Source organism: Nostoc sp. NZL, from assembly GCF_015714705.1.
Classification (GTDB): domain Bacteria; phylum Cyanobacteriota; class Cyanobacteriia; order Cyanobacteriales; family Nostocaceae; genus Nostoc; species Nostoc foliaceum_A.
The window spans coordinates 1-57,671 of the sequence record NZ_WBKL01000145.1 but is presented as its reverse complement, the minus strand read 5'-3'; the positions used below and the strand labels follow the sequence as shown (position 1 = coordinate 57,671).

Annotated in this window: 52 protein-coding genes and 1 pseudogene (1 of these 53 running past the window's edge); 19 read left to right on the top strand and 34 right to left on the bottom strand. The window is 43.1% G+C overall.

Annotation, left to right across the window (positions count from 1 at the left end; all coding sequences use genetic code 11):
• Positions 1-1,309, bottom strand: partial view of an RtcB family protein gene (locus F8R90_RS20450; RefSeq protein WP_196512203.1) — the 5' portion only. 131 nt of this gene lie to the left of the window's left edge; 1,309 of the gene's 1,440 nt are visible here — the first part of the coding sequence; its start codon is at positions 1,307-1,309; its stop codon lies off the left edge, out of view.
• A gap of 388 nt (positions 1,310-1,697) precedes the next feature.
• Between F8R90_RS20450 and F8R90_RS20445 the strand changes: the two genes are divergently transcribed.
• The 3 genes from F8R90_RS20445 to F8R90_RS32995 all read left to right on the top strand — a co-directional run bounded on the left by F8R90_RS20445 (position 1,698) and on the right by F8R90_RS32995 (position 4,579).
• On the top strand, positions 1,698-1,895 hold the full coding sequence (locus F8R90_RS20445; protein WP_196512202.1) for a heavy-metal-associated domain-containing protein: 198 nt from the start codon (positions 1,698-1,700) through the stop codon (positions 1,893-1,895).
• Positions 1,896-2,055: 160 nt separating this feature from the next.
• A complete protein-coding gene (locus F8R90_RS20440; protein ID WP_196512221.1) occupies positions 2,056-4,332 on the top strand; it encodes a heavy metal translocating P-type ATPase in 2,277 nt (758 codons plus the stop codon).
• Between the two features lie 100 nt (positions 4,333-4,432).
• Complete coding sequence (locus F8R90_RS32995; RefSeq protein WP_230966529.1) at positions 4,433-4,579, top strand: hypothetical protein; 147 nt, start codon at positions 4,433-4,435, stop codon at positions 4,577-4,579.
• A gap of 227 nt (positions 4,580-4,806) precedes the next feature.
• Here the strand turns inward: F8R90_RS32995 and F8R90_RS20430 are convergent, their stop codons facing one another.
• Positions 4,807-5,232, bottom strand: a complete 426-nt coding sequence (locus F8R90_RS20430; protein WP_196512200.1) for a heavy metal-responsive transcriptional regulator — start codon at positions 5,230-5,232, stop codon at positions 4,807-4,809.
• Positions 5,233-5,570: 338 nt separating this feature from the next.
• Here F8R90_RS20430 and F8R90_RS20425 point away from each other — a divergent pair, with 338 nt between their 5' ends.
• Positions 5,571-6,659 (top strand): aromatic ring-hydroxylating dioxygenase subunit alpha, encoded by a 1,089-nt coding sequence (locus F8R90_RS20425; protein ID WP_196512199.1) that lies wholly within the window; start codon positions 5,571-5,573, stop codon positions 6,657-6,659.
• Between the two features lie 401 nt (positions 6,660-7,060).
• On the opposite strand, the gene F8R90_RS20420 is transcribed toward F8R90_RS20425, so the two are convergent.
• Positions 7,061-8,104, bottom strand: a complete 1,044-nt coding sequence (locus F8R90_RS20420) for a caspase family protein (RefSeq protein WP_196512198.1) — start codon at positions 8,102-8,104, stop codon at positions 7,061-7,063.
• A 585-nt stretch (positions 8,105-8,689) separates the two neighbouring features.
• On the opposite strand from F8R90_RS20420, the pseudogene F8R90_RS33890 reads away from it, so the two are divergent.
• Positions 8,690-9,160 (top strand): annotated as a pseudogene (locus tag F8R90_RS33890) (hypothetical protein); the annotation flags it as partial.
• 288 nt (positions 9,161-9,448) lie between these two features.
• Entirely contained in the window at positions 9,449-10,252 is an 804-nt protein-coding gene (locus F8R90_RS32985) for a hypothetical protein (RefSeq protein ID WP_230966525.1), read from the top strand.
• A 384-nt stretch (positions 10,253-10,636) separates the two neighbouring features.
• Here F8R90_RS32985 and F8R90_RS20410 read toward each other — a convergent pair whose 3' ends face one another.
• The 4 genes from F8R90_RS20410 to F8R90_RS20400 all read right to left on the bottom strand — a co-directional run bounded on the left by F8R90_RS20410 (position 10,637) and on the right by F8R90_RS20400 (position 13,855).
• Positions 10,637-10,885: an ATP-binding protein gene (locus F8R90_RS20410; protein WP_196512196.1), complete on the bottom strand. Its 249-nt coding sequence runs from the start codon at positions 10,883-10,885 to the stop codon at positions 10,637-10,639.
• Positions 10,788-11,051: a hypothetical protein gene (locus tag F8R90_RS33885; protein WP_442946752.1), complete on the bottom strand. Its 264-nt coding sequence runs from the start codon at positions 11,049-11,051 to the stop codon at positions 10,788-10,790. Before F8R90_RS33885 ends, F8R90_RS20410 begins: the two co-directional genes overlap by 98 nt.
• 20 nt (positions 11,052-11,071) lie before the next feature.
• Positions 11,072-11,749, bottom strand: coding sequence for a hypothetical protein (locus F8R90_RS20405; protein WP_196512195.1), 678 nt, complete (start codon positions 11,747-11,749; stop codon positions 11,072-11,074).
• A 111-nt stretch (positions 11,750-11,860) separates the two neighbouring features.
• Positions 11,861-13,855: a heavy metal translocating P-type ATPase gene (locus tag F8R90_RS20400; RefSeq protein ID WP_196512194.1), complete on the bottom strand. Its 1,995-nt coding sequence runs from the start codon at positions 13,853-13,855 to the stop codon at positions 11,861-11,863.
• Between the two features lie 694 nt (positions 13,856-14,549).
• On the opposite strand from F8R90_RS20400, the gene F8R90_RS20395 reads away from it, so the two are divergent.
• Positions 14,550-14,924, top strand: coding sequence for a hypothetical protein (locus F8R90_RS20395; RefSeq protein WP_196512193.1), 375 nt, complete (start codon positions 14,550-14,552; stop codon positions 14,922-14,924).
• Positions 14,925-15,145: 221 nt separating this feature from the next.
• Here F8R90_RS20395 and F8R90_RS20390 read toward each other — a convergent pair whose 3' ends face one another.
• The 11 genes from F8R90_RS20390 to psaK (F8R90_RS20340) all read right to left on the bottom strand — a co-directional run bounded on the left by F8R90_RS20390 (position 15,146) and on the right by psaK (F8R90_RS20340) (position 28,220).
• Positions 15,146-17,824 carry a DEAD/DEAH box helicase gene (locus tag F8R90_RS20390; RefSeq protein ID WP_196512192.1) on the bottom strand — a complete coding sequence of 893 codons (2,679 nt, stop codon included), beginning with the start codon at positions 17,822-17,824 and terminating at the stop codon, positions 15,146-15,148.
• Between the two features lie 134 nt (positions 17,825-17,958).
• Entirely contained in the window at positions 17,959-18,777 is an 819-nt protein-coding gene (proC, locus tag F8R90_RS20385; protein ID WP_196512191.1) for a pyrroline-5-carboxylate reductase, read from the bottom strand.
• A gap of 106 nt (positions 18,778-18,883) precedes the next feature.
• Complete coding sequence (locus F8R90_RS20380) at positions 18,884-19,486, bottom strand: cell division protein SepF (RefSeq protein WP_196512190.1); 603 nt, start codon at positions 19,484-19,486, stop codon at positions 18,884-18,886.
• A gap of 461 nt (positions 19,487-19,947) precedes the next feature.
• Positions 19,948-20,616, bottom strand: a complete 669-nt coding sequence (locus tag F8R90_RS20375; RefSeq protein ID WP_196512189.1) for a YggS family pyridoxal phosphate-dependent enzyme — start codon at positions 20,614-20,616, stop codon at positions 19,948-19,950.
• Positions 20,613-20,891 carry a transcriptional coactivator PipX gene (gene pipX / locus F8R90_RS20370; RefSeq protein ID WP_109010971.1) on the bottom strand — a complete coding sequence of 93 codons (279 nt, stop codon included), beginning with the start codon at positions 20,889-20,891 and terminating at the stop codon, positions 20,613-20,615. Before pipX ends, F8R90_RS20375 begins: the two co-directional genes overlap by 4 nt.
• Before the next feature lie 482 nt (positions 20,892-21,373).
• Positions 21,374-22,846: an anthranilate synthase component I gene (locus F8R90_RS20365; RefSeq protein ID WP_196512188.1), complete on the bottom strand. Its 1,473-nt coding sequence runs from the start codon at positions 22,844-22,846 to the stop codon at positions 21,374-21,376.
• A 253-nt stretch (positions 22,847-23,099) separates the two neighbouring features.
• Positions 23,100-24,017: an energy-coupling factor transporter transmembrane component T family protein gene (locus F8R90_RS20360; protein WP_196512187.1), complete on the bottom strand. Its 918-nt coding sequence runs from the start codon at positions 24,015-24,017 to the stop codon at positions 23,100-23,102.
• 157 nt (positions 24,018-24,174) lie between these two features.
• Positions 24,175-25,545: a ribosome biogenesis GTPase Der gene (gene der / locus F8R90_RS20355; protein ID WP_196512186.1), complete on the bottom strand. Its 1,371-nt coding sequence runs from the start codon at positions 25,543-25,545 to the stop codon at positions 24,175-24,177.
• Positions 25,546-25,886: 341 nt separating this feature from the next.
• Positions 25,887-27,131 carry a site-2 protease family protein gene (locus F8R90_RS20350; protein WP_196512185.1) on the bottom strand — a complete coding sequence of 415 codons (1,245 nt, stop codon included), beginning with the start codon at positions 27,129-27,131 and terminating at the stop codon, positions 25,887-25,889.
• Positions 27,132-27,419: 288 nt separating this feature from the next.
• Positions 27,420-27,698, bottom strand: coding sequence for a photosystem I reaction center subunit PsaK (gene psaK / locus F8R90_RS20345; protein ID WP_196512220.1), 279 nt, complete (start codon positions 27,696-27,698; stop codon positions 27,420-27,422).
• A gap of 267 nt (positions 27,699-27,965) precedes the next feature.
• Positions 27,966-28,220, bottom strand: a complete 255-nt coding sequence (gene psaK / locus F8R90_RS20340) for a photosystem I reaction center subunit PsaK (protein ID WP_190895599.1) — start codon at positions 28,218-28,220, stop codon at positions 27,966-27,968.
• A gap of 111 nt (positions 28,221-28,331) precedes the next feature.
• Between psaK (F8R90_RS20340) and F8R90_RS20335 the strand changes: the two genes are divergently transcribed.
• Complete coding sequence (locus F8R90_RS20335) at positions 28,332-28,976, top strand: phosphoribosylanthranilate isomerase (protein WP_196512184.1); 645 nt, start codon at positions 28,332-28,334, stop codon at positions 28,974-28,976.
• 74 nt (positions 28,977-29,050) lie between these two features.
• Here F8R90_RS20335 and folE read toward each other — a convergent pair whose 3' ends face one another.
• The 5 genes from folE to F8R90_RS20310 form a co-directional block, all read right to left on the bottom strand.
• Positions 29,051-29,758, bottom strand: a complete 708-nt coding sequence (gene folE, locus F8R90_RS20330; RefSeq protein WP_190895597.1) for a GTP cyclohydrolase I FolE — start codon at positions 29,756-29,758, stop codon at positions 29,051-29,053.
• Between the two features lie 100 nt (positions 29,759-29,858).
• A complete protein-coding gene (locus tag F8R90_RS20325) occupies positions 29,859-30,584 on the bottom strand; it encodes an SDR family oxidoreductase (protein WP_196512219.1) in 726 nt (241 codons plus the stop codon).
• Positions 30,585-30,938: 354 nt separating this feature from the next.
• Positions 30,939-31,919 carry an acetyl-CoA carboxylase carboxyltransferase subunit alpha gene (locus F8R90_RS20320; protein WP_190895596.1) on the bottom strand — a complete coding sequence of 327 codons (981 nt, stop codon included), beginning with the start codon at positions 31,917-31,919 and terminating at the stop codon, positions 30,939-30,941.
• Between the two features lie 164 nt (positions 31,920-32,083).
• Positions 32,084-33,103: a long-chain acyl-[acyl-carrier-protein] reductase gene (locus F8R90_RS20315; RefSeq protein ID WP_190895595.1), complete on the bottom strand. Its 1,020-nt coding sequence runs from the start codon at positions 33,101-33,103 to the stop codon at positions 32,084-32,086.
• Positions 33,104-33,231: 128 nt separating this feature from the next.
• Positions 33,232-33,930, bottom strand: coding sequence for an aldehyde oxygenase (deformylating) (locus F8R90_RS20310; protein ID WP_190895594.1), 699 nt, complete (start codon positions 33,928-33,930; stop codon positions 33,232-33,234).
• A 180-nt stretch (positions 33,931-34,110) separates the two neighbouring features.
• Here F8R90_RS20310 and F8R90_RS20305 point away from each other — a divergent pair, with 180 nt between their 5' ends.
• The 6 genes from F8R90_RS20305 (at position 34,111) to F8R90_RS20280 (ending at position 41,926) form a co-directional block, all read left to right on the top strand.
• Positions 34,111-34,938 (top strand): carbohydrate ABC transporter permease, encoded by an 828-nt coding sequence (locus F8R90_RS20305; protein WP_196512183.1) that lies wholly within the window; start codon positions 34,111-34,113, stop codon positions 34,936-34,938.
• Positions 34,939-35,234: 296 nt separating this feature from the next.
• The gene (locus F8R90_RS20300; protein WP_196512182.1) at positions 35,235-35,501 is read left to right on the top strand and encodes a hypothetical protein; all 267 of its coding nucleotides are present in this window, start codon (positions 35,235-35,237) and stop codon (positions 35,499-35,501) included.
• Positions 35,502-35,805: 304 nt separating this feature from the next.
• Entirely contained in the window at positions 35,806-38,253 is a 2,448-nt protein-coding gene (locus F8R90_RS20295; RefSeq protein WP_196512181.1) for a filamentous hemagglutinin N-terminal domain-containing protein, read from the top strand.
• Position 38,254: 1 nt separating this feature from the next.
• On the top strand, positions 38,255-38,410 hold the full coding sequence (locus tag F8R90_RS20290) for a hypothetical protein (protein ID WP_196512180.1): 156 nt from the start codon (positions 38,255-38,257) through the stop codon (positions 38,408-38,410).
• 310 nt (positions 38,411-38,720) lie between these two features.
• A complete protein-coding gene (locus tag F8R90_RS20285; protein ID WP_196512179.1) occupies positions 38,721-39,032 on the top strand; it encodes a hypothetical protein in 312 nt (103 codons plus the stop codon).
• A gap of 536 nt (positions 39,033-39,568) precedes the next feature.
• The gene (locus F8R90_RS20280) at positions 39,569-41,926 is read left to right on the top strand and encodes a two-partner secretion domain-containing protein (RefSeq protein ID WP_196512178.1); all 2,358 of its coding nucleotides are present in this window, start codon (positions 39,569-39,571) and stop codon (positions 41,924-41,926) included.
• Between the two features lie 151 nt (positions 41,927-42,077).
• On the opposite strand, the gene F8R90_RS20275 is transcribed toward F8R90_RS20280, so the two are convergent.
• A complete protein-coding gene (locus F8R90_RS20275; RefSeq protein ID WP_190893824.1) occupies positions 42,078-43,109 on the bottom strand; it encodes a hypothetical protein in 1,032 nt (343 codons plus the stop codon).
• 161 nt (positions 43,110-43,270) lie between these two features.
• Between F8R90_RS20275 and moaA the strand changes: the two genes are divergently transcribed.
• A complete protein-coding gene (moaA, locus tag F8R90_RS20270; RefSeq protein ID WP_196512177.1) occupies positions 43,271-44,257 on the top strand; it encodes a GTP 3',8-cyclase MoaA in 987 nt (328 codons plus the stop codon).
• 73 nt (positions 44,258-44,330) lie between these two features.
• Here the strand turns inward: moaA and rpsD are convergent, their stop codons facing one another.
• Both rpsD and F8R90_RS20260 read right to left on the bottom strand, forming a co-directional pair.
• Positions 44,331-44,939, bottom strand: a complete 609-nt coding sequence (gene rpsD / locus F8R90_RS20265; protein WP_012408407.1) for a 30S ribosomal protein S4 — start codon at positions 44,937-44,939, stop codon at positions 44,331-44,333.
• Between the two features lie 23 nt (positions 44,940-44,962).
• Positions 44,963-45,136: a hypothetical protein gene (locus tag F8R90_RS20260; RefSeq protein ID WP_196512176.1), complete on the bottom strand. Its 174-nt coding sequence runs from the start codon at positions 45,134-45,136 to the stop codon at positions 44,963-44,965.
• 271 nt (positions 45,137-45,407) lie between these two features.
• Between F8R90_RS20260 and F8R90_RS20255 the strand changes: the two genes are divergently transcribed.
• A complete protein-coding gene (locus F8R90_RS20255; RefSeq protein WP_230966523.1) occupies positions 45,408-46,034 on the top strand; it encodes a hypothetical protein in 627 nt (208 codons plus the stop codon).
• 304 nt (positions 46,035-46,338) lie between these two features.
• On the opposite strand, the gene hetR is transcribed toward F8R90_RS20255, so the two are convergent.
• Positions 46,339-47,238, bottom strand: a complete 900-nt coding sequence (gene hetR / locus F8R90_RS20250) for a heterocyst differentiation master regulator HetR (protein WP_069071266.1) — start codon at positions 47,236-47,238, stop codon at positions 46,339-46,341.
• A gap of 77 nt (positions 47,239-47,315) precedes the next feature.
• Between hetR and F8R90_RS20245 the strand changes: the two genes are divergently transcribed.
• Positions 47,316-47,492, top strand: coding sequence for a hypothetical protein (locus F8R90_RS20245; RefSeq protein WP_196512174.1), 177 nt, complete (start codon positions 47,316-47,318; stop codon positions 47,490-47,492).
• Positions 47,493-48,502: 1,010 nt separating this feature from the next.
• Here F8R90_RS20245 and F8R90_RS20240 read toward each other — a convergent pair.
• The 5 genes from F8R90_RS20240 to F8R90_RS20220 form a co-directional block, all read right to left on the bottom strand.
• Positions 48,503-48,694: a hypothetical protein gene (locus F8R90_RS20240; RefSeq protein WP_196512173.1), complete on the bottom strand. Its 192-nt coding sequence runs from the start codon at positions 48,692-48,694 to the stop codon at positions 48,503-48,505.
• 214 nt (positions 48,695-48,908) lie between these two features.
• The gene (locus tag F8R90_RS20235) at positions 48,909-49,061 is read right to left on the bottom strand and encodes a hypothetical protein (RefSeq protein ID WP_190893830.1); all 153 of its coding nucleotides are present in this window, start codon (positions 49,059-49,061) and stop codon (positions 48,909-48,911) included.
• A complete protein-coding gene (locus F8R90_RS20230; protein ID WP_196512172.1) occupies positions 49,062-51,389 on the bottom strand; it encodes an EamA family transporter in 2,328 nt (775 codons plus the stop codon).
• 623 nt (positions 51,390-52,012) lie between these two features.
• On the bottom strand, positions 52,013-53,305 hold the full coding sequence (locus F8R90_RS20225; protein WP_196512171.1) for an inorganic phosphate transporter: 1,293 nt from the start codon (positions 53,303-53,305) through the stop codon (positions 52,013-52,015).
• Positions 53,306-53,389: 84 nt separating this feature from the next.
• Positions 53,390-54,436, bottom strand: a complete 1,047-nt coding sequence (locus F8R90_RS20220; RefSeq protein WP_190893938.1) for a zinc-dependent dehydrogenase — start codon at positions 54,434-54,436, stop codon at positions 53,390-53,392.
• Positions 54,437-54,653: 217 nt separating this feature from the next.
• Here F8R90_RS20220 and F8R90_RS20215 point away from each other — a divergent pair, with 217 nt between their 5' ends.
• Positions 54,654-55,157 carry a GNAT family N-acetyltransferase gene (locus F8R90_RS20215; protein ID WP_196512170.1) on the top strand — a complete coding sequence of 168 codons (504 nt, stop codon included), beginning with the start codon at positions 54,654-54,656 and terminating at the stop codon, positions 55,155-55,157.
• A 16-nt stretch (positions 55,158-55,173) separates the two neighbouring features.
• Here F8R90_RS20215 and dacB read toward each other — a convergent pair whose 3' ends face one another.
• Positions 55,174-56,643 carry a D-alanyl-D-alanine carboxypeptidase/D-alanyl-D-alanine endopeptidase gene (gene dacB, locus F8R90_RS20210; RefSeq protein ID WP_196512169.1) on the bottom strand — a complete coding sequence of 490 codons (1,470 nt, stop codon included), beginning with the start codon at positions 56,641-56,643 and terminating at the stop codon, positions 55,174-55,176.
• Between the two features lie 234 nt (positions 56,644-56,877).
• On the opposite strand from dacB, the gene F8R90_RS20205 reads away from it, so the two are divergent.
• Positions 56,878-57,417 carry a hypothetical protein gene (locus F8R90_RS20205; protein WP_196512218.1) on the top strand — a complete coding sequence of 180 codons (540 nt, stop codon included), beginning with the start codon at positions 56,878-56,880 and terminating at the stop codon, positions 57,415-57,417.
• Here F8R90_RS20205 and F8R90_RS33880 read toward each other — a convergent pair.
• Positions 57,402-57,671: transposase (locus F8R90_RS33880; protein WP_196510769.1), on the bottom strand; the 270-nt coding region annotated here is incomplete at its 5' end. The two genes, F8R90_RS20205 and F8R90_RS33880, sit on opposite strands and share 16 nt — an antisense overlap.

Below are 57,671 nucleotides of genomic sequence, written 5' to 3'. Positions count from 1 at the left end.
GCAGGGTAATGCAGTCTACCCCGGTTAATCCCAGCTCCGCCTCACTTTGAGATGCACCCCTGCGGTTGAGGTCGAAACGAGAATAAATTCTTCCCGCCCCATGTGAGGCAGAATTACAAAATGCTGGATTGCCTTTACCCACCATTAGATAAGAATCAGCACCCATTGAACCAGGAATAATCACTGGTTGCCCTAGATGAGCGGGACAAGCGCCCTTGCGTGTTACCCATCCCTGACCTTCTGGCAAGGTGATGTTATGGGGCAAGTCATAAACTAGAGGTGCTTCTACATCTTTGTATACTTCTCGTAAACGCAGACGTAGCAGTTCAGCTAACAGCAGGCGATTGACAAAGGCATAGTTAGCAGCAGTGGCTTCAGCTTGTAGGTAACTGGCGACAAGTTCGGGGTGAGAATAAGTAGAGAGAGGAAAAATCTGAGAATCAGGGTACTTCAGACCTTTTTGCCAAGTCGCCTTAGCTTTATCTCGCCACATTCCCCCAATATACTTACCCACATTTCGGGAACCAGAGTGAATCATAAAAGCCAGTTGTCCCTCGCGCACTCCCCAGGCGTGGGCAAGGGTGCGATTTTCGACTTTATCAACTCGCTGCACTTCTACAAAATGATTTCCGCCGCCTATGGTTGCCAGTCCGCCATCGCGTACCAGTCCAGCATCGGGAACCAATTCTTCAGGTGCAAGTTTCCAGTCACCATCCATTGAACCACCTAAGAAGATGCGATCGCTTTCTTGGGCAAGTTGTTGTAAATCAGATTTAACTACACTCCCTGTAGGCTTAACTAGCATGGCATCCAGCCAACCGGGAACTCCGTACTGAAATAGCGATCGCATTGCGTCAGCAGTCATTGTCACATCACGCGTACCAAAGAAGTAATCCCCCTTCATCTTTTCTACGAATTGGTCGCGCTTTGCCATGAATTCGTCGATTGTCAAATCAGCAACGTGCAGGCGCATTCCACAATTGATGTCAGAACCGACAGCGCCAGGGATAACCTGACCCACAGTTTCCACAATTGAACCAATGGCAACACCCGCATCACCTGGGTGAAAGTCAGGGGTAGCACAGGCACGACACACGCATCCACCAGATGGGTGGCGGACACTTGCTAAATTCGCTAACTGCTTCAACGCCTTAGCTTCTACCGGGAAGCCTTCTGGCAGTAGCACTTCTGCTATAGGGGCATCAGAAGAATTAAGTAAACGAACTGAATAAGTACGATTGCTGTAACTTACATCCAAACCCTGCCGCTCTAAAGCACGCAGGAGACGTTTTAAATTTTTTGGCTGCATGAAAACTCCAAATAGAGCCTTAAAAAAGACTCTTTGTTGTGAAGAGAGTAGGAGACTTGGGTTCAGCAGCCGCGTCTCAAGTGGTGCGGAGGGTTATTTTCCCAGAATTGTGGGGAAAACAACATGTTATCTAGCCTTGATAACACACACTTGCATCGGAAAACAAGTCTTTTGTAACATATTGTATTTTTAGCAATTTTTGTACTACATCTGTAAATAAATTTGAAGTTTAGCTAAAAACTTTTAAAAATCTCTAGACTCTCCAGCCGGCTAGAGAGTCTAGGATGAATTTAAGGCGACTCTCAACCAGAAATTTCTGACTGTTGGCGAATGTCCCGCAGTCATCGACTTTGGTTTGGCTAGCTTTTCCACTCTATCCCGTAAATCTATGACTCTCCAACTCACAGTTCCCAACATGGCTTGTTCTGTTTGTGCAAGCACCATCACCAAAGCACTTCAGGCAGTCGATGCCAATGCTAGCGTTCAGGCTGATCCAACAACCAAGCTTGTCAGTGTAGAAACTCAAGCATCAGAAACAGCAATTAAAGAAGCGTTGGCTGCTGCTGGCTATCCAGTTGCTAACTAATTCGTAATTCGTAATTCGTAATTCGTAATTTTTGACGAAGCACTCGCGTGTAATTGTCTTTCTTGGCGATCTTGAATGAGTTGGGGTCTAAATCCCCAAATAATTTAATTACGAATTACTTTAAGATCCTCCCACATCAATCACAGTGGTTCATCTAGTTATGGATACTCTCACACTCAAACTTCGAGGGATGAGTTGCGCCGCTTGCGCTAACAACATCGAAAAGGCAATTCGCTCTGTACCAGGGGTAAGGGATTGCAACGTTAACTTTGGAGCAGAACAAGCCGCCATCAGGTACGATCGCTCTCTAGCAAATTTAGAGAAAATCCAAGCTGCGATCGCTGCTGCGGGATACTCTTCTTACTCACTCCAGGAAGAATTGCTCTCTGAGGAAGATGATGTTGAAAAAGCGACTAGGCAAGCATTACAACACCAACTCTCCCTCAAGGTAGTGGTGGGAGGTGTAATCAGCATTTTCCTACTTTTGGGGTCATTGCCCATGATGACTGGGCTGAACTTATCCTTGATTCCAAGTTTCCTGCAAAATTCTTGGGTACAGTTAGTGCTGACAACACCCGTCGTCTTTTGGTGTGGTGGATCTTTTTACCGTAATGGCTGGAAAAGCCTCAAGCGCCATACGGCAACGATGGACACGCTGATTGCTTTGGGTACAAGTGCAGCGTATCTATATTCTTTGTTTGTGACTGTTTTCCCGAAATTTTTTATTGCTCAGGGCTTGATACCTCATATTTATTATGAAGTTGCCGCCATTGTCATTACCTTAATTTTGTTGGGGCGGTTGTTAGAAAATCGCGCTAGGGGACAAACTTCTGAAGCTATCCGCAAACTTATCGGATTGCAAGCTAGAGATGCCAGAGTTATCCGTGATGGTAGAGAAATTGATGTTCCCATCGCCGAAGTCAGAATCAACGATGTGATTTTAGTGCGTCCTGGTGAGAAGATTCCGGTAGATGGCGAAGTGATTGCAGGCATTTCGACGGTAGATGAAGCGATGGTGACGGGTGAAAGTTTGCCAGTCAAAAAGCAGCCAGGAGATGAAGTGATTGGGGCGACAATTAACGGTGCGGGTGCATTTCAGTTTCGGGTGACACGAGTCGGAAATGATACGTTTTTGGCTCAAATCGTCAAACTAGTGCAACAGGCCCAAGGTTCTAAAGCACCAATTCAGCGCTTGGCAGATCAAGTTACAGGATGGTTTGTACCAGTTGTGATTGCCGTTGCGATCGCCACTTTCGTCATTTGGTTTAATTTCACTGGCAACCTCACCCTCGCAACAATGACAACGGTAGGCGTACTAATTATCGCTTGTCCTTGTGCTTTGGGTTTAGCTACCCCCACTTCTGTAATGGTGGGGACGGGCAAAGGTGCAGAAAATGGCATTTTGATTAAGGGTGCGGACAGCTTAGAACTAGCACACAAAATTCAAACCATCGTTCTAGATAAAACTGGCACTTTAACTCAGGGGAAACCCACGGTTACAGACTTTGTGACTGTCAACGGTACAGCTAATGGTAATGAAATCAAGCTTTTACAGTTAGCAGCAACGGTGGAACACAATTCTGAACATCCCTTGGCGGCAGCAGTTGTGAAATACGCCCAGTCTCAAGAGGTGAGTTTAATAGAAGTAAAGAACTTCGTAGCGATCGCAGGTAGTGGTGTCCAAGCAGTTGTGTCAAATCAGCTTGTACAAATTGGTACACAACGCTGGTTAACAGAACTTGGAATTAACACCATAACTCTCCAGCAGTATAAAGATGCATGGGAAGCCGCTGGTAAAACAGTCATTTTGATTGCTGTAGATGGCGAACTACAAGGGGTAATGGGTATTGCTGATGCCCTCAAACCTTCATCAACAGCAGTGGTGAAAGCTTTACAGAAGTTAGGTTTAGAGGTAGTAATGCTGACCGGAGATAATCGTAAAACTGCTGATGCGATCGCGGGGCAAGTTGGCATCCAGCGAATCTTTGCCGAAGTGCGCCCAGATCAGAAAGCGGCGATTATCCAATCTTTACAAGGGAAGATAGAGAAATTTCCTAAATCCAAAATTGTCGCAATGGTAGGTGATGGCATAAATGATGCGCCAGCCCTAGCACAAGCTGATGTGGGAATTGCTATTGGAACGGGAACAGATGTTGCGATCGCAGCTAGCGATATCACCCTGATTTCTGGAGACCTGCAAGGAATTGTGACAGCTATCCAACTTAGTCGCGCCACTATCAACAATATCAAGCAAAATCTCTTCTTTGCCTTTATTTACAACGTCATTGGTATTCCAATTGCGGCTGGAATTCTGTTCCCCATCTTTGGTTGGTTACTCAATCCAATTATCGCCGGCGCTGCGATGGCTCTTTCTTCACTCTCTGTTGTTAGCAACGCCCTCAGATTGCGTAACTTTCAACCAAAAGCTATCTCATAATTTCAGGGTAATTAAGGAAATGTTCAGTAAAAAAACGCTTTGGGGAAGTCTTACAGCTTTAGTGCTGCTCACTGGAACATCGGACGTAGTATTAGCAGAAATGCCGGCCCATTCGCCAGAACAAACCAGCCAATTTCACCATATCGAGCAACCTTTGGGCTTGAAAGTTGGTGTTGCGATCGGTGGTTTAGCATTGATTGGAATAGAGTTGTGGTGGTTTCTCCTCTATAAAGGTCCTGAATCCTAAAAGGATGTTTTAAAAGTCGTTAGTGATGTATCAAAGACTTTTAGATGCTTTTAGACCCTTTTTTAAGGAGGCTAGGAGTTAAATATTCGGAGTAAATAATGAAGAAATTGCTGTATTTCTATTTATCAGCACTCATACCGATTACCTATGAGGTTACTCCAAAACCAGTTGCTCAATCCCCTTGCTTCACCAAGCTTGAGTTTGTGCAGTTTCATAAATAATTGGTATCAGCACTGACTGGTATTTTGAATAATGGGACAAATTGTATCTTCATGGTGGTCACCAATATTCTTCCAGCCTGAAAGTAATCCCTTTATTTCAGACCGTAAAGTTAACAACTGATTAATTTGGTGATCAATTTGCAAAAGCTTGTCTTCGAGCTTTTCTTTTATTTCACCGCAAGGAGCCTGTCCTTGGTCATAGACCTGAAGAATATTTCCAATCTCCTCTAAGCTAAGACCAAGATTTTGTGCCCTTTTAATGAACCCTAGACGAGTTAGAACATCCCATGAAAACTGGCGGAAGCCTCCCTCTGTTCGTCTTGATGATTTGATTAAGCCTAAACTCTCGTAATAGCGAATTGTCCTGATGGGGATTCCGCTCATATCTGTTACCTGACCAATTAAAAGCAGTTTTGTCTCCTGAGTTAACACGGCAGATTTTCCCAAATATTGTAATTATTATTACATATTTTCCTGATTTATTAAATCATTAGAGAGTTTAGCAAAATTCAGTAGTTGAATTTTTTAATTAAAAATATTACTAAATTTTTATCTTTAAAATATCCACTCAGAATAGATATTAGCTTACACCAGATGATATTTGACTAGCATAATTTTAACATTCTTAGTATTTTTCAGCCAAGATTTTGCTTATTTAATTTGAGTTATTCATTGAGTAACGGTTTGTCATGGTACTGAAAGTAACTGTTTTTTTATAGTTCTCATGTTACTTCTAGATCAACTGCTTCACCTCAAGTGAAACCATAAAAATGAATCTCAACTCGCAGGCTTCTAGCTCAACCCGTAAACCTAAAACTTTCAATAATCCAGAGCGTTTTATTGAGGGCTGGTATTGGGTAATACCCTCTCGAAATCTGCGGGTGGGTGAAGTAAAACCTGTCACCATTTTGGGCAGAGAACTAGTAATCTACCGTGGTAAAGACAGAAGAGTAACTACTTTTGATGCCTATTGTCCGCATATGGGCGCTCACCTTGCTGAAGGCAAAGTTGAGGGTAATGCACTACGTTGTTTTTTTCACCACTGGAAGTTTGATGCTGAAGGGATGTGTATTGATATCCCATGTTTAGATACGCCGCCTTCCCTAAAGTTACAAACTTGGCCGACTGCTGAAAAGTATGGGATGATTTGGGTTTGGACTGGAGAAATACCACAACAACCCCTACCTTTTATTCCAGAGTTGGAACAAAAAGAGTATGATGTTGCCATTCATTCTCACTTTGTGATGAACTGTCATCCCAATGTAGTGATGATTAATGCGATTGATGCTCAACACCTCAATACAGTTCACAAGCTGCCAATAGAAATTATCTTTGAAAGACAGGAACTGAACGAGAATGCGATTGTCTTCAGTAACACTACACCCATCAAAGACAATTCCTTTTTGATTAAGCTCATCCGTCTTTTCTACAAAAATGCCATAACTTACAGTATTTGCTATTGGTACGGAAGCATTGGCATTGTGACACTTGGTCCCGATTTTTTCCATGTCCACATGATGGTTGCAGTTCGCCTCCACGAAGGGGGAAAAACTGAAGGTAAAATTCTGTTGATGACTAAAAAACGTAAAGGAATTTTTGGTTTGTTATGCAATCGAGTTGTACTATGGCTGACTAAGATTGCAGCTAAGTACTTTCTCATGGGTGACATTAAGATTCTCCAAACAATTCAGTTTGATTTGAAAACTCCCATCAAAGCAGATCAGTCAATCATGCAGTTTATTAACCATGTTGAAAGACAACAAGCTCTAACGTGGGGGACTTGGCAAGAAGCGCGATCGCGCGATGTGGAGAGCAAGCCCAAGCGTGAGAGATGGCAAGATACAATGAGTAATGACTAATATCATGTCTATATGCCGCTCCGAAAAACCTACTTAAAGCTAGACATATCTAGAATTTTGTGAACAAGCCGGAGCGTGCAGTCTAAATCTTAACTGGCTACATGCAATTGCTTATGACACCTTGATGTCAACCCCAGCATAATGCACAAAGGTTAAAAGTTCGTTCAATGAAATTACTTTTAACTTTTAATTTATTTTTTACTGGGCTACTAGATTAATAAAAAGAAGTGGCAAAGCCACTTCCTAATTCCCAGGTAGAACCTAAGTCATCAGTATAACCACAACAAAAAACTGAAATAGTATAAACAAACACCGATTAACTTAATATCTCTGTTTTCCTTGTTTTCTGGGTTAGGAAATCCCGATTTTCATCAGCCAAATAACTGTATATTTACATAGTCTCATGATTGCAATGCAGACTCAATTTTATCCAGTTCATCGCTAAGATGTGCCAGTTTTGCCTCTTCATCAAGAAGCTGCTGTTCTAATTGAAACTTAACTGCCGTACCAGCCTCAATTGCTACAGCTTTCTTCATCTGCTTAAACTTCTCGCTGCGGATGTCAAATTCTGCCTGAAGTGCGTCTAGTTTTTGTTGCGATCGCCGTCGTTGTCCAGGAGTTAAACTAGTAGAAATTGCACTAGCTTCAATAGTTGCGGCTTCACCAGATAAAAATTTACTTCCACCAGCGTAATAACAAAGGGGAAAGTTATCGCCCAAATCCAGCACTTTATTTACAAACGGGTGCTGCGGCCCTGATGCTCTTTTTGGCACTTGGTCAAATAAGTAAACTAAAACATCAAGAATACGTGCATAGCCATCCTTATTCACCGCTGCTTTACCTTGCAAGGCTTCCAACAAGCAATCTGTGAAAGCACTGTAGGGTTGACCAGTGTAGGAATATTCGTCTTCCCGCGAAGAAGCAACCACAACTCGACCGCTTCCCGTTCCTAGCACATTTAACAGTTCCGGCGGTAAGGGTGATTTTACAAAGGTTTCCCCTGGTTCCTTCAAAGCTGGAACGCCACCAGCATGACAGCAATCTAATAAAACTACGAGTTTACGCGCTGTAATTGCTTCAATTTTTTGGGTAAATTCTACACCTGAGATTGCTGTGTCTGCGCGTTGGCTGGGGTCATAACCGAATGGTACAAGGAAGTATTCATTGGTGCGCTGGATGCGTCCACCGTGACCGGAGTAGTAAATGATGACAGTTGCATCAGAATTTTGATTTATCTGGGCAATGATTTGGTCAAAAGCTGCAAGGATATTTTGCCGAGTTGCAGAGGTTTCGGTTAGCAGTGTGACTTGTTTTGGTGGATAGGCGGCGCGACTTGGATCAATCAGTATATCTTGTATAGCCGTTGCATCTTTGACTGTGACTGGTAAATCAGCACCTACGCCAATGAGTAATGCATAACCGTTGGTAAAAGTTTGATTTGTCATGCGATGGGTGATAAAGGTGAGTCAATCAGTAGGCTTTGATGCAGGCAACAAAAGTAATTCACACTCGTTTTTTTTGACTAACCCTCTGATTTGAGCAAAGTTATCAAACGGTTTATTATCCATAATAATCCTCTTTTATATCTCTGAACAAATAAAAATAAAATGCTGACATTGAATCTTTTTCAAAGCCTCGCTTGATCAACAAAGCCAAAAATTTTTGTTTAGAACCAAATAGGGAGAAACAAGCTTTTAATATTCTCTCATGAGAGTAATAAAATAGCGGCAATTACTTGTCCTGCTTGGATTTGAGTCCATAAAAATTTCTCTTTCTTGTCTCAATTTCAATTTGTGTAAACTTTTCTGTACCAATAGAAAATTGGCATCCATTTATAGTGGTATAGTCAATTCCAGAGTCTGACAAGCTCATCAATAGACCTCTTGCCAAAGCAAAAGTTTGAGGAGCTTTTGTTCCTTATTTCTGATTAAAAATTACCGAATAAAAGCAAGGAGTTTAATCAGATAAAACCTTTGGGAATTGTGCCTTTTGAAGGCAAAATTTTTTGATCAAAGGAGTTATTCAAGTTAATGAGTATTCCGATTCAGGTTTCACCTGCAACGAACGATCTGACTCTGTCCATAGATGAAACGTTCGCCGAAGTGGTGAAAGTCACTATCCCGAAATCTGGGGTAGTCCCCAAAGTGGATGTCTATTTTCTCGCAGATACGACCAGTAGCATGAAGGCGGCGATTGACGCTGTCAAAATTGGGATCTTGGATGTCCTAACCCAAATCGGAGAGCTAGGGGCCGATGTCCAGTTCGGGGTTGGCGAATACAAAGACTTTCCGGCTCCGGTTACTGGCGAACATCCCTACGCCTTCGCGCACCAGCATAGCCTGAGTACCAACACCGCCGCGATCCAAGCGGCAGTAGCTGACTGGAGGACTACTTCCGGTAAGGACGTTCCAGAGGCTCAGTTCTACGCTCTTGATCAGGTTGCCGAACCACCAGGTGGCAATATCGGTTGGCGCGCAGATTCCAAGCGGATCATCGTCTGGTTTGGTGACGCCGCCGGTCACGACGCAGTATGCAAGCAAATCTCCAACCTATCCTACGACATCACCGAGGCATCGGTTACCGATAAGCTAGTCGCAGAGAAGATCAAGGTGCTGGCCCTTAGCTTGAGAAGCGACGGCGCTCCGGCGGGGCTGGACGACGATCCGAAAGCGAAAGCTATTGGGTATAAGCCATTCTGCGGCGATCCGGGCGGCACCCAGGGACAAGGGACAAGGATCGCCAAGGCCACAGGTGGCAAAATTGTCCAAGGTGTCAGTGCAAATACGATTGTGGAGACGATCACTGCTGAATTAGCAGCACAGATCACCGCGATCGGGAACGTCAGTCTGGTAGCCAGCGGTGCCACGGCACCTTTTGTGCAAGCGATCGCACCAGCCGCCGGTTACGGTCCCCTCAGCAGAGACCAAGACCATGAAATTAGCTTTGACGTTTCCTGGATTGGCACCGTACCAGCCACCTACGAGGATCAGGTCTTCAACGGCTCCCTCGATGTCGTTACCGATGGAGAAGTCGTTGGCGGCAAGACCGTCAAAATTACAGTACCACTCGATGAGGAAATTATAATGCCACGCCCAGATGATGTTTCCGGTAACTGGATGTTGATTCACCAAGTGACGGGTATTTATTTCATAGCACAAGGTTACTTTCCCACTGTCGGTCTTCAGACTCAGATATGGAATCAAGATCCTCCTGATCTTAGGGCAGGGGCAAAAGGATACCTGTGGGTTCTGGAGAAGCAAACCGATGGAACTTACCTCATCAAGACCTGGGAGAAAGAATTGGGTGGCTCGGCGGAGTTGTATCTCCAAGCACCAGCCAAACCGGGGTATCTCGCGCAAACAACTTTGCAAAAGCGCGAACAAAAGGAAACTGGCTTGCAGTCCTGGGTATTGGTTCCAGTCAGCAGTGATCCCGACACTTACGCCATCCAACCGAAGTTATTCCCCGACTATGCCCTAGGTTCTAATGGTAGTTGTAACAACGGCGCGTTTGTGGTGGCTAGCCACACCTGGGGAAAACCCACTTTCCACCACTATTGGCGACTGAGTCAGCCTCCTGCTGGTTTCCAGTGAAAAATTGTCAAAGCTCTGTAGATTTGGTCACAAACCACACCTGAGGAAAACCAACTTTCCATCAATCTTGGCGACTGAGCAAGGATTACACTGGAGGGGGAAATAAATCTCAGTACAGACGGCTATCTACCGTGGCGCTACTAATACCAAGGGTAGTGGGTTCAAACTTTCTTGAACACAGACAATAGACCTCTCCAAAAAGTCCCAAACCCTTTCCCTAGTTGGTTTTTGAGTGCCTACTTCCCTGGATAGCAGGCACTCAAAAACCAACGTTTTTATCTAGGTTTGAGGCTTTTTTGATCATTTTTTTGGTATTATTGCTTACTCTCGGTTAATTAGTATTGTAATTTCCGTTCCTTGTCCTAGAATGCTTTGGATTGTTAACTACGCTGAAATGCGATCGCTACGTTCTTTGATCCCCATCAATCCAAAACCTTTAACAGTAGACAAACTATCTGTCTCAAATCCCTGTCCATTATCTTTAACCCGCAAAATACATTGCGTCGGTTCATACACCAGTTCAATTTTGATTTCACTAGCAGATGCATGTTTGTCTACCCAGACCAACTCTACCCCTAAGTTCACGCCACAATGCAGCACTATCACTTTTCCGAGCAATAGGACTGAGTTCAATTCGTACAATCTTCCCCGTCATGATATTGGGGACATTTTGTGCTACTAACCGATTCAATAACCAGCATTGACCATAATATAGTGAACCGTGGATTAGAAATGCTGCTACTGAATGAGTCTCAATAAATCTCCGAAAAGCTCGCGTCTGCTCTCGATAAGCAAGCAAACTAGATGTTTAGCATACCACTACTCACTTGGATTCAATACAACGATAATTTCTGCTAGCCTGATTCCCAGAGGTTTCCAGTGGGGATTGCTAGAGGAAAAAGTAGTATCTCCAGACACCGCTTGGTAGTCATTGGGAAACTTTTCGTAAGCATTAGCAGCAGTATCCACTCGCAGGATAAGTTTGCCCTGATAGCTAGATAATCGGCTACTATCTAACAAAATAGTACCGCCGTAGTCCCACGCCAATCCATAGAGTTTAAAATCACCTAGTTTCTTACGTAACTCGCTTAAAGGCGTTCCAACACCGATACCTTCGCGGGTTTTCCAAGCTGAACCCAGGTTACGCACATCTAATGGTTTAGTACGAGTATTATTACTCCAAACTACTAGCAGAGTGCGTCCCTGATTTAGATTTACCTGAGTAGCTGCAAAACTACCGATTCCTTCAGGGCCAGAAATGGTTTTGTCAACGAGATGGGATGCACCAAACAGCTTCACTAAATCTTGTCTGGTGGTTGTGCGTGTTATCGGCCCCACTCTTTCCCCAGGAATAATCAAGGTGTCTTTTAACGGTTGGGAACGCGCATCGGTTGGCGGTTGATTAGTTTTCTGGGGTAATGCAACTACTGGGGTTGCTGAATTAGTTAATAGTAAAGCTAACGCAGCCGTAACGATACCTTTAATAGATGGGTTCACAGTCTACCTCTAAGGGAATCCGATTTGGGAGTGTTTAATATATTCAATTATTGCTTTTCAGTTTTAACTACTACAAATTCCCAATTACGGATTCCCGATTTTCCAAAAATTTTATTTCATTACTCTAGTTGCGTTGAAAATTGCTAGTAAAGCTACTCCCACATCAGCAAACACAGCTTCCCACATTGTCGCTACGCCTAAAATACCCAATCCAATAAATACACCTTTAATTGCTAATGCAAACCCAATATTTTGCCAAACAATTTTGCGGGTTTTTCTGGCGATTTGTATTGCTTCTGCCACTTTTGAGGGTGCATCTGTCATGATGACAATATCGGCAGTTTCTATCGCTGCATCTGAGCCTAAGCCACCCATCGCCATACCAACATCTGCTCTAGCAATCACTGGCGCATCATTAATGCCATCACCAACAAAGGCAACTTTACCATGCTTGCCGGCGCTGCTGAGTAACTTCTCAATGGCATTAACTTTTTCTTCGGGTAATAACTCTGCTTCATAGCTATCTATGCCAAGTTGTTGAGCAATTCGGTAAGCGATCGCTTGATTATCTCCTGTCAACATTACCGTTCTCTCTATACCCATTTTCTTAAGTGCTTGAATAGCGTGTTTCGCATCTTCTTTCAGTTCATCAGCAATGATAATATATCCAGCGTAAATATTATCTACTGCTAGATGAACAACTGTTCCCTCTAACTGGCAATTATCATGAGCAATATTCTCTCTATGTAATAGGCGATCGCTTCCCGCTATCACTACCCTATTTTCAACTTTGGCTCTAATTCCATAGCCTGCTATCTCTTCATAATCTCTCACCTCAAATTCATCGATTTTTCCACCATAAGCCTTACGGATAGATTGAGCAATGGGATGATTTGAGTGCGATTCTACTTTTGCAGCTAATTGCAATAATTCTTGTTCATCGTAGCCATTTGATGGTACTATTTGTGCTACTTTAAATACCCCGTGAGTTAACGTTCCAGTTTTATCAAAAACAACTGTATTGACTGCATTTAACGCATCTAAAAAAGTAGAACCTTTAACCAAAATACCACGTCTAGCAGCACCTCCGACACCTCCAAAGTAACCTAATGGAATACTGATAACGAGTCCACATGGACAGGAGATCACTAGTAGAATTAGGGCACGGTAAACCCATTGCGATGAAGTTGCGCCAGAAATCAAGAAAGGAGGTAATAATGCAACTGCTAGAGATATAAAAACTACTATTGGCGTATAATATCGAGCAAATTTAGTAATAAACTTTTCTGTTTCTGCTTTTTTACTTTTGGCATTTTGTACCAAGTCTAAAATCTTAGCAATGGAAGAGTCATCAAATAGTTTTGTTACTCTAATGCTGAGAACACCCATTTTATTGATCATTCCAGCCAAAACTGTCTCTCCCATTCTCACCGTTCGCGGTACAGACTCTCCAGTTAATGCAGATGTATCAACTTGCGAATTTCCATCTATAATTTCACCATCTAAGGGGATTTTTTCTCCGGGTTTGACAACAATAACTTCGCCAATATTTACTGTTTCTGGCGATACTTTACTGAGTCCTTTATCTGTTTTAAGATTGGCATAGTCTGGACGTACTTCTAATAAAGCTTTGATGGAATTACGGGAACGACTAACGGCAATATCTTGGAATAATTCCCCAATTTTATAAAATAACATGACTCCGACAGCTTCGGGTAACTTATGAATTGCGATCGCTCCGAGTGTCGCTACTGTCATCAAAAAGGTTTCATCAAATACTCTGCCTTTAAGTATATTGCGCCCAGCAGTTTTTAAAACACTCCATCCACTTAATAAATAAGCAGGTATGAAAAGCAGATATTCACCTATAGAGTAGAATGTATTGTGTAATTGGTCTTCAAAAATTACACCAGGCGCATACAAACTTAAAATTACCACCAAAGGCAATACTTCGTTTTTCAGATTGAATTCACTACCGTGTTCGTGATTGTGGTCATGGTTATGATTCTCATCATGACTATGATTATGATCATGGTTATGATTCTCATGATGGTGATGTTCACCATTGCAACAACCTGAAGATTCTGAATGTAGTTTTCGCTTCATATTTTCTGTTGAGGCTGGTAAATTACTTAATATATGAGTCTTTTTACAAATGTAATGAAAAAAAAGAGTTTTTACAAGTTGAGAATTTAAGAACGAGAATCTATATCAAATTTATTGCTATATATTTAAACTATCTTTTGGTTAAAATTAAGTTTTATAATCTTGTCAAGATAGCTATATTGGTTCTTAATTATATAAAATAATGTAAGATATAACTTTTGTTCGTAGTGAGCAATTTCTCACTATGCATAATATTTAAAAGGGCTATAGCCGCTGACTAAAAGCTTTAATTTAATTAAGCTTTTATACTTACATCAAGCAAAAAATCACTATTTTAAGAATATAAGTAATTCGCTAAAAATAAATCAAACTATGTTCTGCAATATAAAATTAATTAAGTTTGCTCATAGTAAGCGGCTAGAGCCACTTACTACAAACATTCAATCATTCACGTTCACTAACTTACAGCGGATTTAAATTTGCTGAACTATACAACTGAGATTTCCAATCCAGACATAAAGCCTGTTTTAACTTTGAAGTCTGCTGTAGCAATTAACTTGTGATCAAACTGGGTAGAGATGGAACTTTATTGGGTAACAAGTGTCAAGCTAGCTATATTTTAGGAAAAATTTACTTGAAGTTTGAAAGTGAATCGAATACCCTAAGCTAGTAGACAATTTTCTCAAGGAAATCTATGAACAAAAAAATTATCCTGAATTTGCTTTCCAGTTCCTCAATCTTTGTGTCGCTGATGTCTACGCTGGCGGTACTTAATCCTGCTCATGCTAGTATTACTCAGCGATTACTGCACACACAAGATGGTCGCACCTGTATCACTAACCCACATGGCGGAACAGATTTTGTGTGCATTCGAGATTCAGAGAGAACGCAACCGTATACCTCTACACGTTCCTCAACCATTGCCACATCAGTATCAGATGAGAATATTGCCATGTTGAACTTTACTGAAGAGGAAAGTGATGCTGCAATTAAGTTATTTAAATGTGACTGTCCATACTGTGTAAATTCTTTGCGGCAGTTGCGCGGTACTGGAAACTTGGTGTACTAAGATTGAGTAGCGCTTGTAGCGACTATAACTTCAGTTAGATACATTTGATTAATGACGTATATGAAGATATACGAAACCAAAAAAGCATTTTTAACTACGTACCACTACTATTATTGGGTCAAATCTAAATTCATTATTGAGGGGTTTACAGTAGTACTATAAACCCCTCAAACTTACGCAAAGAAATTATCAAATACTCTCTGTGCGTCCCTGCGTCCTTTTTATTCAACTACTTCATTCACAGGGAATCTATCAATCAACTGCATCGCCCGATATGCATTACGCTGGAAAGAGTCTGGTAAATGGGGAACGTGGGGTATTTGCGATAATAAATCCAACGTCCGCCGTAAAATTCTCACCACGTCGCCTTCATCCAAGGTGGTGTTTTCGCAGAGTTCTGTCCATTCCATTCCCAGCGCCCATTGTTCCACGATCGCAATTAACTCAAATTCCAACCATATAGGCAGCGCTACGTTATACCGCCGTTGTAGTTGGAACATTTGGCGACGAATTCCCCGCAATTTTGCTAAGGCTTCTGCGACTTCATTACTAAGCTCGTAGTTAACTTTGCTATCTGGACGAGGTGTTTCCATCACCAAAGCGGCGGCGGCGGCGGCTAAATGGTGCGGATCTAAGTTGTCCAATTCGCCACTAGCAAATACTAAACCTAGCCACAACTCATTCTCGCCCCTAATGGCAGCAGCAATTCGCCCTAATTGTGTGGGTACTAAGTTATCTAAAGCGCCAAAGTGTTGCAGAATTGAGATTAAATTGATAAATTCTTCCCAATGACGTTGTGACTGTTGCTCTACTTGCCCTTGCAACTGTTCGAGTTCGGCTTCTAATTCGACATAGCGGGCCCGGCGCTTGAAAAGCGTGGCAGCATTGCCTGATTGATGTAGGGGATGAGCTTCTAATTGCTCTTGGACGGCGGCAGTGCGACTGAGTTGTTCTGCTACTTCTGGTGCCAGATGCAAAGATTCTAAGGGATCCGGAATACGCGCAGCGATCGCAAATGTTTCTGCGTTACCACGGCGCGACTGTCCTGGCTTCAGAGGCATCTCTGGCGGTGGTAGTAAATCAGGTGGCACCTCAATTCGCGGCAGTTCGGCATATAAATCGACTACATCCCCTGTCGTTGCCACATACCAGCGGTTATCGTGCCCTAAGCATACCAAGTAAGGAGCTTGACCAGAACCCGGCGATTTTCCCACTAACACTGCGGTTACGGGTGAAGACACTGTGATATTTTTGCCTTTGAGACTCAACAGAGTTCCTGACACTGCAAAGCCCAACATCATCCCCAATTCTTCTTGTCTATCTTCCTGTGCTTGCTCTTGCAAGGTTTTCAATATCTGGCGTTCTACTTTCAGGCGTTGCCGCAATTTCTCATAAACAGCCAGTTCATTTTCATCAACTGCGGCGATTTGCTCATGAAGTTGAGCTAATTGCGTTTGCAGTTCGGCAATCTCATCGTATTCTGGTCTTAAATGCAAGGTGGCCATGTACTGCCCAAAGCTGCGTTCTATCAGTTCCCTGGTTTGCTCTAGGGTGTGTGTTTGCAGCAAGTTAAGTACCATGCCATAACTGGGCGTAAACTGGCTAACTAGCGGATCAGGCTTAGATGTTCCCAAATACGCCGCTTCTTTAGCTCCTTCAAAGGGAGTTTGGACTGTCACCACATGACCTTGTTTATCCATCCCTCGGCGGCCTGCTCGTCCCGCCATTTGCAAGAATTCAGAAGCATTCAATAGGCGATGTCCAGTGTCAGTCCGCTTGGAAAGGGTAGAAATTACGGTTGTTCGGGCGGGCATATTAATTCCCGCTGCTAGCGTCTCGGTGGCGAATACTACTTTAATCAGCCCCTGCTGAAACAGTTCTTCTACCAGTGCTTTCCAAGCAGGCAAAATTCCGGCGTGGTGGGCAGCAATTCCCCGGTACAGGGGTGCAATTTGTCCAGAACGCCCGGCTTCGGGATTGCGGGCTAAAAAGTCATCAATCTGTTCGCGTAAAATTTGGGACTCTTCACTATTTACCAGCCATAAATCACCCACTTCTGCCACTGCTTTATCACATCCCCGGCGGCTGAAGATGAAGTAAATCGCTGGGAGCATATCCCGTTGCTCTAACTGGCTCAAGGTATAAATTATGCCAGGAGCTTCCGGTCTGCCACTTTTCCCCCTCTCTCTTTCTCCCCCTCTCCCCTTCTTCTTCTGAAGAAGGCGGGGGTTAATTTTGGTTTTGCTATCATTCAGCAGGGGAAATAACCCTTTGGGATTGCAAAAGTGAAATTCCAAGGGAACTGGGCGAAAATCGGAGTAAATCAGGTCAGTTGGGCCGTGAACGCGATTTAGCCAGTCGGTGAGTTGATCGCTGTTAGCAACGGTTGCTGAAAGGGCTGCCAGTTGTACTTCACGGGGACAATAGATGATTGATTCTTCCCAAACTGTACCGCGCTGGCGATCGTTCATGTAGTGGCACTCATCAAGGATCACCGCTTCAACGTCTACTAATGAGATGCCTATTTGCCCAATGGGTGTGCCATAGAGCATATTTCGGAAAATTTCTGTGGTCATTACCAAAATCGGTGCATCTCTGTTAATGGAAGCATCTCCAGTTAACAGTCCGACTTGATCAAACCCGAATTTTTCTCGAAAGTCACGTAATTTTTGATTTGACAGCGCCTTCAGGGGAGTAGTGTAAAATACACGTTTTCCTCGCGCCAGGGCGCGATAAATGGCGTATTCTCCGACCAATGTTTTGCCCGAACCTGTGGGGGCACATACGACAACGGAGCGTCCAGCGTTCAGGGACGCGATCGCTTCTTTTTGAAACTGATCCAGATCAAAGGGAAATATAGACCCTAGGTCAAGTTCTGGAGACGGCGCAGGATAATTCACTCAATCACATTTGCAACCAGATTGTTTACTATACTAACGAGTCTTTTGTCAACTTCGTTATTGGTCATTTGTCATTAGTCATTAGTCATTAGTTTTTCACAAAGGACAAAGGATGAATGACAAAGGACTCTTAATTATTTTCCCAGCTCTTGCGATCGCTCTGTGGCAGCTTTTACTGCTTCAATCAAAGCTGAACGAAATCCTGCCTTTTCTAGCTTGGCAATTCCCGCAATGGTTGTACCACCGGGACTGGTTACGCGATCTTTGAGTTCTGCTGGGTGCATTTTGGTTTCATGTAACAGTTTCGCTGTTCCCAGTACGGTTTGCAAGGCTAGTTGATTGGCAATTGCTCTAGGTAAACCTGCGGATACTCCGCCATCAGCAAGTGCTTCTACCAAGAGTGCCACGTAAGCCGGGCCGCTACCAGATAACCCTGTGACTGCATCCATTAGCCCTTCTGAGACTTCCACGACTTCGCCCACAGCAGAAAAAACTTGCTGTGCTATTTGGTGATGCTTGGCATTGGTATATGCACCTGAACAAATTGCGGTAATTCCCGCTCCCACTGTTGCTGGGGTGTTGGGCATTGCTCTAATAACTGGCAATTGCACAAATGCAGCTTCTAGCTGGCTTAAAGGTACACCCGCTAATATGGAGATGATTAGGGGTGAGTGTTCTTTATTAAGAATATCAATATCTGCTAATTCTTGAGCGATCGCGCTAAACACTTGCGGTTTAACTGCCAAAAATACAACTTCTTTTGCTTCGGTGAAAACCTCGCTATTATCTGTCGTCACAGCAACATCGTACTGCTGTTTCAAAAAATCTAAACGTGAAGATAGCGGTTCGCTAACTATGACTTCTGATGATTGATAAATTCCACGCGCGATAAGGCGGGATAAGAGCGCTTCTCCCATTACCCCACCACCAATTAAGCCAAATTTTCTAGTCATTGATCGTTAGTCATTTGCCATTAGTCGTTTGTCATTTGTCATTTGTCACTATTATTAAAACCCAGGACAAATGACAAAGGACAAAGGACTAACAACTAATTTAACTTTATTGTGCCATCCGGTTAGTTTCGTTACCCCAGGTTTGATTTGAAGAACCTGTAGGACGAGAAGGGCGTGCTGGCGGTTGTGGTACTTCATGAAGAACGCCACCTTGGGTACTAACTTGGACACAGCTTGGCGTAAACAAAAAGATGCTTTCACCGATGCGCTCTTGATGTCCATCTAGTGCGTAAGTACCACCTGCAACAAAATCTACTGCTCGTTGAGCTTGATCTGGATCCATGATTGTCAGATTTAATACCACTGACTTGCGTTCTCGCAGCGCTTGAATTGCCTGGGGCATTTCTTCAAAAGTGCGTGGTTCGAGGACTAAAACTTCCGAAATTCCGTTAATTGCTCCTGGCATACCAATCACATTCCCCATTGGCTTTGAACCTGCTGCTATATCATCTCCCATTGTAGGCACTGGTTCCCGCCAGCGTCGATTTTGAGCGGCTGCGCTCTCCTGTGGTGCTGGTGGTTGGGGATTTTCTTGCTGATACAGGTTTTGGTAATTATTATCTGTTTCTGGTTCTTCTTCGTAATACTCGTATTCCACTTGCTCATTTAGACCCACAAAGTCTCTGAGTTTGGAAAATATATTGTTCATAGTGTGTGTACTCTCCTGGTGCGAATAGCCTGTATTGACTTGGCTTAGGATTGATTGAGATAGGAGCAAGCGCTACATCGGTGGATACTTCAGCAAGTCTCTTGCTATTTGTAACCCATACTACTGGTTTTGGCGATGAACTGACACTTTTTGGAAAGGTCTGTGCATCGCCTAAACATAATAATGAGTCAAGATTATATCCTAAGGTTTGTCCGAAGGAAAGCTCTTTATACCCCATTTTCCCTTGGCGATTGCTCTTGTCAATACTATATCCTTTGTTTCCAATTGCACCAGTCTGTTACAAAATTGTTGTCATCAAATCCTGATCTGTATTAATACCGACCTCCAAGGCTGATGATTAATCGGCTAAGAGCGATCGCCAAACAATATGGTTATTAATCGCACCCTCATTACGCCTGCTTGCACTTGATACTCAACCGGAAGAGGGATGTGAAATACGCTTAAGAGCGATCGCCAAACAATATGGTTCCTAATCGTACCATCGTTGCGCCTGCTTGCACTGCCAGTTCGTAGTCGCCTGACATACCCATAGACAAGTGCTGCATTTTAATATGCGACCAGTTTTGCTCCTGGATTTTCTTTGCTAGTTCACGATTGAGATTAAACACATTAAGAATTTCGGAATCATTTAATCCTGAAGGCGGAATTGTCATCAAACCTTGAATTTGTAAACTTTTGTATTGATCGAGTATGGGTAAATCAGCCAACAGTTCTGGCACACTCCAACCAGACTTGTTGGGATCGGGGAGGATTTTCACTTGCAGGCAAACCTGGGGACTCACTCCTAGCTGTTGCGCCAATTGATCTAAGCGCTGTGCCAGCTTCAAGTTATCGACGGAGTGAATCCAATGGAATTGCTCGATGGCTTTTTTGGCTTTATTACTTTGCAAATGTCCAATAAAGTGCCAGGTAATATCCGGTAAGTCTTGCAACTCGGCTTGTTTGCTGGCGGCTTCTTGGATACGGCTCTCCCCAAAATCACGAATTCCTGCGGCATAGGCAGACCGAATGGCCTGGGCAGAAGCTTGTTTGCTAACAGCAATCAATTTGACTGAAGTTGGCAGTGAGGAGCGAATGGTAACAATACGTTCGGAAATCGAACTATTCATTGGAAGGTGCGTTGGAAAACACTCTGAAGCTGATCGTACTCCTGAGATTGTCCACTGCGCCGCAGGGTACGTAAGCGATTTTCCAACATCATTCTAGCCTCAGTACGTCCTAGAGACTGGAATTTAACACCTTTAACGTCATTTGCGACCAAAAAAAATAAGCGCTGGGCATAAAGTGTGGTGAACAGATCCTGGTTCTCATCAACCATACAGATTTTGTAGAGTAAACCCCAAGTTGGATGGTTTATGTAAGTTTCTGCGTTTTCTGGATTCATTTAAGAGTCAAGGTGTAGTCAAGGTGGGAGTTATATATCTTTTCGCAGTGAATTCCAAACATTCAGACGATAATACCAACATTCGTCAGAATATTTTCTTAAAATGCAAAACTGCGGTTACGAAGACCTTGATCTAGTTTCTAATGGGCAGATGAAGCTAGTGGTAGTGAGGCGAAATTTTACAATGTGACCCGCGAAGCGTAGACTCGAAGAGTAGAGCTTTGTTGATAGATATCGCCATGTGCTTTGGTAACTCAAATACACCAACCTAGCGGCACAAGGCACAAAGCAGTCCTGATCCTCTTGTTGAAAGTTTGACGTGGCAAGGGAAAACACCCTTTGAAGTTCCCAACGGCGACAGCGAACTTTTCAACTTCTTTCCATACTGCCACAACTGTCGCTGAATGGCACAAAATAGCTAACAGAATAGGGAACAAGGGATTGGAAAGAAGACTATTCCCTATTACCTGTACCCTCTAGCCTTATTGATTATTTAGCATTTTCAGTGCTGCAAGTTGTGCCTGAGCTTTGTGCAGAGATTCATACCATTCTTTTTCAGGATCGCTGTCTGCAACAATTCCCGCGCCAACTTGTCCCCAGACAATGTTGAGTCCTGAGTTCTCAGTAAGCAGTTCTTCCCCTGCTCCCCCACCTTCTTGAGACACGGGAGCTAGTAGCAGGGTGCGGATTAAAATATTTAAATCTAAATGACCACGCCAATCTAAATAGCCACAGGAACCGTAGAACAAACTGCGCCGCACGGGTTCTAGTTCTTCAATAATTTCCATGCAACGGACTTTGGGACAACCTGTGATTGTGCCACCTGGAAACGTGGCACGAATCAAATCAATGCTGGTGCGTTCAGCTTTTAAAGTACCTTTGATGTTGCTGACAAGATGCATTACATGGCTATATCGCTCAATTGTCAGCAATTCGTCAACAGTAACCGTTCCCCATTCACAAACTCGTCCTAAATCATTGCGTTCCAAATCCACTAGCATGATGTGTTCTGCACGTTCTTTGGTGTTGCTGAGTAAATCTTGTGCCAGTTGCATATCTTGTTCTGGTGTAGCACCGCGCGATCGCGTCCCGGCAATCGGTCTGGTTTCGGCTTGCCGATTTTGCAACATTACTAACCGTTCCGGCGAACAACTGATCACTTCTCCCCAAGGCGTTTGCCAATAGCTAGCAAAAGGAGAAGGATTGATTTTTTGTAAGGCTTGGTAAATTTCCCAACCAGAAGCCGATGTAGACGCTTGAAATCGCAACGAAAGATTTGCCTGAAAGATGTCTCCAGCTTGAATATATTTTTTCGCCTGGTTTACAGCTGTTTCATAATCTGATTGCGATGTCAAAAACAGAGGGAGCGAAGAAGACACGGGGACGCGGGGACAAGGAGACACAGATAATTCTTTCTTTGCTAATTTCTCCTGTAACTCATCAAGTCCACTTGCATCACTGGCTGCTAGCCAAAGAATTTGTTGAACATGATCCAAAACAGCAAAACAATCTGGTTCGTACCAAAAAGCTATGGGAAATGGCAGGGGATCAATTTTATGACGAGGTAACTGTTCAATTTCCCATACCACATCGTAGCCTAGCCAACCTAACCAACCACCGGTGAAAGGGAGATTGGGAGCAGGGGGAGCGGGGGAAGAAAATATTACTTCATCCCTCTCATCTTGCCCTGCCCCTTGCTGTAACAACTTTTCTAGGAAGGGAAAAACTTCTCCTACTTCTGGTGTCCACATCTGGTGGATGCCATCGACTATGCGAGGAGCACCTGCACAGATAGAATATCGGCTGAGTTGAGAATGATCGATTGGCGTTGGGTAGGGACTTTCTAGTAGGGTAGCAATTCCCGGTGCGGCGGTAGGGCGAAAAAGAGCAGCAAAAACTTCTGAACCTGTGCGCTTTTCTAAGGGTAGCGATCGCCAATACCAAGCCTTGGTCATACTTTTTAAAAGCGTTGTCAATAATTAGTTAACATTTTTCAGCAGTGAGTACAAATAACTACGACTACTGACCACTGACAAAATGCAATTATCTAAGTAAGTCGGTGCAATAAAACCAAACTATGTAAATAAAAGTAAATAAAGCTCAAACTCTTTCTCTCCCTGCTCCCTGCTCCCTGCCCCCTGCCTTATTGCAACAATAATTATTTACGTCGACTTACTTATTACCTCTTACCATTTTCTCGGTGCAAAATTAGACCTGAGTTCCTATAGCTAGCCGTATTCCCCAGAATAAAATTAAAGTTGCAATAGCAAGCCAGTCACGCCCTTTTAATCGTAAGTCGTGCCACTGCACTCGATGCTCGTTGGGACTGGTAAAACCCCGCACCATCATTGCATTCGCCATTTGATCAGCTCGTAATAGGAGGTTTTCTAACAGTCTCTCTGCGACTGTCATCCAAACTTTGAATGCTCCTTTCAATCCCAACTTTTTCCAATTGATTGCCCTTGTCATAACGGAGCGAAATAAGTTTTGCACTTCTTCTAAAACCAGGGGAATAAAGCGCAAAGACAAGGTTAAAGTTAAAGCAATTTCTGTGACAGGTAACTTGAAACGTCGCAGGGGTTGCATTAGGCTTTCTATGCCAGATGTGATTTCTTCTGGTGCGGTTGTCAGCAGATACAGGTTGGTGCTGTAAATTACGGTAAATATAATTGTACTAAGGCGTATTGCCAAATCCAAGGAGCGGCGAGTTACTTTGACTGGGCCTTTATGAAATAACACATAGCTGTATTTGTTATTACTTGCTTGCTCTTGAACAATATTATTGGAGTTTGATGGCTGGGTTAATATTTGTTCGTTAGCTGGCAGGCGTGGCTGATAATTTACACCCATTCCATCAGGACTTATGGCTGCGATCGCTAAGACAAAAAACGATAACATTAATAGCCAACCCATTTGCTGCTGCCATACTCGTCGGGGAATCCTAGCAATCAAGGTAGCAAGAATCAATACTACCACTAGCAGCACTCGCCAAAAGCTGTTAGCCAAAACATAGCTTGTTAAAAAGCTCATCAACCAAGCAAACTTGACTCGCGGATCGATTTTATGCAGCCAAGTTTGGGGTTGTTCTAAATAAAGTCCAAGTGGTAGCGATCGCAATAAATCCATTAGAAAGTTAAGAGTGAGGAGTTAGGAGTTTTGACTTCTGGGTTAACCTATTATGTTGACATAGGCTTAAAAATAGCAATTTTGGCTTTAACTCATAACTCCTGTACAGACGGGATTAATGGCATCTCTCTTGTACAGACGCGATTCATCGCGTCTCCTAACTTAATTTGACACGAGTTGCTCTATTAACGTTACCACTTTCAGCATCACGGACTTTTTTGCTCCGCCACAGTAAGATAATTGGCGTACCTTTAAATCCTAGTTGTTGCCGGAATTGGCGTTCAATGTAGCGGCGGTAGTTGTCGTTGAAGCGTTTGGAGTCATTGACAAATAGTGCGATCGTTGGTGGTTGGCTACTTACTTGTGTACCATAATAAATCTTGCCTTGACGTCCACCACGGGATGCTGGCGGTGAATGCCAACTGACGGCATCTGTTAAAACTTCGTTAATAACTGATGTACTGACACGGCGTTTGTGTGATTCAGCCGCAGTTTTCACCAATTCGAGAATTTTTTCTACCCGTTGTCCTGACAAGGCACTCACAAAAATTGTTTCTGCCCATTCGGTAAAATGTAACCGTGATTGCAGAGTTTTTTCGTAGTCGTAAATTGTGTAAGAGTCTTTTTCGACAGCATCCCACTTATTAACCACGATGATGCAAGCTCGACCTTCTTCGATAATCCGCCCAGCTAATTTTTGGTCTTGCTCAGTGACTCCATCTACAGCATCTATTACTAATAAAACCACGTCAGCGCGGCGAATCGCTTTGAAAGCACGATTAATACTAAAGAATTCTGTGCCGTATTCTATGTGTTTCTTTTTGCGAATGCCGGCGGTGTCAATCAAGCGGTAGGTTTGTCCGTCTCGTTCGATGACGGTATCAATAGCATCGCGGGTTGTGCCAGAAATTGGGCTGACAATTGCCCTTTCTTCCCCAACAAAAGCATTGAGTAAGCTCGATTTGCCTACATTTGGACGTCCCACAATTGCTACTTTGATTTCATTAGTTTCTGGGATGTCTTCAATAGCAGGTATGTGATTAACTAACTCGTCGAGTAATTCTCCTGTACCACTTCCATGAATTGCGGAGATGGGGTAGGGTTCGCCCAATCCTAATTCCCAAAATTCGGCAGCTTGCATTAAGCCTTGTTCTGGGGATTCACATTTATTTACAGTTAGTAGCACAGGTACGCGTTGTTGACGCATCCATTCGGCGATTTCTAAATCTGCCGATGTGGGGCCTGTTTGACCATCCACTACAAAAATAGCGGCACATGCTTCTGCAAGGGCTGTCATTGCCTGTTGGCGAATCAGTGGTAAAAATTCGGTATCATCATTAAAAACTAAACCACCAGTGTCTACCACTAAAAATTCGCGGCCATTCCAGAAAGCTGGCATGTAAGTGCGATCGCGTGTCACTCCCGGTTCATCATGGACAATCGCCGTTTGTTCCCCGGCGAGTCGATTAACCAGGGTGGATTTGCCCACATTTGGGCGTCCGATAATTGCAACAATTGGCAGTGCCATAAAACCAGGGTAAGTGAGAGACGTAGTATATCACGTACTTACATTTTACTCGCTTTAAACTTGAAGTTTTAATAATTTCCCAATCATCATGAGGCGATGTTAAAGAAACCTCTCCCTGGTTTTACCACGTAAAACTATCCCTCTCCGACTCGGAGAGGGAGAGACTTGAAGTTGAGTTTAAGGGAGGGAGAGGTTTATCGATCTCACCTTACTTTGAAAAATAAAAAAGGTAGGAAATCCTACCTTTTACCCAAAAAAAGCATTTTGTAACCAAATACCAAATTCAATATCACACAAGCTTTTGACGAATCTATTGCCAAACTATGACGAGGGTATGACGTTTAGTTTTTGACGCTCCCAAGGCTAAAAGCCGATGGGCTTTCTGCTTTGATTTCTCTAATTGACTTCGCTATTACTCCCAGTTGCAACCCAGGCGGATAGCTAGCTTCTTCTTTGATCCGCTTAATTTCAGCATCTGTGATCCGCAAATTTAACTTTTGTGCCAACGCCCGTACAATATCTCCCCGATCAATTACACCAGCTACAGCACCAGCAGGAGAAAGCACGGTAACTCGAGGTAACTGCTCATTTTCCAGTTTGTTAATTACCTCAGCTATCGATGTTGCTTCCGCAACAGTGGGTATTTCTGTCAGGGGATGCACAATGCTGTGTAAGGTTTGGGTTTCCCATTCACTCCTTTGGGTTAAACGAAAATCGTCAATGGAAACTAGACCCCGGTAACGTCCATCAGAAGCAGCAAAATAAACTTGTGAGGGAGAGTTTTCTAAGAGGTATAAATCGGCAAAGGATCGCAATGTTTGGTCAGCATCAATGACTCGAAAATCACGGGTCATCGCATCGGCCGCCGCCACCTTGAGCAAGCTTTCTTGCAATGTTGTTACGTTGTCGTAGCTGTTGGCGTTGCGGACAGCAAACCAACCTAACAGGGCAATCCACAAACCAAGTACTAATTCCTTTGTCACAAAATCTACAACAAATCCTAAGGCGATCGCACTGTAACCCAATATTTGTCCAGCCTTTGCAGCCCAGTGTACGGCTTGAAAACGATTACCTGTTATTTGCCATAGTGCTGCTTTTAACACTTGCCCTCCATCTAGAGGTAAGCCGGGAATCATGTTAAATAGAGCTACCACCAAGTTAATTCTGGCCAAATCTCCAACCATGACACTGAGAGGACTGGTATCAGGTATCACGATAGCTCCCAACCGAAGCAGGAAAAATAGTCCGATACTCACCAAAGGCCCAGCGATCGCTACTTGAAAGGCTTTAAAAGGAGTTTTAGACTCTTCTTCAATAGCAGCAATCCCGCCAAACAGAAATAGGGTAATTGAATTAACTTTAATGCCTTGCGATCGGGCTACCAAGCTATGACCCAACTCATGTAGCAACACCGAACCAAACAGCAACAGTGCCATAACTATTCCAGCACTCCAAGCTATAACAGGCCCCCATTCCTGATAAGCTACCCCAAAGTTGAGAGTTGCCAACCCTAAAATCACAAACCATAACGGGTCTAAAAACAGGGGAATTCCAAATAAAGACCCAATTTTCCAATTTGTTTGCATTACATTGTCCTAAAACTAGATATTGCCAGTAGTTCCTATACCGCAATATTTGCGTATATACTTATACATATATTTCTGAGCATCAATTCGGTAGTGTCGAGTTACGAAATGCTCTTATTTCTAGAATAGACAATTAATGCCTGTGAGCAAAACTCTGGAGTGGGTCATTGGAAAGAGGAAAAGGGGCGGAGTGCTGCTCTTGCTGAGGGGAAAACTCTCCTTTGCTCTTTGCTTCTTTCTTACTCCCCTACCCCGCCTCTTGAGTGTGTCACATCGAAAAAATAAAATTTAGATAATGCCGAGATTAGTTAATCCTAAGACGGTACCAGTGCCGATCAAGTGACCGGCGCTCATTGCAGCGAGGAATGTAGCGGCACTGGGATTATTGAACAGCGACGGAAAGGGCAAAGGCATCTTAGGCCCAACGTGAGGATAGCGAATTGTGCGAGGAATAATCAAAAGACATAATATACAAGCGCCAGTAATAATTGCCGCTTCAGTCAAGTTCCATGTGGTTCCACTGTTGGGTACAGTGGCTTGGGCTGCTAATAACATTGATGACATCATTGGTTCTTTCTCTTGCATGAATTAACTTACATAAACCTTACAGAAGGGATTAATCCCGTCTCTAAAGCCATATAAATCCTCCGCTGATGAAGTAGTTGGATCGTCTCTCAACGGGAAGGTTAATACCTCCCTCCTCAGTTAGAGTGACTACACAGAGGCTGAATGGCTAATGCTTATGAGTTATCTTGCTGGAGAAAGAACCAAAATCGTTTTTAGGAGTTTTGTATTGATCGCGGCGTTCCAAGCAACGCCGCGATCATTGCAAAACTACAGACGACCGATGTTAGTCAATCCTAAAACGATGCCAACGCCAACAATATGACCAAAAGCCATCGCTGCAACGAATGTTGGAATACTAATCGGCAGGATGGGGAACTTGGGGCCAACTAGGGGTTTTTCGATCCTAGTACTTAGTAAAACCATTACTAAGCTGCTGATGCTGATGATGATGCCTACTGTAGGATTCCACGCAGGTGTTGCGGGAACAGTTGCAGCTGCTGCTAGTAAAATAGATGAAATCAAGCTTTTGTCTCCTAAAATGTAGACCTACAAAATTATAAAATTACCAAGGCACAAAAGTTTTTCGGATAGCTTAGACTTTTTTGATGATTATTTTAAATTTGTTAAATTTTCATGCGCGTTAAAATTTGCGGCATTACCCAACCACAGCAGTCTATAGCGATCGCCTCTCTAGGCGCAACGGCACTAGGATTTATTTGTGTACCAACCTCACCTCGCTATGTGACTACATCCCAAATTCAGGCAGCAGTGGCAGAACTTCCGGCTCATATTGACACAATTGGTGTTTTTGCCAATGCTAGTGTCCCTGAAATCAGTAAGATAGTTGTTGATTCTGGGTTGACTGGTGTCCAGTTACACGGAGATGAATTACCAGATTTTTGCTACCAGTTACGTCAAGCTTTACCCAATGTCGAAATTATTAGAGCACTGAGAATTCGGAGTGTTGATCATCTTGACACAGTAGCTAATTACACAAAATACGTAGATACTTTACTACTTGATGCCTACCATCCCGAACAACTTGGTGGTACAGGTAAAACCTTAGATTGGACAATGCTAGAGCAATTTAGCCCCAATTGCCCTTGGTTTCTAGCTGGGGGACTAACAGCAGATAATATTGTTGAAGCCCTGAGTCAGGTTAATCCCAGTGGTGTTGATTTATCTAGTGGTGTGGAACGCGCACCTGGAGATAAGGATTTAGATAAAGTAGCACTTCTATTTCAGAGCCTAAAAAACATTGAGTTATCTAGAAGTTAGGAGTGATAAGTTGTGAATTAACTCCTAACTCCTAACTGTACAGACGCGATTAATCGCGTCTCCTAACTCAGCACTTAAAAGAACGCTGGTTGGTGGCGAATCAAGTTAAAAAATTCTTCGCGGGTTTTGTGCTCCTCTTGGAACGCACCAACCATTGCGCTAGTGACAGTCCAAGAGCCTGGTTTTTGAACCCCCCGCATCACCATACACATATGGCTAGCTTCCATGACAACGGCGACACCTTGAGGTTCTAGAATGGTCTGGATTGCTTCGGCAATTTGGCGGGTTAACCTCTCCTGCACTTGCAAGCGACGGGAATACATCTCAACAATGCGGGCGAGTTTACTCAGTCCCACAACTTTTTGGTTGGGGATATAAGCAACGTGTGCTCTACCCATAAATGGCAGCATATGGTGTTCGCACAGGCTAAAGAAATTAATATCTCTAACTAGTACCATCTCGCTATGCCCTTCATCAAAGATGGCATCGTTAACAAGTTCTTCAAGGGATTGGTTGTAACCACTGGTAAGAAACCGCATTGCCTCGGCCACTCGCTTGGGTGTTTTGAGGAGTCCTTCGCGTTCGGGGTCTTCGCCAACGCCCAATATTAGTGTCCGCACGGCATCCTTCATGTCCTCCAGCTGTTCCTCTTTTGGCGGGAACACATCCGCTTGTCGCCCGTTATGAGTATTGCGATCGGGTCTAGGAGTTATGGCTTCTGCCAAATCAGGAATCAGAGGTGATTGAGAGAAATTGGAACCGTTGGAACTAGCGATAGTCATGATTCAGTCTTGGTTATGGTTTTAATTTAGTTATGAGTTATGAGTTATGAGTTATGAGTTAAAAATTCTAACTCCTAACTCCTAACTTCTAACTTCGCAATTAGAGTGCACCAGCGCTGGGCATCAGGGTCAATTCATCAATAACTGCCTGTTGTGGTAACAGAACTGTGTGGAGAATTGACTGAGCCACAATTTCTGGCGTTAACATTTTGGAACGGTCTAAGTCGGCATGGACTGTTTCTGTGTCCCAAAGTTCGGTATTGACTGCGCCAGGACAAATAGCTGTGACACGAATGCCGTGGGTGCGTTCTTCTTGTGCCAGGGTTTGAGAGAGGGCAATCAAACCAGCTTTGCTAACGCTGTATGCTCCCCAACCGGGAAAGGGCTGCTTGGCGGCAATTGAGGCGACGTTGATAATTGTGCCTGTACCCTGATCGCGCATTGAGGGTAAAATCCCCACAATGCACTGAAACACGCTGGTGAGATTTAAGTCAATTACCTGCTGCCAGTCCTCTAAAGGAGTTTCACTCAAAGTAGCTGTATAGGCAAGGCCCGCATTGTTTACCAGAATGTCTATATCACCAAAGTCAAGAGCGATCGCTTGGATCTTTTCTTTTACTTCGGATATCCGCGCTAAATCTACAGCGTAAGCTTTCGCTTCCACCCCAGTATGCTCGACTGCTTCTCTTACCGCCTCCAACTTATCCAAAGAACGGCTGACTAAGGCGACATCTATTCCCGCTTTCGCAAAGGCTAAAGCCGTTGCTTTCCCAATTCCACTACTTGCCCCAGTAATCAGGGCACGTCGTTTTTGCTCAACACTCATGGTGTCTCCCAATTTTTTGGCAGTTCCCAAAGCCTATTACCACCCAATTATTTACATTTCTCGGTTTGGATATATTAAAGGAATCTAAAAATCTGATGATTTCCATTAAGCAACTGCTATAATGCAGTGCAATAGTTGGCATATTGTAGGTTTTACCAGTGAAGACAACAAATCATCGCCTGGAAAACCACGCCGTACACTCAAATTAGATTACCTAATAACACAAAACCCACTCAATCAAATTGAGTAGATTTCTCAAACATGCAAATGCCTATGGCTAGATTGTTAAAAATCTTTAAGCACATAGGCAATTATAGCATTGCTGCTCGGCTAATCAATCATTATGTAGTGCTGTTAGTGGGCAACTTCTGTAAAAACACCAATTTTGCGGAATTTTTCATAGCGCAGTTGGCGGCGTTCTGGAGCTGTTAAACGATTGAGTTCGTCCAAATTTTCTAGCAGGACTTGCTTGAGAGTGGTAGCAGCTTTTAAAGGATCGGAATGAGCACCACCAGTGGGTTCAGGTAGTATTTGGTCGATAATTCCCAACTTTTTCAAATCGTGGGAAATAATTTTCAGAGCAACAGCGGCTTGGGGAGCTTTGCCAGCATCTTTCCACAAAATGGCGGCGCAGGCTTCGGGGGTAGCGACTGTATAAACTGAGTGTTCAAACATGAGTAGGCGATCGCCTACGCCAATACCAAGTGCGCCACCGGAACCACCTTCACCAATGACTGTGCAAATAATTGGCACATCTAAGCAGAACATTTCGCGCAAGTTGTAGGCGATCGCTTCTCCTTGACCTTGATGTTCTGCTTCTACGCCAGACCAAGCTCCTGGCGTATCGATAAAAGTTAGTATCGGCATACTAAACTTGTTGGCGTGTTCCATCAACCGCATCGCTTTGCGGTAACCGCCAGGGTAGGGCATTCCAAAGTTACGGGCAATATTGTCTTTGGTATCACGGCCTTTTTGATGACCCAACATCACCACGGGTTGCCCACTCAGACGACCGACACCACCAACTAAAGCCGGATCGTCACCACCACAGCGATCGCCATGCAATTCCATCCATTCATCACTAATAGCCTGAATGTAATCGAGAGTACTGGGGCGACGCGGATGACGAGCGACTTGCAGTCGCTGAGACGGGGATAGACTACTGAAAATTTCCTCACGCAGTTGCATAGCGCGTGCTTCTAGTTGACGAATTTGACCAGAAACATCGACGCCATTCTCTTCTGCAAGTTGCCGAATTTGATCAATTCGGGTTGCGAGTTCTGCTAGGGGTTTTTCAAAATCTAACAATAGCGGTTTACGCTCGGTAGTTGCCATCGTAGGGGTTATAGGTACGAGTTATAGGTTTTTCAGAGTGAGGGGTGAGGAGTTAGAAGTTAGGAGTGATGAGTTAGATATTAGAAGGAGTGTACTGATGAAAGTTCTTAGCTTTTAACTGTTATAACTTTTAACTCCTAACTTTTAACTCCTAACCCTTACAGTTAAACCAGCAGTGGTCTAAATCCATGTTTTACTGATACCCGACCAATCTGCTCCATTTTGTCTACGGTAATCTGATTCCGTCCCCACGAAAAGTTCGTGTATAACTTCTCAAATTCCAGCAGCATTGATTCGGCAAAACAAGCAAACAATTGGCGGGCTGGCACGTCCATATTGACTATTTTCATAATTTTCCAGTCAATATCCAGGGAATGCTCTACAATTCCACCATTTAAGACGTGTACACCAGGGTACTGAATTTTTGTCGCTAAGTTTTTAGGATAACCACCATCAATCAACAAACAGGGTTGTTTCAATGTGGTGGGGTCAATTTCCACGCCTCTGGGCATACTAGCAACCCAAACTACAACATCAGCGAGGGGCAGTGCTTCTGTCAAACCCATGATTTTTCCTCGTCCCAGTTCGCCTTGCAACTCTTTGAGACGTTCTTGATCGCGGGCGATCAACAAAAGTTCTTGGACATCTGTTTTCGCATCTAGCCAACGTGTAACTGCACTACCAATATCCCCAGTTGCTCCACATATAGCAACAGTCGCTTTTGAAAGATCAATTCCCAGTTGTTTTGACGCTTCTTCCACCTGCTTACAAATAATGTAGGCAGTATGTGTGTTTCCTGTGGTGAAGCGTTCAAACTCTAGTTTAATGTTGCGGACTTGGCTAAACTGCTCTAACTTAAAGTTTTCAAAAATAATTGAGGAAAATCCGCCTAAAGCTGTGATGTTAATGCCATGCTTCTGTGCATGGGCCATGGCGTTAAGGATTTTGCGCGTTGCGGCTTTGATGCGGCGACTAGCTAGCATTTCTGGCAAAAAGCAAGATTCTACATACCGTCCTTCAATTTGTTGCCCAGTTACACTGGTGACAATAATGCTATCAACAATTTGCGGCGGGGCGCTGCACCAAAAGTCTAGCCCTTGATCGGCATATTCTGGGTATCCCAATTCTTGAGCTACCGCTTGAGCGTGTTCTAAACTAGTCAGATGTCCAATTAGACCAAACATGTAGTGATTATTAGGCTTATGCTGTCTTGAGAGCGTGGAATTTAATAGCTTTAGGAGTTGAGAGTTAGGAGTACGACTCATAAATCCTCACCGGAGGCGAAGCGTCTCCGGCTTTGCTCCTAACTTTTTTAAGCTGCGATTAGTCCGTAGGCCGACAAGCGCATAATATCGCGAGTCGTGAAACCGATGTTACTTAATGCTTCACCGTACTGAATCATAAAGTCTTCTACTAAAGCATCTTTTTCCATTGCCATTGTGTGGGCATCACCCTCTACTTGGTTCAGCATTCTCCACACAATAGGTAGGTTTTGGCGATTTGCTTGCTCTAATTCAGCTTTGGATTCTGTAAAGTGTTCTTTCAACCAAACTTCTCCAAAGTTTAGATGGCTGTATTCTTCTTTTACTACTCCCTCAGTAATTTTGCGGGCAAAGTCATCGGCAACAGGGATGTAAATGTTATATGCTGCGATCGCAAAACATTCAATAATTAAAGACTGAATTAATAAGCAAGTAACGACCTTTCCATCTGCGGCCGCTGTTTGGAAATTTTGGTGTAGCCCAGAGAAAAACTCCTTAGCAAATTGCAAATCTGGGGTTACTTGCAAATTGCGTCCACAAGCTTCAAATCCTTTCTTATGGCGACTTTCCATCTTAGATAGGCGAATCAATTCATCATGAGATTCTGGCAGCAGTTGGGCGAGTGTGATGTAATTCTCATGGGCTTCTTGTTCCCCTTCAATCACGATCGCATTAATCCGGCTATAAGCATCTTTGTATGTTTCGCTCTTGAAATCTAATTCTTTAAATTGGTCTGCAAGCTGCTGCATGGTTTATGTTTACTCCTGTAAACCTGAATTATTTGACACCAGGATTCAATTTACCCTATGAACTGAGGGTAACAATCACTGTGGTTTAATTTAACTTAACAAGTAACTATGTTTATAGATTAACTGTTGCTGGGGAAGATGCTCTAGTCCTAGCGAAACAAATGCTTTGCAGTTCAAGTTATGTTTAAACCAAACTCGAATCTGAAATCTGGCGATTTTTTGAGCCTAGTAGTGTTACTGCTAGGGGCATTTATCGTTCTACTACCGTTGTTTGTGGTCTTTCTCACCTCCTTTGCACCGACGGTCGCCAGCCCAGAAAATTTGTCCAAAAATAACTGGTCTTTAGCTAATTACCGCGTTGCATGGCAACAGGGAAAATTTTTGCTGGCGTTTGCTAATTCTACCTTGGTAGCGATCGCTGTGACGGCGTTTCAGATTGTCACTTCTGCTTTGGCTGGTTATGCCCTAGCACGGCTGAAGTTTCGGGGACGCCAAGCACTGCTATTGGTCGTTTTAGCAACTTTGGTGATTCCCTTTCAGTTATTGGTGATTCCCATCTTTTTGGTTTTGAAGTGGGGACACTTGATAAATACATACTGGGCGCTGATTTTACCCACTGCTGTCAACGGATTCGGGATTTTCTTGCTACGTCAGTATTTCCAGACAATTCCCGTGGAGTTAGAAGAAGCCGCAGCGATAGATGGGGCGAACCGACTACAAATTTTGTGGCGGGTGATGTTACCTTTAGCCCGTCCGGCCTTGGTGACGCTGTTTTTGTTCACCTTCATCGGCGAATGGAATGATTTATTTAAGCCTTTGGTATTTACGACACGACCAGAATTAAGGACAGTGCAGCTGGCGTTGGCAGAGTTTCAAGAACAATTTACGAATAATTGGCCCTTGATGATGGCGGCGGTGACAATAGCGACAGTTCCAGTGATGGTATTATTTCTCATCGGTCAACGTCAGTTTATTCAGGGTATTGCTGCGACGGGAATTAAGAATTGAGCGAGAGAGGCTGACGGCAAGTGAAAGCCCATCTTATTGTTTAAGCTGGTGGTGCATTGGTGTAACTTATCATACTCATTCTCTTCAGTAAGCTGCGTATAGCGTTCTGCAATCAAGGGATCACTTTTCTGTCCTCTTCAGTACCTAAATAGAAACGTAGCCAAAATTGTACGCTCTTATGGTTCATCAATACTTAAAGTACATCCGGCAATAAAACATGAACTTTTGTAACACTATACGTAATTATTACTAGTAAAGCTGGAATTAGACACATCCTGTAAGAAACGAAAACAGTTATGAATCCTGAAACACTACAGCAGTTAAAAGACGAAATTCAACAAAAACTGCTTGAAAGCGTTAATAATGCTGGCTTATACAGCGTGCTTGAAAAGTATGGGGTACCAGATGCTAGAGCTTTGACAGTTCAGTGGCAGTTCAATCTTGACCCAAATAAAATCAAATCTGGTGATGCAGTTGATGAACAGCAACGAATTGAGGTAATGCAAAACTCATGGTGTATCCCTTGCCCCTCAACTGGCGACCCTTTTGGCTGTAACTGCTAAATAAATTAGTTTTCGTACTGCAAAGAGTTTATTCTAGTGAGTATAAAAATGCTGAACTTTGCATTTACTAGTTAGGCTACAGAGATAATTTTAAGTATCACTACAAGTAAGTGGGCAAGAATAAATCAAACTATGTTACCCAATGTAAAATTAATTAAATTGGTTCTTAGTAAATGGCTCCAGCCTTTAAAAAATAGGGCTGAAGCCATTACTACAGACCTTTAATTATTCACACCCACTTACTTACCTAATTAGCAAGGAACAGTATTTCAATATACTCTTATTTTTTGGGTGCAAGTTTGTGATGTCTCGATACCGAAGCAGTTGGTGCTGGGAGTTAGGGATAGTGAGTACTTTAGCAATTGCTGGAGTGCTCACTTTCTTTGAAAGTGTTGCCTTAGCCCAAATACAAAAAGATGACACACTTGGATCTGAAAGTTCAATCATTACACCAAAGCTAATCGATGGTCAGCCTATAGACCAGATTGATGGTGGGGCAGTTCGTGGTACAAACTTGTTCCACAGCTTTGAACAGTTTTCTGTCTCTGCGGGAAGGACAGCGCATTTTAATAATGCAATAGATATTCAAAACATCATCAGTCGGGTGAGTGGCAATTCGATTTCTAATATAGATGGCATTCTGAAAGCTAACGGCACAGCCAACCTGTTTCTAATTAATCCTAACGGCATTGTTTTTGGGCCTAATGCTTCTTTAAATATCGGCGGTTCATTTGTAGCTAGTACGGCCGATAGTTTAAACTTTGCTGATGGTACAAAGTTTAGTGCTACATCTCCTCAAACTACACCTCTACTGACACTAAGCGTTCCCATTGGCTTACAATTTGGAGCAACTGCGGCTCCCATCCGAAATCAATCCCAAGCCAAGCCAGATGGTGCAGTTAATATCTTTAGACAAGGCGTTGGTCTACAGGTGCAGCAAGGCAAAACATTGGCACTTATAGGCGGTGATATAACGCTAGAGGGGGGAAATATAACTGCAAAGGAAGGAAGAGTTGAGTTAGGAAGCGTCGCTGGTAATAGTCTGGTCAGTTTAAGCCCAACGAATCAAGGTTGGGCATTGGGATATGAAGGTGTTCAAAATTTCCAGAACGTCGAACTAATCCAGTTAAATAAAGTTCGATCGACTGTAGATACTCATGGAGAGAGTGGCGGCAATATCCACATGCAAGGCAAACTTGTGTGGGTAGCTGGCGGTTTCCTTATTCTAGTTGATCCTTTTGAAGGGCAATCAGCAGGAAATTTAACAGTGAACGCCTCAGAGTCTGTAGTACTTGAACAAGATGCGCGAGTGTTTACTCAGAGTTTTTCCACCGGAAACTCTGGAAACATAAATGTCACTACTCAGAAGTTAGTGGTCAGAGGTGGAGCACAATTGCATGGCCAATTGACCATAAACGCCTCAGATTCCGTGGAACTAATCGGCGGCACCTCCGTTCCTCTCTTCCGAGATGGTAGTGATTTAATATACAGTGGATTATTTAGTGCAACTTATGGCGATAAAAACGCTGGTAGCATCACAATTAACACTGGAAAGTTGCGTATCCTAGGAGGGGCAAGAATATCAACAAGCTCTGAGGGCATATATAGGTTGATTCTTAACCAACTTACACCAACAAATACAGGAAAAGCAGGAAACTTGACGGTGAATGCTTCCGAGTCGGTAGAACTAATTGGAACCTCACCAAATGGTTCTAGACTCAGTGGCTTGTTTTCTGGAACTGAAGGGCCTGGAGATGGCGGAAACTTGACCCTAACTACAGGGCAATTGATTATCAAGGATGGGGCTGCAATAACTGTGAGCAGCCAAGCTCGAAAAAATGTAATCTATATCGGAGATCCAAATAACTTAGGGAAAGCAGGCGATTTAAATATAACCGCTCGCTCCATATTTCTGGACAATAAAGGAAAACTCACATCTAATAGTGAGTCAGGTCGAGGTGGAGATATTAGGCTACAGGTGCAGAACTTATTATTGATGCGCCGCGAAAGTCAAATAACCACTAATGCAGGTACAGCAAGGCTTGGTGGAGATGGCGGTAATATTATCATCAATGCACCTAATGGCTTCCTAATCGCTGCCCCCTTCGGAAATAACGATATCACTGCCAATGCCTTCTCTGACTCTGGTGGTAAAATCACAATCACTAGTAAGAACATTTTTGGATTTGTGCCCCGCACTCGTGCAGACGTAGGGAAACTTGACCCAAAAGAAATAAACCCGACTAACCTGCGAACAAATGACATCACGGCATTTTCTCAACAAAACCCTTCATTAAATGGCACGGTACAAATCAACTCACCAGATGCTGACCCCAATAAAGGATTAGTGGAACTACCCGTAAATTTGGTTGATGCTTCCCAGCAAATTGCTGCTGGTTGTAATTCTGGTGTAAAAATAGCCAGAAGTTCATTTATTGCAACTGGGCGTGGAGGACTAGCACCTGATCCGACAGAGCCATTGATGGCTGATGCAGTGCTAGCAGATTGGATCACACTCTCTCCAGAGAGTCAGAATCGTGCTGAGGGTATCCAGAACAGAGTGGTTGTTCACAAGCAGAGAAACACAGAAAATAAACCACAGAACGTTAATTATGTCAATGAACCTACTCAAATTGCGGAAGCCCAAGGATGGATTATAGATGCTAATGGGAATGTGGTTCTGGTTGCTCAAGTTCCCACTGCCTCGCCCCATAACTCCTCACTCGTCGCTACATCTTGCACTGGTAATTAAAGTGCGATCGCTTATTCAGAATAAGCTTCATACATGCGATCGCTCTTTCTACTCAACTCATGTGTGGGTGCGATCGCTTCTTCGCAACAACCTTATACAAGCGATCGCCTTTTGTAATAAAGCCTATGGGCTTATCCAAACCGTAGGCAGAGTATGAAAGTGAGGGGGTATCAATTACTCAATCCACTTAAATAATTAACGGTCAGTAGCCATATTCATGAATGCTTTAAGGAAATCCGGCAGAAATATATGAAGTTTTGTTACACAATGCGTAATTATTACTAGCCAAGCTGAAGTCATAATTATCGGAGTTCGCAAGAGCGTTAGAAACCTAAGGCTGTTGTGTCACTCTAGACTCTGTATCTTTAATTTCTTCGTCGCCAAACTGTACTAATCGAAGTCACGTTAATTTAGTACATTACAAGATAAGTTCACACATCTACCAGTCTGCAAGGAAAGTAAAATTCATGGAATCTCAAACTTCACAACAAGCAGTCATTGATTCTGAAACTTTAGAGCGGTTAGAAGAGAAAATTCAGCAGGAAATTATAGAAATTTTGAAAACTTCTAATTTTCGCACGCTACTCGAAGAAAACGGTATATCAAAAGATAGAGTCCTGAAAATTAAGCTTGAGTGCAATATCGAACTAGCTCCAATTCCATCTACTAATGCTGTTGAGAACAAGCAACCTCAGGGATTTTTGCCAGCAGGTCTAGGTCCTGTTGTCATGAAATTGCAATGCTGCGAGGACTGGCAAGGACGTTGCGTTAAATGCTAGAAAACCGTAGCGGTATTGTTAACTTCACACCTAATACCGATTAATTGAGAATACAGGAAAAGGACTTCCAAATCAAAAATATCCAACTACAATATCCAACTACTTGTTGTAGGGTGGGTGTCTTGCCCGGCCATAATCGAAGATCGGCAAGATGTCCATCCCACAAGATTGAATAATTTATTTCTTGATAATCCCTAATAACGTTGCTCTAAAAAGCCAATTGTTTTGTTACTAATGTTATAAAACTTCCTTGTTATGCACAGTAAGCAAACGTTTCAGCTGTTAAGTAGACAATAGCATCGCTAATAATAGCGATTTTCAATTAAGTAGAACACAGTTTTTTAGCGACATAACATTTTTGTACCTTAACTTTTATTATTTGTAATGACGAATATTATCAGATTTAGAGAATAGCAAAACGTATATTAATGATTTAAATAATGTAATCTATTTAAATATATATAGTTACTGAATAAAGGTACAACGTTACCATTATTTAACAAGTGGTAATTTTTAAAAGGAGTTTGCTATTCGTTATGAGTATTGTATGTGGCTGGTTTCAAAGCTTAAGTATTTTAATCGGTAGCGCAATAACTTTCTCTGCTAATTGTGCTTTTGCCCAAATCATTCAAGATAGTACTCTACCTAATAATTCTCAAGTTACAACACAGGAAAATATCACAATTATTGAAGGTGGAACCCAACTAGAAAGCAACTTGTTCCACAGTTTCAAGGAATTTTCTGTACTCAATGGGACTACGGCTGAGTTTAAAAATACTGAGGGTATTCAGAACATTATTAGCCGGGTAACGGGTAAGTCTATTTCTAATATTGATGGCATCCTTAAAGCTAACGGCACAGCTAACCTGTTTTTAATTAATCCCAACGGAATTATTTTTGGTAACAATGCTACTTTAAACATCGGCGGTTCATTTATTGCAAGTACAGCAAGTAGTCTGAACTTTGCCGATGGTACAAAGTTTAGCGCCACAAATCCCCAAGCTGCACCCCTGTTAACAGTAAGTGTTCCTATTGGCTTACAATTTGGAGTCACTGCGGCTTCTATCTATAATCAATCCCAAGCTAGTCCAGGTGGCGCAGTCAATAGTTTGGGCGAACCTGTTGGTTTACAGGTGCAGCCAGGCCAAACCTTAGCACTTATAGGCGGTGATGTTGTGTTAGAGGGTGGAAGTTTAACAGCAGTATCAGGACAAATTGAGCTAGGAAGTGTTGCTGTCAATAGTCTGGTCAGTCTAAACTCAAACAACCAAAATTGGGACTTAGGATATGAAGGCGTCCAGAATTTCCAGAACATTCAACTCATCGAGCGAACTGTTGACGGTTCTGATATTCCATCTACTGTGGATGTCAGTGGGGTAGGTGGTGGTAACATCCAGGTGCAGGGCAAAGTCGTAGAACTCATTGGCCCTCTTGTGCTTTTGAGAAATCGGAATAATAGCGTTGGAAATGGTGGAGAATTAAAGATTACTACCAGGAAATTAATTGTTCGAGATGGTGCACAAGTATTGACTTCTACTAGAGGTAATGGTGCAGGAGGAAATTTGATTGTGAACGCCTCCGAGTCCATAGAGTTGATTGGTAGCTTTACGACAGCAGATAATTTTACTTATCCTAGTACACTTTCTAGCATAACTACCAGTGTAGGAAAGGCGGGCGACCTTACAATCAACACTAGGAAATTGCTTATCCAAGGTGGGGCAGAAGTATCAACACGGTCTAGTGGAGCATATCGGACTCCAGTAGAATTTATACCAGCCATAGGTTCAGGAGGAAATTTGACTGTCAACGCCTCAGAGTCTATAGAACTAATAGGAATCGCAGCAGATGGCTTGCCCAGCGGCTTGTTTGCTGGAACTTTAGGTTCCGGAGAGGCTGGAAAATTGACAATCGCCACAGGACAATTGATTATCTTGGATGGGGCTGCAATAACTGTCAGCAGTGAACTTCCAAAGCTTCAACCGAATGCAATCTACAAAGGAGATGTAAGTAATTTAGGATCAGCAGGTGAACTCAATATAACTGCTCGCTCCATACTTCTGGACAACAAAGGAAAACTCACATCTAATAGTGAGTTAGGTCGGGGTGGTGATATTTGGCTACAGGTGCAGGACTTATTACTGATGCGTCGCAACAGTCAAATCTCCACTAATGCTGGGGGTGATAAAACTGGCGGTAATATCACCATCAAAGCACCTAATGGCTTCCTCGTTGCTACTCCCTTCGGAAATAACGATATCACCGCCAACGCCTTCTCTGGCTCTGGTGGTAAAATCACAATCACAACTAAGAACATCTTTGGTTTTGTGCGACGCACCCGTGCAGACGTAGAAAGGCTTGACCCAACAGGCTCAATCAACCCGAATAACCTGCGAACAAGTGACATCACGGCATTTTCTCAGCAAAACCCTTTATTAAATGGCACTGTACAAATCAATTCACCAGATGCTGACCCCAGTAAAGGATTAGCAGAATTGCCCGTAAATCTGGTTGATGCTTCCCAGCAAATTGCTGCTGATTGTAATTCTGGTGGAAAAATAGCCAGGAGTTCATTTATTGCTACTGGGCGTGGAGGATTAGTAGCCGATCCCACGCAGCCATTGATAGCTGATGATGCGGTGCTGGCAGATTGGATCACACTCTCTCCAGAGAGTCAGAATCGTGCTGGCGGTATTCATAAAAGAGCCGTTGTTCAGGCGCAGCGAAACACAGAAGAAAAATCACAGAAAGTTAACTCTGTCAATGAACCTACTCAAATTGTAGAAGCCCAAGGATGGGTAATGGATGCCAATGGTAATGTGGTTTTGGTTGCTCAAGTTCCCACTGCCTCGCCCCATAACTCCTCGCTCACCGCTACATCTTGCGCTGCTAATTAAATGTGAATTTATCATATAGTGTCCGCCTAATTAGCTCAATCAAAAGACCTCTCCCTGGTTTTACTAAGCAAAACCGTCCCTCTCCGAGTCGGAGAGAAACTTGAACTTTAGTTCAAGCCAGGGAGAGGTTCGTCGAATTTACATTAACTCCCTAACTCGTCTCCTGAATTTGCAGACGCACAGTGTGTTCAGTCGCGCCACTAAGTTGCAATTCCATGATTTCACCACCCAGAGGTTCCAAGCAAGTGAGGAGCGATCGCAAGTTGGGTGTACTTGCGCCAGTATCTACATATAATCTATCTGCCAAATTGCCGATTCGTTTCCAAGTCATATAGAGTTTAGCGATCGTTTGTTCAATCTGGGATGCTTGATTCACCAAGTCAGCAGCAATGCTCAAACAGCCGACTCTTTGCGCTTCTTCTAAGGCTGTTTCAATATCAATATTTTCCTGCGTTAGCGCCTGAACTTGAGCCGCCCCTTTGAGATATTTGGCCAAGTTACGCGCTTCTGTAGTAACTTGTTTGAGGGTATCCACATCAGGGTTAGCAGCTATTTCCTTTTGGATAAACTTTTGGTGCGATTCTGGCAGTTTTTCCATTTCCTTCACCAGTGGGGCGATATAGCGTGGGGGAAGGGTGTTATCTGCTGCTTTTTCCTTGACTGCTTCAGGTAATAAATCTGAGGACATGGCTGTCCATTCATCGCTGAGTTGACGCACTTCCCGCCTGGTGATGCGATCGCCTTTTTGGGCGGCTTCACTCACCATCTGTTGCACTTCTGGCGATGCTTTGGAGGTTTCAACAAATGCCCGTTTGCTGAAGTTGTTTACAGAACCTGGGTCAAGTTTACCGTCTTCGATGAGAGTATCGGCACTATTCGCCAGTTGAATCCAGGCATAAGCTTGACTTTTGCTGATTTCCCGCTCTTTTAGCCATCGCAGAAAGCCAGTACCGCGTCCGTCACCACCCACTTTCTCTCTGTCGCGGATAGCACGTAAAATTCGCCCCCGCCAGATTTCAGTTTGCAAATCAAAGCGATCGCATACCTGCCAAGCTATTTCTAGCTGCTGTTGAAAATCTGACTCTAGAATCTGTTCATCTTCTGGATCGGGCAGTTCAAAGCTGATATCTGCTGGCTGTAGTAACGCAGCAGCAAGGTCGTTGATGGAGTCGGTATCTTGCACGATTGATGACTAACTAGTGGACGCGATCGGCTTATTATGCCACAATCTGTAAGCTCTAACTTAAGAGGTGGTGCAGTATCTTGGATTACCACAAAATAGGGGCAAGGGGTAAACCACCTCAGCGAGGTACTTAATTAATCAAAGAGAATAAAAATAAAACGATGAACCAGGTAGACTACCTCAGGATTAGCTTAATCGATCGCTGCAATTTTCGTTGTCAATACTGTATGCCAGAGGGAGTAGAACTGGACTATATTCTCAAGCAACAGCTGTTGAGTGATGAGGAGCTACTCACCTTAATTGAAGAGGTATTTATTCCAGTAGGCTTTAATCGGTTTCGTTTGACTGGGGGTGAACCCTTGTTGCGGCCGCGGGTGGTAGATTTGGTAAGGGCGATCGCTTCTTTTCCCCAAACTCAAGACCTCTCAATGACCACCAACGGGTTTTTGCTGGCTCCGATGGCACAAAACCTCTACAATGCTGGTCTACGACGAATTAATATTAGTCTGGACTCTCTTGATCCCGACACTTTTGATCAAATTATTAGTAATAAGGGGCGTTCTCGTTGGCAACAAGTTTGGCATGGGATTCAAGCTGCCCATCAAGTCGGATTCGACCCCCTGAAGCTGAATGTGGTGGTGATTCCTGGGGTCAATGACCACGAAGTTCTAGATTTAGCCGCCCTGACAATTGAGAAAGAGTGGCACGTTAGATTTATTGAATTTATGCCTATTGGTAATGTAAATTTGTTTGGCGATCGCGGTTGGATATCTTCAGCCGATTTACGGCAACAAATCCGCGATCGCTGGGGGTTGACAGAATCACAAGTTCGTGGTTTTGGCCCTGCTGATGTCTTTAAAATCCCCGGTGCGAAGGGTACACTGGGATTTATTAGTCAAATGTCGGAATGTTTTTGCGATCGTTGTAACCGGATGCGCCTTAGTGCTGATGGCTGGCTGCGTCCCTGTTTATTAAATGAAACTGGTCAAATAGATTTAAAAACTGCTCTGCGTTCTGGTACTAGTACCGCTCAATTACAAGAGCAGGTGAGGCATTTACTCGGAATCAAGCCAGAAATTAACTTTAAAGGGCGCGATTCTGGCATTTTAGGTACATACACTCGCACCATGTCGCAAATTGGTGGATGAAAATAGTTAGGAGTTAAAAGTGAGGAGTTAGGAATTATTGTCTTTAAACTCATAACTCATAACTCCTAACTGCTTACGCTTGTCGTGAGTAGTATTCCACCACAAGTAGTTCATTAACTTGTAATGCCACCCATTCCCGCTCAATAACGCTGTTGACTTTACCAACCAACTTATTTTTGTCAAACTCCAAATGACTGGGGAGGTTGGCCAAACCGGGATATTGCAAGTTAGCTTCCACCAACTTACGTGATTGTGCCCGATCCCTGACTGCAATTACTTCACCAGGACGGCATTGGTAGCTGGCAATATTAACCACACGACCGTTAACAGTTACGTGACCGTGATTTACCAGTTGACGAGCAGCTGGGATAGTCGGGGCTATACCCAAGCGGAAAACGGTATTATCCAAGCGCATTTCTAGCAATTGCAGCAGCACTTGTCCGGTAGAACCAGTAACACGTCTGGCTTTCCGCACATAACGCAGCAATTGTTTTTCTGTCAAACCGTAGTTGAAGCGGAGCTTTTGCTTTTCCTCTAAACGGATGGCATACTCAGAGCGCTTCTTACGGTTCTGACCATGCTGACCAGGCGGATAAGCGCGTCTGGCGCTTTTACGAGTCAATCCTGGTAAATCGCCCAAGCGGCGTACAATTCTGAGGCGTGGCCCTCTGTATCGGGACATGAGTTTCCTTAATCTAATCCTGTTTAAACTTTACCCAAACATTCAATTTTGACATTCCCTTGATTAAAAATCAGAGGATTCTTGGTTTTTGAGGCTGCTTGCCTTGGTATGACGTATCCTACCAAAGTAGAGGCATCAACTTTTGCGCCAGTTGCTTTAAGTCGGTAGAGCCGACACACTAGCTGCCAAGCCTGCATTCCGACCTGTCACGCCGTACTTCTGCCAATAACTTTTTTGTGTTTATTTAGTTTCGTAGGCTACTCAATCATCAGATTGGTTTACGTAGTATTCTTAACTTTGAAATACTTTTTACGTTGCCTACTTATCTTTCAAACAGTTATATTAACACAATTTCCAACATAATTAATTATGTCTATACCTTGCTACCGCTGAAATTCTTTAATTACAGAGGATTTTTTAAATATTTAAGTTAGCATAACTTTGGGTGTTTGGAGAATGGCAATGTCAATGAGCAAAAAAGTGGTTAACAGAGGGAAGAACAGACAAAGCAGTTCCACCTCCAGGAATTTAACAATACCAGTTTTGGCTATAGCTGGATGGTTGACAACGATCTTACCCAATACAGCGATCGCTGTTAACAATGATTATAGTGTCTGTGCGGGTCGCCTACTGAGCGTGGGTGTAACGGCAGAAGCGGCATCAGAAGGTTGTGCAGCAGCACTGCGTCCCAGGGATTTGGCTGCTTGCGTGGTTAAAATTGACAAGGAAACCCAAATTGCTGCTACAGATGCGCTTTCTTCTTGTGGGAAAGCTCGGCGTCCTGAAGAGTTAGCTACCTGTGTAGTTGGTGTTAGCTTAAGTACTAAAGAAGAAGCTAATCCGGCAGTTTTAGATTACTGTGGACGTAGTTTGTTACCTGTGCGCTTTGGGCAGTGTGTGGTTGGCTTGCGTAGTCAAATCGACTTTCCCGCTACTCAAGCACTAGATACTTGTATCAGTGCTGATGATAGTGTTATCGGTGCTTCATCTTCGTCTACACCGCCAACGATAATACCTGCGGGTTCAAATCCAAGTTTCGAGTCTACCCCAGTTCCAACACAACCGCTTGTTCCAACGCAACCCGGCACTAATTAAATTACAGTGCTAATTGACTGAAAATACAGGTTAATTAGTAGGGTGGGCATTGTAATGCCCACCTCACTATGATTGGAGCAACGCAACAATATTTATTTATATAAAACCCGCTATAATTTCCCTCTGCTTGCAAATTATGCAAACTAAATACTCACAATACAAAAGTCACAAGCAGTTTTGTGACTTTTGTACTAGTAGTACAGTATTACAATGTAAATAAATTAACCATACCCCTACTTTTAAGTAAGGAACAAAATCAGTAAAAAGCTTATAAAGTAAGCTTTTTGAATTTTGCGTAGCGCTACTAGTCTTCTCTTTCGCCAAAAGCTGTCTGTAAAACCACTGCAATACCACCGTCTTGGTGATATTTATCTGCCCAGGCCCGGATAACTTCATCCAATTCTTCCATAGCCTGCTCCATTTTTTCTGGGAGGATATCAAGTTCTTCCAGCAACCGCATGGCATTTCGTCGCCGTTCTGCCCAATTTTTCATCATGCGGAAATACCGAGCGGTATCTTCTACCATGATGTAAGTGCGTTCTTGATCGTCTGCTGGGGCATAAAAAGGACGGGTAAGAGCGTAGAAGGGCATTCCCCAAGGAGAATCAATGCGTGTTACCGTTCCTGAGTAGAGCAGACGGCGCTTGATATGCTCACCCAAAGCTTCACTCAAAGGCATTTGGTGTTCGGGTGGCAAGTCTTCTTGCGATCGCCTGTGCAAAAACTCAATCAAATCCAGAAACTCAAAAGAGCTAACTAACTGGGCATCAGGTAGATTACTTGGCAGTTTCTGCTCAATTTGTCTTTTTTCTTCACTTGTCAGACTGCTACCAGGAACGCGCGATCGCCCCGGTTGCCAAGGATACTTTTCTAGCCAGACATAAGGCAATTGAATCAAATAGCGAGGTTCTTGAGAACCCAACATTTTTAACAGTTTGCCTTCTGTTAGCGCCTGTCTGACTTCTTCTACAATAATTTTTACCCGTTTTGGCTCCAGGTGGTGCAAATGCCCTGTCATTCGCAGGTTTTGCCCCTGCTCCAGATAGGTCATGTAAATTGCACATTTTGCTGCCGTTGCGGCTGCATCTAAAAATGCCCCATGCCTGTGCCCACTCGTCCGCATGGCACTGAAAGCCAGATAAAGCATGATCTGATCCATCGCACTGGGGTCAAGACGTTTGATCAGATCTATGTCGTTACTCATATTACAGACAATTGAATAGCACGTTTACACAGTTGTTAATCGAGTGAAAATAGGTAGTATACACCTGGCTGAAGGCGATGTCTTCACTTCAGACTATATTAGTATGCGATAACTATGAGATCCGTGGTAGTCCAAACTACTATTTTCGCATATTTTCTGGTAAAAAGGCAGATTTAGTCGTTATTACTATAACTGTCCCTGCATCTAACCGGAAAATTACATACATCACCAAGTTCAGCTTGACGGCGGTTTAGATCCCAAAAGTCAACTGTGTTGCAAGTAATCTACAAAGCCTTTAAGTTCTCTGGGGTTTTTCTAATCTTTCAAGAGCAACAACATCAAGCTGTTTACACCTAATTGTGGCACTATGCCAACTCGGAGTAAAAACTAGTTTGCGCAGTTCATCTGGGATATCTGTTACTCGAAAAATATGGTTTTTATTCAGCTTTGGTGAATTATTTGTAGTACACAGGTGGCTAGAGTTCATTGGGAGTAGTCTAAAAAGAAATCGCTTACCAGGTGTAGCCACATTCAGAGGTTGAGCCACATGGCTCGTTGTGAACTATCATCTCGTTCACAACCTCCAGTGATGTCTCGGCAGTATAAGCCGTTGGCTTGAGGGAGGATAATAGACATCAAGTAGAGCAATTAATTCCAATTTCAAAATCCCTGTTGTTTTTTTCAAATATCGTTCCTTATCATATCATTATTTTTTTAATTTGAAACGATTTTATGTATTTTTAACTGTAAGGATGATGCATATTTAAATATTTTATATTCTTCTTAAATCAAGATTTGATGATATTTTTATATTGGCTCCTAAATCCAAGTCTTATTTATCCTTTTGTGTTGATGAGTTGACACAGAAACCTGCGATTATTTCAGACTTAATCGCTTAACCATGAGGCTTTGTTGAGCATACTAATAGCCGAAAAATTGGTTAATAGCCATACATATAATAAAACATATTGGTTTTAATAAAATGATTATTTAGAGATTTTTTTCCAATAAAATTATATTTTTTTCATGAAAGAATTTTAAATTTTCATGATTCAACTAATCTATTGACTATTTTAAAGTATGTTTTTACCTCACTGTTTTATATATTTGAGTAACTTGAATTACATAAATAGTTTGTTGCTATAAAAGGATGAAAAACCGCAGCAACGTATGATACAAGCTTCTTTTTCTAGGTGTCTGGGCGATCGCAGACCAAATTGACTAGTACAGACTGGAATAGATTAAAGATACTATCTCACCAAACTCAAGAGCATGTAACGAGGAATTGAAAATTCCTCGTTACATACAGAGGTTTTAGTAGAATAAAGTTACTACCTGTTTCAGAGGCGATCGCTCCATTATTCATGTAGCTACCATAGTCTCCCACGCTTAAAAAACGAGTTACTCTAAACATTTCTCCTACTTCTTCATCTCCTAGTTCCAAAATATGCCTCAATGGTCTTAACTCCTTGCCCATATCCACTTTGAGCAAGTACTCGTGCTCAATTGCTTGAGTCAGTACTACTCATACTGCTTATATATACGTGTTTTCCCTACCTGTATCAGGCTAAATCCCCAAAAATATATTACAAGTCAAGTTATTTTGATTACTGCTTACTCATCTATTCAGTGTTATCTCCACCCATACAGCAGTCCCAATTCGTGAAAACTTAGATCCCCGACTTCTCGAAGAAGCCGGGGATCTTGTTTGTCACAGATGAATTAGAGAAGTTACAACTAGGCGTATTCGCGTCAGGATTGATGCTGAGAGTAATTAGAGCTACTTTAGCTCCCATCACACCTAAACTGATTGAACTCGTCATTTAATTCGTGGGACTAGAGGGTTTAACCTGATTTCGCATTGTTTCAAAGCTGAAAGCAGCCGCACCAAAGCTGACTAACAACACTCCCAGAATTTGCACAATATCCAAATTTTCTTGAATGATTACCCCAGCGAAAATCACAGTTAAAACTGGGATACTACCACCGATAATCGCCGATCGCGAGGCACCTAGTTTACCAATACCAACATTGTTCAGCAAATAGCCAGCAAGAGTCAGCACACCCAAAATAAACGCACTTAAAACCAGTTCCAGCATCTTTGAGGGGTCAATTAGCAAGTTCCAGCTACTTGGTAAAGGTAACATCAAGCAGATAAAGCTCAACAGCAGCATGGTAGCGAAGTTAATTAAAGTAAAAGTTACAGGATGCATTTTGCTAGCACAGACCCGCGTCAGAATTATGTAGGCAGCAAAAGCCACACCCGAAAGAATGGCGGCGATGCTTCCCATTGAAGTATTACCCATACCTGTGTTGGGAGAACCCCCTAAAACCAACAATTCACCGCAGCAAATCGCGGCGATCGCACCGATGCGGAATATGCCAGGGCGATCGCGAAACAGAAACCACGATAATAGACCACTAACCATCGGATAGACAAAGAATAGTGCGATCGCCATTCCTGTTGTGACTTGAGCGATCGCAATATATATGAGCACCTGAGACAAAAACAAAAAGCACCCACTAACAACTGACAACATTAAAATCCGCTTAGTTGCTGCATTAGCAGATGTGGGATTTCCTCGAACTGAGTTAGCCAAGTTTTCCAAGTCTTGCCACAGGGTTGGATGCAATATAGGAGACAACAGTACCATCAGTGGTACAACTACCATAAACCTGAGCGTCAAAATTAATAGAGTATTGCCCAAAGTTGGCGGCAGCAAGCGCTCTACTTCCAATACTCCAAAAATCTGAGAACCTTCGTGGAAAATCACCTTGATAGCTACGTTGTAAAGCGACGATACCACTGCCGATAAGACAATCAACAATAAACCAATTTGGATCTGCGATAAACCGGAGGAATCACGCGATCGCGGAGGTTTTTCTCCCGGCTGCGGTTCTAGCGCAGTAATCGGTGAGGATTTAGCTTTGCTCTGCGGCACGTTCCTGCGGATAACAGAAATTGGTTCAGCAGCGTTTCTCCTTCGTAAAGGTTGTGTTGCTTCTGGCTGTGGTACAGATACAGTAGGAGGCTCTGATGTCGTTTCGTTTTTCGGCAAGTCCTTATTGAGGACAGAAATTGGTTCGGTGGCATTGTCCTTTGGTGGCGGAACTACAGCAGACAGTGGCTCTGATGTCGTTTCCCTTTGGGACAAGTCCTTGCTGGAAATAGAAATTGGGTTCGCGGTGTTTTCTCTAACAACGGGCGGCTCTGATATTGTTTCCCTTGGCGACAAGTCCTTGCTGGAAATAGAAATTGGGTTCGCGGTGTTTTCTCTGACAACGGGCGGCTCTGATATTGTTTCCCTTGGCGACAAGTCCTTGCTAGAAATAGGAATTGGGTTCGCGGCGTTTTCTCTGACAACAGTCGGTTCTGATGTCGTTTCCCTTGGTGAAAATTTATTAGGGATCGGGGAAATTGGCTCAGGAGAATTTTTTACTACTTCGCCAAGCTGTGGCGAGGATGTCTCAAAAGAACTGTCTTTTTCTGGCTCGGTAAATTGCAAAACAGTAGGTGTACCTGCTGTTGCTGGCTTGCGTGAAGTTTCTTCTATAGTTTTTTCTAGTTCTCCATGCAGGCGATTAACAAACTCCGCCAAAATCGTTTCCCCTTGCTGCTGCTGGCTATACATCCGTGACAACTGTTGGGAAAGATTGCTTTGATAGTTCTTCAGCTCTTGTTGCAGCGAGTTAAAGGTTACAGTAACGGTGTCATCCAGGCTGTCAAACATGTGTTCGACTTTTTCATTGATTTCACCTACTACATTGCTGCTCACTTCAGCGGACTTCAGCGCAGCTTGTTCGTAAGATTTACCCTCTATAGTTTGGTTAGCTAAAGTTGCCAAAGAGGATTGCAGTTGTGAAGATATATGCTTTGCCAGAACTTCTGCCAGTTGACGAATTAACACTTGCTGCTCGGTAATTTGGCGCACTTGTTGTAAATGCTCTTTTTCCTCTAGCAAGCTTTGAATGTCATCAGATAACCGATTTTTTTCTGACTGAAGCCGCTTTACGTCTTCTTGTAATGCTCTGAGGACATTCTGCTGAAGATTTTCTAAGTCTTCAACTACAGCCCAAAGAGCATTTTCTGCTGCTCTGGATAGCTCGCCTCTGACTCTCGGGTTTTCTGGTTGCTTCTCGAATCGCCCCATTAGCTTCTAACCTCTAACACTTTGACGATAAAGCTGCTTCCCGTACACTTTATTGGCGCTCATACGAATTTCCTGTATTTTGTCAGATAAATTGAAAATTTTAACAGCACTTCCGCATTTCAACGTAATTCTGTCATACTGAACACAACTTGGCAAAGCATCAAATTTGTCCCACTGGTTACTACACCGTGTTCTCTCCAGCATTGACAAGTATTTGGTCAGTTTAATTTAGATCAACTATTTGTCAATGAAATTTTTATTTTTCAAAAAATCTCACTCCAAATAAATATTTATTGTTTTGCTGCCAATAGTAATTATCAAAGACTTGCAGATGCATGTGCGTAGGTGCAAGGTGACTTGTGCCCAGACATCGCCACAAAATTTTCTGACTTGCCAAACTAGCTGTAAACTTGTGTGGAATGTAACTTGTGTGACAGTTTATATCTCTAAATGGAGATTAAAGTATCTTTCTGTGGAAATTCAAAGTTACGCTATCCCCTGCACAACATTCTAATGAATGAGCAGCAATTCTGCAAAAACACGCTTTTTTGGCATTTTTGCAGTCTATGTTCTACTTTTAGTAGATGTAGTAGATAAAAAAGTTAGGAAAATATTAATAATTCTTAGAGAAATAAGATCCGGGCGATGCTAAAGATGGCAGCGCTAAGAACAGCACTCACGGGGATTGTAATTAGCCATGCGGCAGCAATTCCTTGTAGTGTTTTGAACTTAATCGACTTAAGATTTTGCACTAGTCCAATACCAACTACACCGCCGACAAGAGCGTGGGAGGTGGAGACTGGCAAACCTAGCCGGGAAGCGATGAGAATGGTGGTAGCAGTAGCAAGCTCGGCACAAAATCCACTACTAGGTTGCAAGGCAATAATGTTTTCGCCAATAGTGGCGATGACTTTTTTACCCCAGACAGCTAAACCACCAACAATACCAGCACCACCAAGGATTAAAATCCAAATAGGGATGGTGATACCATCTGTAGGTACGCTACCAGTGCGATTGATGTAAACGATCGCAGCTAAAGGAGCGATCGCATTTCCCACATCATTAGAACCATGAGCAAAGGCTACAAAGCAAGCACTTAGCAGTTGGAATCTGGCGAATAATCTTTCTACGGGACTAGGGATTGGGGACTGGGGATTGGGGACTGGGGATTGAATAGACTCTTCTGTTTTCCCCAAATCTCCCAATTGTCGCCAACTAATGATTGTGAGTCCAACTGCTGCTACTGCACCTGTTAACAGTGGGATGTCGTAAGCAGGGATGTTGAAACCAACTTGCTCAATTACAAAATTGGTTAGCGGTTGAGTTAGTGATGGTAATACAATCACGCCGAATACACCTAGCAGCGAAGTACTCAACCAGGGAATCCATTCTTGTAACTGCACTATTTGATTGGGTTGATCCAAAATCCAGTGCTTGATTTGACTATAGAATAAAGCAGCGATCGCACCACTAATTAATGGCGTTAAAACCCAGCCAATGGTAATCAAGCCAATTGATGACCAATCAATTGCACCTACTCCCAAAGCTACCCAACTAAATCCAGCGATCGCACCAACAACCGCATGAGAAGAGGATACTGGTAAACCGCGTGATGTGGCAATTTGCAACCACACACCACAGGAAATTAATACAGTTACCATCCCAGCAACTAATACTTGGGGTGTAGCTGCGAATAAAAGGGGATTGGTAATTTTCGTTGCGAGAGTTTCCGTTACCTCATGTCCAAACAATACAGCACCCGTAAACTCTAATACCCCAGCAATTATTATCGCTTGTTTGAGGGTAACAGCTTTAGAACCTACAGAGGTTCCCATCGCGTTAGCAACATCGTTTGCTCCGAGATTCCAGGCGACGTAAAAAGCTAGTAAGGCGACTGCAACTAGAGTAATAAGCATTTTGTTTGGGCTAATGGGGAGATAAGGGAAGAAGAGACGAGGACGCAAAGAATAATCTCTCTGCGTCCCTATATCTACGTTATTTTACGGATAAATTAGGATTTTATAAGTATCCGGTGTGGGTGCGATCGCAACTTCGACAGCTGCTGATAAATCTTTTAATGGATAGCGATCGCTAATCAATGCTTGCACGTCAATTCGCTGATTAAATACAATATCAGCTGATAGATTCTGAAGCCGATAAGATGAGCTATAACTGCCGATTAAGTCAATTTCCCGACGGTAGAGGATATTAGGGTTGATGGGAATTTCTACTTCATCAGGGAATTCGGCGAAAAACAAGATTTTGCCACCTTTGCGGGTACAGTCAAGTGCTTGAAAGAAGGCTTTCTCACTAGGAACAGCCAGCAGGGTAACATCAACACCCAGTCCACCAGTTAGGGCATGAATTTTTGCTGGTAAATCGGGATCACGAGCATCAAAAGCTGCTTCTGCACCAACACTCAAGGCTTTTTCAATTCTAGAGGGTAGTAAATCGGTAGCGATCGCTTTTGCTCCAAAATACTTCACCAACATGATAAACATTAACCCAATTGGCCCAGCACCAGTAACTAAGACAGTTTGCCCTGGAGCAATTTGAGCTTTTTTCACAGCTTTCAAGCAGCAGTTAGTCGGTTCTACAAAACTCGCTTCTTCAAAACTGATATTATCAGGGATGGGAATGAGTCCGCCGTTTTGGACAATATGTCCGGGAACTTTGACATAATCGGCAAAACCGCCACCACTGGCATTAAAGCCTGCGGTTGTGGAGATGTTTTTGTAGACATCACACATGGAGAAATTATCATTTAGGCAGTAGGCGCAACGCATACAGGGGATGTGGTGCATTACCGCTACCCGTTGTCCAACTTGCCAACCTCTGACATCATTGCCTAATGCTGCGATCGTACCGGCAGTTTCATGTCCAAAAATGCGCGGTGGTTCATACAGCGGATAACGAATTTTTTTAATATCTGACTGACACAACCCCACAACCCGCACCTGTACCAGCACTTCATCTGGTTCTAGGGTTGGAACTGGGATATCTTCGTAAGACAACTGATTGACGCCTCTAAATACCTGTGCTTTCACGTTGGTTTTTCCCCGCTCAACGATACTAGATGTAACATTAGCAGTCAACGTTAAGTTATCAGATTTTAGCTGTCGATGGAGGAACCGGAGGAACTGCAAATCCTATCCAAGCGGTGCGAAGGGGAGCTAAAACTATTCTGGTGAGATAGGATTACAGCTTCCGTAACGCTGTATTATTTTTGAATATTTTCTCAAGATTTTTTCCAAGACGGTAGCAATGACTATTCGCCATGCGATTGAAACTGACTTGCCTGCAATTGTGGCAATTTATAATGCTGCAATTCCTAGCCGCATGGCAACTGCTGATTTAGAGCCAGTATCTGTGGAAAGTCGCCTTCCTTGGTTTAAGGGGCGATCGCCTTCACAACGGCCACTTTGGGTAATCGAAGTAGAGGGAGTAATTGCTGGATGGCTTAGTTTCCAATCCTTTTATGGGCGGCCCGCCTATAGTAAGACTGCCGAAATTAGTATTTACATAGCCCCTAGTTTTCATCGGTGTGGTTTGGGACGACAACTATTAGCACAAGCAATTAGTGAAAGTCGTAGTTTGGGTTTAAAGACCCTAGTTTGCTTCATCTTTGCCCACAATCAACCCAGTTTAAAGCTTTTTGAAACATTTGGTTTTCAACATTGGGGACATTTACCTGAAGTCGCCGAAATTGATAGCGTTGAACGGGATTTAGTGATCATGGGACTCCGAATTAGTCAACCTGTTGTTTAATTTGATGGCAATAATATTAACAACGCTGCAACTGCGTTAACAACACAACAATTTCATCAATTGCCTGCCGCACAACTGTTGCAGGTTGTTCTGATTGATTCACAATAATACTAAAAACTAAAGGCTCATACTTAGGCGTATTCATATATCCAGATAGAGAAACTACACCCGTTAACGTACCTGTTTTGGCTTGCACCATGCCCTCAGCAGATGTGTTTTGAAAACGACCCTTCAAGGTTCCACTTTTACCCGCCACGGGTAAAGATGCGCGATACAGATATGCTGTTGGTGTTCTTGCTATTCCCCGCAAAGTTTGTACAAAAGCTTCTGGTGTCACTAAGTTACGACGCGATAAACCCGAACCATCCACTAAAATATAATTTGCTGGATCAACTCCCAATTGAGTTAAACTCGCTTTGACAACTTCCAAACCTACATCAGCACTAGTCTGATTTTTTACTTTGGGTTTTTCTACAGCTAATGCTCTCAACAGTGCTTCAGAATAAAGATTATTACTATTTAGATTTGTCTCTGCTAATAATTCAGCTAAAGGTGGCGACTCTACAAATGCTATTTCCTCTTGATTAACACCACCATTTACTACTAATGTTTGTCCCAAGGAAATTTTTTCTGTTGCCAAAGCAGTACGGAAGCGCCGTAAGAAGTAATAATTAGGGTCAACTACAGGCAAATCTATTAAAGTCGGTTCAGAATTTGTTGTCAGTTGTCCTTGAATTCGTAATACTGTTCCTGATAATTCGCGGGTAACGTTGACGTAGCTTGGTTGATTTTGGGCAACGGTTACTGACTGATTAATTGTCCGCCACTGTCTCGCTTCGCCAGCATCAGTCCATACGACTTGTAAAGATTTACCTACAGCCTGCGGTACAAGTTTTAAGCTAAAAAGATTTTGATTCAGAATAAAGCTGTTAACTGGTGCGCCATAGTCTGACTGCACATCTTCCCATTGCCAGGTGGGGTTAACAATATCACCTTGAATATAACTATCATCAGCTATCAATCGCTGAATTTGAGTAATACCTTTCTGTTTTAGCTGCTGTGCCAATTTTTGCAGTTCAGCATCACTTAAACTAGGATCTCCCCTACCGACAACACGTAAAACACCATTGCCATTCTGATAAACAGAGGTGCGAATCCGAAAATTAGCACCCAATTGCTGCAATGCTGCTGCTGTTGTCAGCAATTTGAGGTTAGACGCGGGAGTAAAATATTTTTGAGCATCTCGACTGTAAAGAGTTTGCCCGGTTGACAGGGGTTGTACCAAAATTCCCCAGCGCACCCGACTGAATAAGGGGCGATTGATTACAGCATCTATAGCTGTTCCCAGTTGGGTAGAACAAATTGATTTTGTGGTAGTTGTTGGTGCAACTGGGGTTTGTGCTTTCGCAATAGAACTAAATCCTATCTGGCTAGTCAAAAATATTAACAAAACACCTAGTGGTTGATTTAAAGTCTTAAGTCTCACCAATTTTCCTTATCCCAAAGATAGATATTTTGACTTTGCCAAAGACTTCTTTCCGGAGAGAGAAGTAATTGCTCAGTAAAGTTACTTAACTAGTATAGGGAAGATGTTCACATGTTTCATACATAGGCGATGTCTACGACGGGCTCCGCCTACGCACAAACATAATTTATGGGACTACGAAATAGAAACCTAAGTCAACCTGCATATACAGAAATACGAAATCGAGGCAACGGTGTGAGTACATTTTTATCTGGTGTAGCTGTATTACTCTCTACTTTGGCTTTGGGATGTAGCGGCTATGTAGCTTATGAAGTTTTCACGTTGCGGCAGACACTAAATGCTACTAATACAGTCAGTAACACCATTCCCACTCAAGTCCCAAGTCCTACAGCTACAACTTCTCCACAAGCAACAGTATTACCATCCCCAACTAGTGCTACAACATCAGCAATTAGTCCTGGTCAATTTGTGCAGCCTGCTTTTGGCAAAAAGGCAGAAGTTGAGTTACTTTCAGCAAAGCGAATTAAAGATCCAGAAACTGGAAACCGTGATGTGGTAAATCTGCAAATGCGTATTCGTCGCCTTGCCACAGACGGAGTTGTTGGTGGCGATATTATATCGGTTGCTAGTACAACAGCCCGCAATCCTGACACTAGCGTAACCTACAAAGGAGTTGCTCTTAATCGCTCAACAGGAAGCGTTTCTTTGTTTCAAGTACGTCCACAAGCCTCCGCAGATGCTTACAGCATCTACGGCTGTTATGAGGTACAGTAGCAGCAACTAGCAAACCAGTTTCTTAAATGTTGAGGATTTATTAATTCGAGTGCAACTGAGATTAGCTTATCAATCATTTCTGTTGTAGTTGGAGCGAAACTGCGTAAAAAAGATTTAAGTTGTGACCACCATAGTTCAATTGGATTAAAATCGGGGGAATATGAGGATAAACAGATAACTTTCGCACCTACAGCTTCAATCATTGGCACAATTGAATCTAGTTTATGTGCGGATAAATTATCCATCACCACCAC

Excerpts from the sequence above, each read along its gene's own strand:
- F8R90_RS20445 (WP_196512202.1), top strand. The coding sequence starts at position 1,698 with ATGACTCTCCAACTCACAGTTCCCAACATGGCTTGTTCTGTTTGTGCA.
- F8R90_RS20440 (WP_196512221.1), top strand. The coding sequence starts at position 2,056 with ATGGATACTCTCACACTCAAACTTCGAGGGATGAGTTGCGCCGCTTGC.
- F8R90_RS32995 (WP_230966529.1), top strand. The coding sequence starts at position 4,433 with ATGCCGGCCCATTCGCCAGAACAAACCAGCCAATTTCACCATATCGAG.
- F8R90_RS20425 (WP_196512199.1), top strand. The coding sequence starts at position 5,571 with ATGAATCTCAACTCGCAGGCTTCTAGCTCAACCCGTAAACCTAAAACT.
- F8R90_RS20420 (WP_196512198.1), bottom strand. The coding sequence starts at position 8,104 with ATGACAAATCAAACTTTTACCAACGGTTATGCATTACTCATTGGCGTA.
- F8R90_RS20400 (WP_196512194.1), bottom strand. The coding sequence starts at position 13,855 with ATGAAGCGAAAACTACATTCAGAATCTTCAGGTTGTTGCAATGGTGAA.
- F8R90_RS20395 (WP_196512193.1), top strand. The coding sequence starts at position 14,550 with ATGAACAAAAAAATTATCCTGAATTTGCTTTCCAGTTCCTCAATCTTT.
- proC (WP_196512191.1), bottom strand. The coding sequence starts at position 18,777 with ATGACTAGAAAATTTGGCTTAATTGGTGGTGGGGTAATGGGAGAAGCG.
- F8R90_RS20380 (WP_196512190.1), bottom strand. The coding sequence starts at position 19,486 with ATGAACAATATATTTTCCAAACTCAGAGACTTTGTGGGTCTAAATGAG.
- F8R90_RS20375 (WP_196512189.1), bottom strand. The coding sequence starts at position 20,616 with ATGAATAGTTCGATTTCCGAACGTATTGTTACCATTCGCTCCTCACTG.
- pipX (WP_109010971.1), bottom strand. The coding sequence starts at position 20,891 with ATGAATCCAGAAAACGCAGAAACTTACATAAACCATCCAACTTGGGGT.
- F8R90_RS20365 (WP_196512188.1), bottom strand. The coding sequence starts at position 22,846 with ATGACCAAGGCTTGGTATTGGCGATCGCTACCCTTAGAAAAGCGCACA.
- F8R90_RS20360 (WP_196512187.1), bottom strand. The coding sequence starts at position 24,017 with ATGGATTTATTGCGATCGCTACCACTTGGACTTTATTTAGAACAACCC.
- der (WP_196512186.1), bottom strand. The coding sequence starts at position 25,545 with ATGGCACTGCCAATTGTTGCAATTATCGGACGCCCAAATGTGGGCAAA.
- F8R90_RS20350 (WP_196512185.1), bottom strand. The coding sequence starts at position 27,131 with ATGCAAACAAATTGGAAAATTGGGTCTTTATTTGGAATTCCCCTGTTT.
- psaK (WP_196512220.1), bottom strand. The coding sequence starts at position 27,698 with ATGATGTCATCAATGTTATTAGCAGCCCAAGCCACTGTACCCAACAGT.
- F8R90_RS20335 (WP_196512184.1), top strand. The coding sequence starts at position 28,332 with ATGCGCGTTAAAATTTGCGGCATTACCCAACCACAGCAGTCTATAGCG.
- folE (WP_190895597.1), bottom strand. The coding sequence starts at position 29,758 with ATGACTATCGCTAGTTCCAACGGTTCCAATTTCTCTCAATCACCTCTG.
- F8R90_RS20325 (WP_196512219.1), bottom strand. The coding sequence starts at position 30,584 with ATGAGTGTTGAGCAAAAACGACGTGCCCTGATTACTGGGGCAAGTAGT.
- F8R90_RS20320 (WP_190895596.1), bottom strand. The coding sequence starts at position 31,919 with ATGGCAACTACCGAGCGTAAACCGCTATTGTTAGATTTTGAAAAACCC.
- F8R90_RS20315 (WP_190895595.1), bottom strand. The coding sequence starts at position 33,103 with ATGTTTGGTCTAATTGGACATCTGACTAGTTTAGAACACGCTCAAGCG.
- F8R90_RS20310 (WP_190895594.1), bottom strand. The coding sequence starts at position 33,930 with ATGCAGCAGCTTGCAGACCAATTTAAAGAATTAGATTTCAAGAGCGAA.
- F8R90_RS20305 (WP_196512183.1), top strand. The coding sequence starts at position 34,111 with ATGTTTAAACCAAACTCGAATCTGAAATCTGGCGATTTTTTGAGCCTA.
- F8R90_RS20300 (WP_196512182.1), top strand. The coding sequence starts at position 35,235 with ATGAATCCTGAAACACTACAGCAGTTAAAAGACGAAATTCAACAAAAA.
- F8R90_RS20295 (WP_196512181.1), top strand. The coding sequence starts at position 35,806 with ATGTCTCGATACCGAAGCAGTTGGTGCTGGGAGTTAGGGATAGTGAGT.
- F8R90_RS20285 (WP_196512179.1), top strand. The coding sequence starts at position 38,721 with ATGGAATCTCAAACTTCACAACAAGCAGTCATTGATTCTGAAACTTTA.
- F8R90_RS20280 (WP_196512178.1), top strand. The coding sequence starts at position 39,569 with ATGAGTATTGTATGTGGCTGGTTTCAAAGCTTAAGTATTTTAATCGGT.
- moaA (WP_196512177.1), top strand. The coding sequence starts at position 43,271 with ATGAACCAGGTAGACTACCTCAGGATTAGCTTAATCGATCGCTGCAAT.
- rpsD (WP_012408407.1), bottom strand. The coding sequence starts at position 44,939 with ATGTCCCGATACAGAGGGCCACGCCTCAGAATTGTACGCCGCTTGGGC.
- F8R90_RS20260 (WP_196512176.1), bottom strand. The coding sequence starts at position 45,136 with ATGCAGGCTTGGCAGCTAGTGTGTCGGCTCTACCGACTTAAAGCAACT.
- F8R90_RS20255 (WP_230966523.1), top strand. The coding sequence starts at position 45,408 with ATGAGCAAAAAAGTGGTTAACAGAGGGAAGAACAGACAAAGCAGTTCC.
- hetR (WP_069071266.1), bottom strand. The coding sequence starts at position 47,238 with ATGAGTAACGACATAGATCTGATCAAACGTCTTGACCCCAGTGCGATG.
- F8R90_RS20245 (WP_196512174.1), top strand. The coding sequence starts at position 47,316 with ATGTCTTCACTTCAGACTATATTAGTATGCGATAACTATGAGATCCGT.
- F8R90_RS20235 (WP_190893830.1), bottom strand. The coding sequence starts at position 49,061 with ATGACGAGTTCAATCAGTTTAGGTGTGATGGGAGCTAAAGTAGCTCTA.
- F8R90_RS20230 (WP_196512172.1), bottom strand. The coding sequence starts at position 51,389 with ATGGGGCGATTCGAGAAGCAACCAGAAAACCCGAGAGTCAGAGGCGAG.
- F8R90_RS20225 (WP_196512171.1), bottom strand. The coding sequence starts at position 53,305 with ATGCTTATTACTCTAGTTGCAGTCGCCTTACTAGCTTTTTACGTCGCC.
- F8R90_RS20215 (WP_196512170.1), top strand. The coding sequence starts at position 54,654 with ATGACTATTCGCCATGCGATTGAAACTGACTTGCCTGCAATTGTGGCA.